The sequence below is a fragment of the Micromonospora sp. NPDC005305 genome (assembly GCF_040607315.1).
Classification (GTDB): Bacteria; Actinomycetota; Actinomycetes; order Mycobacteriales; family Micromonosporaceae; genus Micromonospora.
In genome coordinates this window covers 57,672-115,158 of the sequence record NZ_JBEXGL010000005.1, presented here as the reverse complement: position 1 = coordinate 115,158, position 57,487 = coordinate 57,672, and the positions used below count along the sequence as shown (strand labels likewise).

The 57,487-nt window shown below is 74.0% G+C and carries 48 protein-coding genes and 1 pseudogene (2 of these 49 only partly in view); 29 read left to right on the top strand and 20 right to left on the bottom strand.

Annotation, left to right across the window (positions count from 1 at the left end; genetic code table 11):
* The 4 genes from ABZS80_RS10740 to ABZS80_RS10725 all read left to right on the top strand — a co-directional run.
* A protein-coding gene (locus ABZS80_RS10740; protein ID WP_151461430.1) for an ATP-binding cassette domain-containing protein crosses the window boundary here: on the top strand, positions 1–83 show its final stretch. Its footprint begins 862 nt before the window's first position; only the last 83 of its 945 coding nucleotides appear in the window; the start codon falls outside the window, past its left edge; the stop codon is at positions 81–83.
* Positions 80–1,588 (top strand): hypothetical protein, encoded by a 1,509-nt coding sequence (locus ABZS80_RS10735; RefSeq protein WP_355055512.1) that lies wholly within the window; start codon positions 80–82, stop codon positions 1,586–1,588. The genes ABZS80_RS10740 and ABZS80_RS10735 overlap by 4 nt, the downstream gene beginning before the upstream one ends.
* Entirely contained in the window at positions 1,585–2,385 is an 801-nt protein-coding gene (locus ABZS80_RS10730) for an ABC transporter permease (RefSeq protein ID WP_355055511.1), read from the top strand. Before ABZS80_RS10735 ends, ABZS80_RS10730 begins: the two co-directional genes overlap by 4 nt.
* 156 nt (positions 2,386–2,541) lie before the next feature.
* Entirely contained in the window at positions 2,542–8,001 is a 5,460-nt protein-coding gene (locus tag ABZS80_RS10725; protein WP_355055510.1) for a carboxyl transferase domain-containing protein, read from the top strand.
* A gap of 93 nt (positions 8,002–8,094) precedes the next feature.
* On the opposite strand, the gene ABZS80_RS10720 is transcribed toward ABZS80_RS10725, so the two are convergent.
* The 3 genes from ABZS80_RS10720 to mmsA are packed head-to-tail and all read right to left on the bottom strand — an operon-like array spanning position 8,095 to position 12,098.
* Positions 8,095–9,201, bottom strand: a complete 1,107-nt coding sequence (locus ABZS80_RS10720; RefSeq protein ID WP_355055509.1) for a sugar-binding protein — start codon at positions 9,199–9,201, stop codon at positions 8,095–8,097.
* 54 nt (positions 9,202–9,255) lie between these two features.
* Positions 9,256–10,554 (bottom strand): multiple monosaccharide ABC transporter permease, encoded by a 1,299-nt coding sequence (gene mmsB / locus ABZS80_RS10715; protein WP_355055508.1) that lies wholly within the window; start codon positions 10,552–10,554, stop codon positions 9,256–9,258.
* On the bottom strand, positions 10,551–12,098 hold the full coding sequence (mmsA, locus tag ABZS80_RS10710; RefSeq protein WP_355055507.1) for a multiple monosaccharide ABC transporter ATP-binding protein: 1,548 nt from the start codon (positions 12,096–12,098) through the stop codon (positions 10,551–10,553). The genes mmsB and mmsA overlap by 4 nt, the downstream gene beginning before the upstream one ends.
* A 355-nt stretch (positions 12,099–12,453) precedes the next feature.
* Here mmsA and ABZS80_RS10705 point away from each other — a divergent pair, with 355 nt between their 5' ends.
* The 3 genes from ABZS80_RS10705 (at position 12,454) to ABZS80_RS10695 (ending at position 17,583) form a co-directional block, all read left to right on the top strand.
* Positions 12,454–13,482: a LacI family DNA-binding transcriptional regulator gene (locus ABZS80_RS10705; protein ID WP_355055506.1), complete on the top strand. Its 1,029-nt coding sequence runs from the start codon at positions 12,454–12,456 to the stop codon at positions 13,480–13,482.
* A 102-nt stretch (positions 13,483–13,584) separates the two neighbouring features.
* Positions 13,585–16,728 (top strand): GH92 family glycosyl hydrolase, encoded by a 3,144-nt coding sequence (locus ABZS80_RS10700; RefSeq protein WP_355055505.1) that lies wholly within the window; start codon positions 13,585–13,587, stop codon positions 16,726–16,728.
* A 111-nt stretch (positions 16,729–16,839) separates the two neighbouring features.
* The gene (locus ABZS80_RS10695) at positions 16,840–17,583 is read left to right on the top strand and encodes an N-acetyltransferase (RefSeq protein WP_355055504.1); all 744 of its coding nucleotides are present in this window, start codon (positions 16,840–16,842) and stop codon (positions 17,581–17,583) included.
* Positions 17,584–17,593: 10 nt separating this feature from the next.
* On the opposite strand, the gene ABZS80_RS10690 is transcribed toward ABZS80_RS10695, so the two are convergent.
* On the bottom strand, positions 17,594–17,899 hold the full coding sequence (locus tag ABZS80_RS10690; protein WP_151461421.1) for a DUF1330 domain-containing protein: 306 nt from the start codon (positions 17,897–17,899) through the stop codon (positions 17,594–17,596).
* 62 nt (positions 17,900–17,961) lie between these two features.
* Complete coding sequence (locus ABZS80_RS10685; RefSeq protein WP_355055503.1) at positions 17,962–19,026, bottom strand: DUF6081 family protein; 1,065 nt, start codon at positions 19,024–19,026, stop codon at positions 17,962–17,964.
* Between the two features lie 310 nt (positions 19,027–19,336).
* Between ABZS80_RS10685 and ABZS80_RS10680 the strand changes: the two genes are divergently transcribed.
* A complete protein-coding gene (locus ABZS80_RS10680) occupies positions 19,337–20,293 on the top strand; it encodes a hypothetical protein (protein ID WP_355055502.1) in 957 nt (318 codons plus the stop codon).
* 45 nt (positions 20,294–20,338) lie between these two features.
* Complete coding sequence (locus ABZS80_RS10675) at positions 20,339–20,671, top strand: putative quinol monooxygenase (RefSeq protein ID WP_355055501.1); 333 nt, start codon at positions 20,339–20,341, stop codon at positions 20,669–20,671.
* Between the two features lie 15 nt (positions 20,672–20,686).
* Here ABZS80_RS10675 and ABZS80_RS10670 read toward each other — a convergent pair whose 3' ends face one another.
* Positions 20,687–22,321, bottom strand: coding sequence for an MFS transporter (locus ABZS80_RS10670; RefSeq protein ID WP_355055500.1), 1,635 nt, complete (start codon positions 22,319–22,321; stop codon positions 20,687–20,689).
* 321 nt (positions 22,322–22,642) lie between these two features.
* On the opposite strand from ABZS80_RS10670, the gene ABZS80_RS10665 reads away from it, so the two are divergent.
* From ABZS80_RS10665 to ABZS80_RS10655, 3 genes are all read left to right on the top strand, one after another.
* Positions 22,643–23,623: an SRPBCC family protein gene (locus ABZS80_RS10665; protein WP_355055499.1), complete on the top strand. Its 981-nt coding sequence runs from the start codon at positions 22,643–22,645 to the stop codon at positions 23,621–23,623.
* Between the two features lie 9 nt (positions 23,624–23,632).
* Complete coding sequence (locus ABZS80_RS10660) at positions 23,633–24,808, top strand: zinc-dependent alcohol dehydrogenase (RefSeq protein ID WP_355055498.1); 1,176 nt, start codon at positions 23,633–23,635, stop codon at positions 24,806–24,808.
* A 99-nt stretch (positions 24,809–24,907) separates the two neighbouring features.
* Positions 24,908–25,267, top strand: coding sequence for a hypothetical protein (locus tag ABZS80_RS10655; RefSeq protein WP_355055497.1), 360 nt, complete (start codon positions 24,908–24,910; stop codon positions 25,265–25,267).
* Positions 25,268–25,315: 48 nt separating this feature from the next.
* Here the strand turns inward: ABZS80_RS10655 and ABZS80_RS10650 are convergent, their stop codons facing one another.
* Entirely contained in the window at positions 25,316–26,146 is an 831-nt protein-coding gene (locus tag ABZS80_RS10650) for a S1 family peptidase (RefSeq protein WP_355055496.1), read from the bottom strand.
* A 341-nt stretch (positions 26,147–26,487) separates the two neighbouring features.
* On the opposite strand from ABZS80_RS10650, the gene ABZS80_RS10645 reads away from it, so the two are divergent.
* A complete protein-coding gene (locus ABZS80_RS10645) occupies positions 26,488–27,906 on the top strand; it encodes an endo-1,4-beta-xylanase (RefSeq protein ID WP_355055495.1) in 1,419 nt (472 codons plus the stop codon).
* A 62-nt stretch (positions 27,907–27,968) separates the two neighbouring features.
* On the opposite strand, the gene ABZS80_RS10640 is transcribed toward ABZS80_RS10645, so the two are convergent.
* Together ABZS80_RS10640 and ABZS80_RS10635 are read right to left on the bottom strand one after the other, a co-directional pair.
* A complete protein-coding gene (locus ABZS80_RS10640; protein WP_355055494.1) occupies positions 27,969–29,543 on the bottom strand; it encodes a Na+/H+ antiporter in 1,575 nt (524 codons plus the stop codon).
* Positions 29,544–29,618: 75 nt separating this feature from the next.
* On the bottom strand, positions 29,619–30,239 hold the full coding sequence (locus ABZS80_RS10635) for an L-threonylcarbamoyladenylate synthase (protein WP_355055493.1): 621 nt from the start codon (positions 30,237–30,239) through the stop codon (positions 29,619–29,621).
* A gap of 119 nt (positions 30,240–30,358) precedes the next feature.
* Here ABZS80_RS10635 and ABZS80_RS10630 point away from each other — a divergent pair, with 119 nt between their 5' ends.
* Entirely contained in the window at positions 30,359–30,679 is a 321-nt protein-coding gene (locus ABZS80_RS10630; protein ID WP_355055492.1) for a hypothetical protein, read from the top strand.
* Between the two features lie 183 nt (positions 30,680–30,862).
* Positions 30,863–31,972, top strand: coding sequence for a glutamate--cysteine ligase (locus tag ABZS80_RS10625; protein WP_355055491.1), 1,110 nt, complete (start codon positions 30,863–30,865; stop codon positions 31,970–31,972).
* A gap of 11 nt (positions 31,973–31,983) precedes the next feature.
* Here ABZS80_RS10625 and ABZS80_RS10620 read toward each other — a convergent pair whose 3' ends face one another.
* Genes ABZS80_RS10620 through ABZS80_RS10610 form a run of 3 tightly spaced genes read right to left on the bottom strand, consistent with a single transcriptional unit; the run spans position 31,984 to position 33,139 of the window.
* Positions 31,984–32,250, bottom strand: a complete 267-nt coding sequence (locus tag ABZS80_RS10620) for a YegP family protein (protein ID WP_355055490.1) — start codon at positions 32,248–32,250, stop codon at positions 31,984–31,986.
* Between the two features lie 49 nt (positions 32,251–32,299).
* Positions 32,300–32,476, bottom strand: coding sequence for a VOC family protein (locus ABZS80_RS10615; protein ID WP_355055733.1), 177 nt, complete (start codon positions 32,474–32,476; stop codon positions 32,300–32,302).
* A gap of 36 nt (positions 32,477–32,512) precedes the next feature.
* Positions 32,513–33,139, bottom strand: a complete 627-nt coding sequence (locus ABZS80_RS10610) for an SGNH/GDSL hydrolase family protein (protein WP_355055489.1) — start codon at positions 33,137–33,139, stop codon at positions 32,513–32,515.
* A gap of 265 nt (positions 33,140–33,404) precedes the next feature.
* Between ABZS80_RS10610 and ABZS80_RS10605 the strand changes: the two genes are divergently transcribed.
* The 5 genes from ABZS80_RS10605 to ABZS80_RS10585 are packed head-to-tail and all read left to right on the top strand — an operon-like array spanning position 33,405 to position 37,207.
* On the top strand, positions 33,405–34,559 hold the full coding sequence (locus tag ABZS80_RS10605; RefSeq protein WP_355055488.1) for an ATP-binding protein: 1,155 nt from the start codon (positions 33,405–33,407) through the stop codon (positions 34,557–34,559).
* Entirely contained in the window at positions 34,556–35,005 is a 450-nt protein-coding gene (locus ABZS80_RS10600) for a roadblock/LC7 domain-containing protein (protein ID WP_355055487.1), read from the top strand. Before ABZS80_RS10605 ends, ABZS80_RS10600 begins: the two co-directional genes overlap by 4 nt.
* A 19-nt stretch (positions 35,006–35,024) precedes the next feature.
* Complete coding sequence (locus ABZS80_RS10595; RefSeq protein WP_355055486.1) at positions 35,025–35,366, top strand: DUF742 domain-containing protein; 342 nt, start codon at positions 35,025–35,027, stop codon at positions 35,364–35,366.
* Positions 35,344–35,949, top strand: a complete 606-nt coding sequence (locus ABZS80_RS10590; protein WP_192579912.1) for an ATP/GTP-binding protein — start codon at positions 35,344–35,346, stop codon at positions 35,947–35,949. Before ABZS80_RS10595 ends, ABZS80_RS10590 begins: the two co-directional genes overlap by 23 nt.
* A 19-nt stretch (positions 35,950–35,968) precedes the next feature.
* Positions 35,969–37,207 carry a styrene monooxygenase/indole monooxygenase family protein gene (locus ABZS80_RS10585; protein ID WP_355055485.1) on the top strand — a complete coding sequence of 413 codons (1,239 nt, stop codon included), beginning with the start codon at positions 35,969–35,971 and terminating at the stop codon, positions 37,205–37,207.
* Between the two features lie 405 nt (positions 37,208–37,612).
* Here ABZS80_RS10585 and ABZS80_RS10580 read toward each other — a convergent pair whose 3' ends face one another.
* The 3 genes from ABZS80_RS10580 to ABZS80_RS10570 form a co-directional block, all read right to left on the bottom strand.
* Positions 37,613–38,665: a nitronate monooxygenase gene (locus ABZS80_RS10580; RefSeq protein ID WP_355055484.1), complete on the bottom strand. Its 1,053-nt coding sequence runs from the start codon at positions 38,663–38,665 to the stop codon at positions 37,613–37,615.
* Between the two features lie 117 nt (positions 38,666–38,782).
* Complete coding sequence (locus ABZS80_RS10575) at positions 38,783–39,205, bottom strand: glutaredoxin domain-containing protein (protein ID WP_355055483.1); 423 nt, start codon at positions 39,203–39,205, stop codon at positions 38,783–38,785.
* 24 nt (positions 39,206–39,229) lie between these two features.
* On the bottom strand, positions 39,230–42,022 hold the full coding sequence (locus tag ABZS80_RS10570) for an FAD-binding and (Fe-S)-binding domain-containing protein (RefSeq protein ID WP_355055482.1): 2,793 nt from the start codon (positions 42,020–42,022) through the stop codon (positions 39,230–39,232).
* A 162-nt stretch (positions 42,023–42,184) separates the two neighbouring features.
* On the opposite strand from ABZS80_RS10570, the pseudogene ABZS80_RS10565 reads away from it, so the two are divergent.
* The 6 genes and pseudogenes from ABZS80_RS10565 to ABZS80_RS10540 form a co-directional block, all read left to right on the top strand.
* Positions 42,185–42,286, top strand: a pseudogene (locus ABZS80_RS10565) (serine protease); the annotation flags it as partial.
* Positions 42,287–42,530: 244 nt separating this feature from the next.
* The gene (gene lanKC, locus ABZS80_RS10560) at positions 42,531–45,104 is read left to right on the top strand and encodes a class III lanthionine synthetase LanKC (RefSeq protein ID WP_355055481.1); all 2,574 of its coding nucleotides are present in this window, start codon (positions 42,531–42,533) and stop codon (positions 45,102–45,104) included.
* Between the two features lie 72 nt (positions 45,105–45,176).
* Positions 45,177–45,296: a SapB/AmfS family lanthipeptide gene (locus ABZS80_RS10555; protein ID WP_088974649.1), complete on the top strand. Its 120-nt coding sequence runs from the start codon at positions 45,177–45,179 to the stop codon at positions 45,294–45,296.
* Between the two features lie 73 nt (positions 45,297–45,369).
* Positions 45,370–45,489 carry a SapB/AmfS family lanthipeptide gene (locus ABZS80_RS10550; RefSeq protein WP_091302793.1) on the top strand — a complete coding sequence of 40 codons (120 nt, stop codon included), beginning with the start codon at positions 45,370–45,372 and terminating at the stop codon, positions 45,487–45,489.
* Positions 45,490–45,552: 63 nt separating this feature from the next.
* Positions 45,553–47,220, top strand: a complete 1,668-nt coding sequence (locus ABZS80_RS10545; protein WP_355055480.1) for an ABC transporter ATP-binding protein — start codon at positions 45,553–45,555, stop codon at positions 47,218–47,220.
* Positions 47,217–49,001, top strand: a complete 1,785-nt coding sequence (locus ABZS80_RS10540) for an ABC transporter ATP-binding protein (RefSeq protein WP_355055479.1) — start codon at positions 47,217–47,219, stop codon at positions 48,999–49,001. Before ABZS80_RS10545 ends, ABZS80_RS10540 begins: the two co-directional genes overlap by 4 nt.
* Here the strand turns inward: ABZS80_RS10540 and ABZS80_RS10535 are convergent.
* The 4 genes from ABZS80_RS10535 to ABZS80_RS10520 form a co-directional block, all read right to left on the bottom strand.
* Positions 48,931–49,554: a response regulator transcription factor gene (locus tag ABZS80_RS10535; RefSeq protein ID WP_355055478.1), complete on the bottom strand. Its 624-nt coding sequence runs from the start codon at positions 49,552–49,554 to the stop codon at positions 48,931–48,933. The two genes, ABZS80_RS10540 and ABZS80_RS10535, sit on opposite strands and share 71 nt — an antisense overlap.
* 98 nt (positions 49,555–49,652) lie before the next feature.
* Positions 49,653–50,282, bottom strand: coding sequence for a response regulator transcription factor (locus ABZS80_RS10530; RefSeq protein WP_355055477.1), 630 nt, complete (start codon positions 50,280–50,282; stop codon positions 49,653–49,655).
* Positions 50,283–50,398: 116 nt separating this feature from the next.
* Complete coding sequence (locus ABZS80_RS10525) at positions 50,399–51,172, bottom strand: nucleotidyltransferase domain-containing protein (protein ID WP_355055476.1); 774 nt, start codon at positions 51,170–51,172, stop codon at positions 50,399–50,401.
* Positions 51,173–51,216: 44 nt separating this feature from the next.
* Positions 51,217–52,152 (bottom strand): diacylglycerol kinase family protein, encoded by a 936-nt coding sequence (locus ABZS80_RS10520; protein WP_355055475.1) that lies wholly within the window; start codon positions 52,150–52,152, stop codon positions 51,217–51,219.
* Between the two features lie 157 nt (positions 52,153–52,309).
* On the opposite strand from ABZS80_RS10520, the gene ABZS80_RS10515 reads away from it, so the two are divergent.
* Positions 52,310–53,632, top strand: coding sequence for a hypothetical protein (locus ABZS80_RS10515; protein WP_355055474.1), 1,323 nt, complete (start codon positions 52,310–52,312; stop codon positions 53,630–53,632).
* A gap of 145 nt (positions 53,633–53,777) precedes the next feature.
* Positions 53,778–54,455 carry a hypothetical protein gene (locus ABZS80_RS10510; protein WP_355055473.1) on the top strand — a complete coding sequence of 226 codons (678 nt, stop codon included), beginning with the start codon at positions 53,778–53,780 and terminating at the stop codon, positions 54,453–54,455.
* Positions 54,456–54,500: 45 nt separating this feature from the next.
* Here the strand turns inward: ABZS80_RS10510 and ABZS80_RS10505 are convergent, their stop codons facing one another.
* Positions 54,501–55,688 carry a glycoside hydrolase family 6 protein gene (locus ABZS80_RS10505; protein ID WP_355055732.1) on the bottom strand — a complete coding sequence of 396 codons (1,188 nt, stop codon included), beginning with the start codon at positions 55,686–55,688 and terminating at the stop codon, positions 54,501–54,503.
* 293 nt (positions 55,689–55,981) lie between these two features.
* Between ABZS80_RS10505 and ABZS80_RS10500 the strand changes: the two genes are divergently transcribed.
* Positions 55,982–57,487, top strand: partial view of a transglycosylase domain-containing protein gene (locus ABZS80_RS10500; RefSeq protein ID WP_355055472.1) — the 5' portion only. Its footprint extends 810 nt past the window's final position; the window shows 1,506 of its 2,316 coding nt (coding positions 1–1,506); its start codon is at positions 55,982–55,984; its stop codon lies beyond the right edge, outside the window.

Genomic DNA, 57,487 nt, shown 5'->3' with positions numbered 1-57,487 from the left:
AGGCGTACATGGACCTGACGCGCGGCGCCATCGAGTTCGCGCCGGAGGCCGGAGCGCCGGCGACCGAAGGGAGCGTGCGGTGACCGCTCGCGAGTCCTTCCCCCGCCTGCTGCTGGCCGAGTGGACCAAACTGCGCTCGGTGCGGCGCTGGGTGGTCACGCTGCTCGCCGCGGCCGCGCTGACCGTCGGCCTGAGCTACCTGGCCGCGTCGGGCAGCCGGACGAACATCAACGAGCACGCCGAGTTCGTGAGCGGGCCGCACGGCGACCCGGTCGCCGACGACTTCTACTTCGTGCACCAGCCGGTCACGGGCGACACGACGCTCACCGTGCGGGTCGCGTCGCTGGAACCCGAACCGTTCGGGCGCGACGTGGACCCGGAGCTGGACCGCATGACCAGGCTCGACGATCCGAGCCCGTTCGCCCGGCCGGCGGCCGGCATCATGCTCAAGGACGGCACCCGGCCCGGCTCGTCGTACGCCTCGCTGATGCTGACCGCCGGTCAGGGCGTACACCTGCAGTGGGACTTCGACGCGGACCGCAGGGGCAGCGCGAGCAGCGGGGCCCGATGGTTGCGGCTCGTACGCTCGGGCGCCACGATCACCGGGTACGAGTCGGCCGACGGCACCGCGTGGCGCAAGGTCGGTACGGCGACGCCGAAGCACCTCCCGTCCACGGTCGAGGTCGGCTTCTACGTCTCGTCACCGGCGGCCGTGTACACGTCCCGGGGCGGCGGCAGCTCGTCCGTCGGCGAGCGGCCGACCAGCGCCCGGGCCGCGTTCGACAACGTGCGGCTCAGCTCGGAGGGCGCCTGGCACGGCGAGGCGATCGGCCGCGCGGACCGGCTCGACGGAAAGGGCGGCGTCCGCGCCGGCGGCCGGGTCACCGAGGCCGGCGGCGGCTACACCGTCGTGGGCACCGGCACCGTCGGCCCGCGGCCGCCGGACGACGACATGGTCGAGATCGCGCTGGTCGGCGTCATCGCCGGGCTCATGGCCCTCATCGCGATCGGGGTCCTGTCCGCGACGTCGGAGTACCGGCGCGGCATGATCCGGACGACGTTCGCCGCGACCCCGCGCCGGGGCCGGGTGCTGGCCGCGAAGGCGATCGTCCTCGGCGCCACCTCGTTCCTCGTCGGGCTGGTGGGCGCGGTCGGGGCGTTCGCGCTGGCCGTACCGGCCCTGCGCGAGCGGGGCTTCACGACGCCGGCCTTCCCCCGGCCGTCCCTCGCCGATCCCCCGGTGCTGCGGGCGCTGCTGCTGACCGCCGCGTTCCTCGCCGGCGTCGCCGTGGTCGGCCTCGCGATCGGCGTGCTGCTGCGGCACACCGCGGCCGCGATCACGATCACCGTCCTCCTGGTGCTCGCACCGCTGATCGTCGGCATGATCCTGCCGGGCACCTCGCCGAGGTGGCTCATGTACACCACGCTGGCGGGCGGCATGGCGACCCAGCGAGCCAAGCCGCCGACCGTCACGCTCGCCGAGCCGTGGGCCCTCATCGGGCCGTGGGCCGGGATCGGTGTGGTCGCGGCATGGGTCGCCCTCACCCTCGGGCTCGCCTGGTGGCAGCTGCGCAGGCGGGACGCGTGACGGCGCCGCCGGCCCTCCGGGCGCTGCGGGCGGAGTGGACGAAGCTGCGGACCCTGCCGAGCACCGGCTGGCTGGCGCTGCTCACCGTCGCCGGCACGGTGGGCGTCGGGTTCGCCGTCACCGGGTCGCTGGACCACGCGCACTGCGGTCCGCCCTGCACCCTCGACCTCACGAAGCTGACGCTGGCGGGCGTACGCCTCGGCCAGGTCGGGATCGTGGTCCTCGCGGTCCTGGCGGTGACGGCGGAGTACAGCACGCGGACGATCCAGCCGACACTCATGGCCGTGCCGCGCCGGTTCCCGGTCGTGCTGGGCAAGCTCGGCGCCCTGGCCGTCCTCGGCACGACCACCGGCGCGCTGCTGGTCGCCGGCTCCCTGGCGGCCGGCCGGACGATGCTGCCCGGCAACGGGTTCACCGCGGCGCACGGCTTTCCGGCGCTGTCGCTCGCCGACGACCTCACCCGCCGGGCGGCCGTCGGGACGGTTCTCTACACCGGGCTCGTCACCCTGCTGGGAGCGGGACTCGGGCTCCTCCTGCGCGACACCGCCGGTGCGCTGACGGCGGCGCTGGCCCTGCTCTACGGCTCGCCCGTTGTCGCCCTGTTCGTCACCGACCCGACCTGGCAGCACCGCATCCACCGGTTCGCCCCGATGGACGCCGGCCTGACCATCCAGGCGACGCGCGACCTGGCCGCCGAGCACATCGGCCCGTGGGCCGGGCTCGGTGTCCTGTCCCTGTACGCCGCTGCGGCGGTCGTCGCGGGGTTGCTGGTGTTCCAGCGCCGCGACGCCCGCTGACCGCCAAAAAGTTTTGTTTGGTTCCTACAACTGGCGCCGCTCAGGCTTCGGCGGTTACGACATGGCGCCGCTGGCCGTCAGACGGAAAGGTGATCACTGCCGGGGGCCGTCGCCTCGCGGCGCGTACATCGTGGGTCCAACGGAGGGGTCGGTCGGGTGTTCAGCCGTATCGCCATCGTCAACCGTGGAGAGGCCGCGATGCGGCTCATCCACGCCGTCCGGGAGCTGGCCGCGGAGACCGGGACCCGGATCGAGACCGTCGCCCTGCACACCGACGTCGACCGCGACGCCACGTTTGTGCGGGAGGCCGACGTCGCCTACGACCTCGGTCCCGCGTCCGCGCGCCCGTACCTGAACCTGGCGGTGCTGGAGCGCGCGCTGGTGGAGACCCGGGCGGACGCCGCCTGGGTCGGCTGGGGCTTCGTGGCCGAGGACCCGGCCTTCGCCGAGCTGTGCGAGAAGGTCGGGGTCACCTTCGTCGGGCCGAGCCCGGAGGCCATGCGCCAGCTCGGCGACAAGATCGGTGCGAAGCTGATCGCCGAGGAGGTCGGCGTGCCGGTCGCGCCGTGGAGCCGCGGCGCGGTCGAGACGCTGGACGCCGCCCGGGCGGCGGCGGCCGAGATCGGCTACCCGCTGATGCTGAAGGCCACCGCCGGCGGCGGCGGGCGCGGCATCCGCGTGATCACGAACGAGGCTGAGCTGGCCGACGCGTACGAGCGCACCAGCCAGGAGGCGGCGCGGGCGTTCGGCAGCGGCATCGTGTTCCTGGAGCGCCTGGTCACCGGCGCCCGGCACGTCGAGGTCCAGGTGATCGCCGACGGCCAGGGCACCGCGTGGGCGCTGGGGGTCCGGGACTGCTCGGTGCAGCGGCGCAACCAGAAGGTCATCGAGGAGTCGTCGTCGCCGGTGCTCAGCCCGGCGCAGGCCGCCGAGCTCAAGGCGTCGGCCGAACGGCTGGCCGTCGCGGTCGGCTACCGCGGCGCGGCGACCGTCGAGTTCCTCTACCACCCCGGCGACCGGCTGTTCGCGTTCCTGGAGGTCAACACCCGCCTGCAGGTGGAGCACCCGATCACCGAGTCCACCACCGGGTTCGACCTGGTCAAGGCGCAGCTGCACGTGGCCACGGGCGGACGCCTCGACGGCGAGCCGCCCGCGGAGCGGGGGCACGCCATCGAGGCCCGGCTGAACGCCGAGGACCCCGACCGCGACTTCGCGCCCTCCCCCGGTCGCATCGCCCGCCTGGACCTGCCCGCCGGGCCGGGCATCCGGGTGGACACCGGCGTCAGCGAGGGCGACACCATCCCGGCCGACTTCGACTCGATGATCGCGAAGATCATCGCCTACGGCCGGGACCGCGACGAGGCGCTCGGCCGGCTGCGCCGGGCCCTGGCGAACACCACGGTGATCATCGAGGGCGGCGCGACCAACAAGAGCTTCGTGCTCGACCTGCTCGACCAGCCCGAGGTCATCGACGCGAGCGCCGACACCGGCTGGATCGACCGGGTCCGCGGCGAGGGCCGGCTCGTCGCGCACCGGCACTCCGCCGTCGCGCTGGCGGCCGCCGCCATCGAGGCGTACGAGGAGGAGGAGCGCGTCGAGCGGCAGCGGCTGCTGTCGACGGCGGCCGGCGGCCGCCCGCAGGTGCAGCACTCCAGCGGCCGGCCGCTGGACCTGAAGCTGCGCGGCGTCGGCTACCGGATGCGCGTGGCGCGCGTCGGGGCGCACCGGTTCCGGGTGGGCATCGAGACGGCCGGCGGCGTCCGCACCGCCGACGTCCAGCTGGACCGCTTCGACCGGCACACCGGGCAGATCGTCGTCAACGGCGCCCGGTACCGCCTGCTCACCGACACGCACGGCCCGATCCACCTGGTCGAGGTGGACGGCGTGACGCACCGGGTCAGCCGGGACGAGGGCGGGGTGCTCCGCTCCCCCATGCCCGCGCTGGTCGTGGCCACCCCGCTGGCGGTCGGCGCCGAGGTCGAGGCGGGCGCGCCGGTGCTGGTGCTGGAGGCCATGAAGATGGAGACGGTGCTGCGGGCGCCGTTCAAGGCGCGGCTGAAGGAGTGCGCCGTCTCCGTGGGCAGCCAGGTCGAGGCCGGCGCGCCGCTGCTGCGGCTGGAGCCGGTCGCCGACGAGGGCGCCGAGGCCGCCGACGCCCCGGCCGCGACCGCCGTCGAGCTGGACCTGCCCGCCGAGCCCGATGCTCTCCCGGCGCGCACGCGGGCCGCCCGTGGCCAGGAGGACCTGCGCGGCCTGCTGCTGGGCTTCGACGTCGACCCGCACGACGACCGCCGGGTGCTCGACGACTACCTCGCCGCCCGCCGGACGGCCACCGAGGAGGGCCACCGCCCGCTGGCCGAGGAGCTCGACCTCGTCAACGTGTTCGCCGACCTCGCCGAGCTGAGCCGCAACCGGCCGACCGGCGAGGACGGCGACGGCCACGTCCCCAGCGCCCGCGAGTACTTCCACACCTACCTGCAGAGCCTCGACATCGAGCGGGCCGGGCTGCCGAACGCGTTCCAGGCCAAGCTGGCCAAGGCGCTCGGTCACTACGGGGTCGGCGACCTGGAGCGCTCCCCCGCGCTCGAGGCCGCCGTGTTCCGGATCTTCCTGGCCCAGCAGCGGGCGGCCGCCGACGCCACGGTCGTCGCGACACTGCTGCGGTCGTGGCTGCGCGAGCCGCCGCCGGACGACTCGCTGCGCGAGCCCGCCGGCCTGGCGCTGGAGCGGCTGGTGGCCGCGACGCAGGTCCGCTTCCCGGTGGTCGCCGACCTCGCCCGGGGCGTGGTGTTCGCCTGGTTCGCCCAGCCGCTGCTGCGCCGCAACCGCGCCCGCGTCTACGCCGAGGTCCGCCGGCACCTGCGCCACCTGGACGCGCACCCGGACGCCGCGGACCGCGGTGACCGCGTGGCCGAGATGGTGCGCAGCACCGAGCCGCTGGTGCGGCTGCTCGGCCAGCGGCTGGTGCGCGACCACCTCGACAACGCGGTGATGCTGGAGGTGCTGACCCGGCGGTACTACGGGAACAAGGGCCTGACCGCCGTGGGCACCCGCGAGGTCGCGGGCTGCACGTTCGTGGTCGCCGAGCGCGTGGACTCGAGCGTGGTCTCCGCCGCGGTGCGCTTCGACGCGCTCGGCGGCGCCCTGCGCGGGCTCGCCGAGCTGGCGGGCGGCGCGGACCCCATCGACGCCGACATCTACCTGGCGTGGGAGGACCAGCCCGAGGACTTCGACGCGATGGCCGCCGCCCTGCGCGAGGTCCTCGCGGCGCACCCGCTGCCGCCGCAGGTCCGCCGGGTCACCACCACGGTGGCGGGCCGGGCCGGCGCCGTGATGCACCACCACTTCACCTTCCGCCCGTCCGGCGGCGGGATGGCCGAGGAGCGGCTCATCCGTGGCCTGCACCCGTACATCGCCCAGCGGATGCAGCTGGAGCGGCTGCACAAGTTCGACCTGACCCGCCTGCCGTCGTCGGACGAGGAGGTCTACCTCTTCGAGTGCGTGGCGCGGGAGAACCCGTCGGACCAACGCCTGGTGGCGTTCGCGCAGGTGCGCGACCTGACCCCGCTGCGCGAGCACGACGGCCGGCTGGTCGCCCTGCCGACGACCGAGGACACCGTCGCCGCCTGCCTCGACTCGATCCGCCGGGCGCAGTCGCGGCGACCGGCGAAGACCCGCTTCCAGACCAACCGCATCGTGATCTACGTCTGGCCGCCGAGCGAGCTGACCCGCGAGGAGATGGAGATGATCGCCGGGCGGGTCCGCCCGACGACCGCGGGCGCCGGGCTGGAGGAGATCCTGTTCATCGCGCGGCAGCGCGACCAGAGGACCGGCGAGCTGACCAAGATCGCCGTGCGGATCTCGTTCAACGCCACCGGCGGCGCCGAGCTGAGCGTCGGCGAGCCGCCGGTCGAGCCGGTCGAGCCGCTGGACGACTACCGGCTGAAGGTGCTGCGCGCGAGCAGCCGCAACACCGTCTACCCGTACGAACTGACCGGCCTGCTCGGCGACTTCGTCGAGCACGACCTCGACGAGAAGCACGCGCTCGTGCCGGTCGACCGGCCCCGGGGGCGCAACACCGCGGCGATCGTCGCGGGCGTGGTCACCACGCCGACCCCGCGGCACCCGCAGGGCGTCACCCGGGTCGTGCTCCTCGGCGACCCCACGAAGGCGCTCGGGGCGCTGTCCGAGCCGGAGTGCCGCCGCGTGATCGCCGCGCTGGACCTGGCCGAGCGGATGGGCGTGCCGCTGGAGTGGTACGCGCTGTCCGCCGGCGCCCGGATCTCCATGACCTCCGGCACGGAGAACATGGACTGGGTGGCGGCCGCGCTCAAGCGGATCGTCGAGTTCACCCAGGACGGCGGTGAGATCAACATCGTGGTGGCGGGCATCAACGTCGGCGCGCAGCCGTACTGGAACGCCGAGGCCACGATGCTCATGCACACCCGGGGCGTCCTGGTGATGACGCCGGACTCGGCCATGGTGCTCACCGGCAAGCAGTCGCTCGACTTCTCCGGCGGCGTGTCGGCCGAGGACAACTTCGGCATCGGCGGCTACGACCGGGTGATGGGCCCGAACGGGCAGGCGCAGTACTGGGCCCCGGACCTTCCCGCCGCCCGGGACGTGCTGATGGCGCACTACGAGCACACGTACGTGGCGCCGGGCGAGTCGGCGCCGCGACGGGCGGCGACCACCGACCCGGTCGACCGGGACATCTCGGACTTCCCGCACACGGTGGCCGGCAGCGACTTCACCACCGTCGGCGAGATCTTCTCCGCCGCGGCCAACCCCGACCGGAAGAAGCCGTTCGACATCCGGACCGTGATGCGGGCGCTGGCCGACCAGGACCACCCGGTGCTGGAGCGCTGGGCGGGCATGGCCGACGCGGAGACCGCGGTCGTGCAGGACGTGCACCTCGGCGGCATCCCGGTCTGCCTGCTCGGCATCGAGTCCCGGGCGGTGCCGCGCCGCGGCTTCCCGCCCACCGACGGCCCGGACACCTACACGGCGGGCACCCTGTTCCCGCGCTCGTCGAAGAAGGCCGCGCGGGCGATCAACGCGGCCAGCGGCAACCGGCCGCTGGTGGTGCTGGCCAACCTGTCGGGCTTCGACGGCTCACCCGAGTCGATGCGCAAGCTGCAACTGGAGTACGGCGCCGAGATCGGCCGCGCCATCGTGAACTTCCGCGGGCCCATCGTGTTCTGCGTGATCTCGCGCTACCACGGCGGCGCGTTCGTGGTGTTCTCGAAGGCGCTGAACCCGAGCATGACCGTGCTGGCGCTGGAGGGCTCGTTCGCCTCGGTGCTGGGCGGCGCCCCGGCCGCCGCGGTGGTCTTCTCGGGCGACGTCACCGCCCGCACGGCGGCCGACCCGCGGGTGCGGGACCTGGAGGCGCGGGTGGCGGCGGCCTCCGGCGCCGACCGCGCCGCGCTCACCGCCGAACTGGACGAGCTGCGCTCGTCGGTCCGCGCGGAGAAGCTCGGCGAGGTGGCCACGGAGTTCGACCGGGTGCACAGCATCCAGCGCGCCGTCGAGGTCGGCTCCGTCGACGCGGTCGTCCGCGCGGCGGAACTCCGCCCCCGGGTCATCGACGCCATCGAGGCGCACCTGCGGTGACCCGCCCGCGCGGTCGGCGGCGAACGCCGACCGCGCCCGGCACGACGAAGGGCCCCGGAGCGAACTCCGGGGCCCTTCGGTGGTGCGGGGAGATTACTTGGTGAGCGGGGAGAGCTTCGGGTCGTTGGCGTACGCCTCGGCCGCGTTGGCCTTGGTGACGGCCACCGGCGGCAGCAGGTAGGTGTCCACGACCTTGGAGCCGTTGTTGTACGACTTGGTGTCGTTCACCTCGGGGGTGTTACCGGCCTGCAGGGACTTCACCATCGTGATGGTCTGCTTGACCAGGTTCCGGGTGTCCTTGTTGATCGTCATGTACTGCTCGCCAGCCATGATCGACTTGACCGACTCGACCTCGGAGTCCTGGCCGGTGACGACCGGGATGGTCTTGCCGGCACCCTTGATCGAGGTGATGATCGCGCGGGCCAGGGTGTCGTTCGGGGAGAGGACGCCGTCCAGCTCCTTGTTGCCGTAGGTCGAGGTCAGCAGCTGGTCCATGCGGGCCTGGGCACCCTCGGCCTTCCAGCCCTGGATGGCGGTCTGCTTCACGTCGGTCTGCTTCGAGGCGACCACGACGTTGCCCTTGTCGATCTCCGGCTTGAGCACGTCCATGGCGCCGTTGAAGAAGACACCGGCGTTGTTGTCGTCCGGCGAGCCGGAGAACAGCTCGATGTTGTACGGGCCGTTCGGCTTCTTGGCCTTCATGCCGTCCAGCAGGGCCTGGCCCTGGAGCTGGCCGACCTTGAAGTTGTCGAACGCGACGTAGTAGTCGAGGTCCGGGGTGTTGGTGATCAGGCGGTCGTACGCGATGACCTTCGCGCCGGCGGCGTGCGCGGCGGCCACCTGGGTGGACAGCTGCGCGGCGTCGGTCGCGCCGATGACGATGACCTTGGCGCCCTTGGTCACCATGGCGGTGATCTGGGCCTGCTGGTCCGCGACGGTGGTCGACGCGCCGGCGTACTGCACGTCGCTCTTGAAACCGGCCTCCTTGAGGCCGTTGGTGAACAGGTCACCGGCGAGGACCCAGTTCTCCGAGGTCTTCGACGGCAGGGCGACGCCGATCAGGGAGTCGGCCGCGAAGCCCTTGGTGTCGCCCTTGGCGCCGCCGGTGTCGCCCTCGCGGCCGTTGCCGCAGGCGGTGGCGGTCAGGGCCAGCGCCGCGATGGCGCCGATGGCCATCGACTTGCCGATCAGTTTACGCATGGCTGGTGGAGCCCTTCTGGAGAGGTGATACGGGGTGTGAGGCGGGGTGGAACGTCAGCTCGGCACGGCCGTGCGGGCGGTTTCCCGTTCCGCGTCCGGTGGTGCCGTGGGCGGGGCGGGCGTGTCGCGGCGGAAGGAGCGGGTGAGGCTGCCGATGATCGAGAACCGGCCCTGCTTCTTGTTGTAGACGTCGACCGCGACGGCCAGCAGCAGCACCAGGCCCTTGATGATCTGGACCTTGTCGGTGCCCACGCCCTGGAGCTGGAGACCGTTGTTGAGCACCGCCATCACCAGACCGCCGACGATCGAGCCGCTGATGGTGCCGATGCCGCCGGCGACGGCCGCACCACCGATGAAGACGGCGGCGATCGCGTCCAGTTCCCAGCCGTTGCCGTCCTGCGGGCCGGAGGCCGCCGAACGGGCCACGAAGATCATGCCGGCCAGGGAGGCCAGGATCGCCATGTTCATCATGACGAAGAAGTTGACCCGCTTGAGCTTCACACCGGAGAGTTCCGCGGCCCGGGAGTTGCCGCCGACGGCGTAGATGTGTCGGCCGCCCGCGGTGTTCCGGGTGTAGAAGGAGTAGGCGAGCACCAGCGCCAGCAGGATGATGCCGGAGACCGGGAAGCTCGTGCCGACCCGGCCGCTGGCGAACCGCAGCGACGCGAAGACGATCACGCCGACCATGACGGCTATCCGGAGCACCGAGATCCACATCGGGGCCGGCTCGGCGTCCATCTCGCGGCGGGTCTTGCGGGCCTGGAACTCCCGCCACACCACGGCCACACACGCGGCGAGGCCGAGCAGGAGCGTCAGGTTGTTGTAGCCGGTGTCCGGGCCGACCTCGGGCAGGAAGCCCGAGCCGATCACCCGGAAGCCCTCCGGCACCGAGATCGTGTTCGCGTTACCGATGAACTGGTTGCCGCCCCGGAAGAGCAGCATGCCGGCCAGGGTGACGATGAACGCCGGCACCCCGACGTAGGCGACCCAGAAGCCCTGCCAGGCGCCGATGATCGCGCCGATCACCAGGCCGAACAGGATGGCGACGGGCCAGGGCAGCGACCACTCCGCCATCGACTTGGCCACCAGGATGCCGGTGAAGGCGGCGATCGAGCCGACCGAGAGGTCGATGTGCCCGGCGACGATCACCATGAGCATGCCGATGGCCAGGATGAGGATGTACGAGTTCTGGTTGAACAGTGCGATCAGGTTGTCCGATCGCAGGGTCAGGCCGTTGGTCCAGATCTGGAAGATCAGGACGATCAGCACCAGCGTGAAGATCATCCCGAACTGGCGGGCGTTGGACGTGGTCCCTCCGAAGAGGTTCTTCTGCAGGTCCTTGATTCGGCTCATCGTGTCTGCATCTTCTTCGTCGAGGTCATCTGCTTCATGAGGGTTTCCGGGTCCGCGTCCTGCCGGGCGATCTCGCCGGTGATGGTGCCTTCGAACACGGTGTAGATGCGGTCGCACAGCCCGATCAGCTCGGGGAGCTCCGAGGAGATGACGACGACGCCCTTCCCCTGGTCGGCGAGCCGCTGGATGATGCCGTAGATCTCGTACTTGGCGCCCACGTCGATGCCGCGGGTCGGCTCGTCGAGGATCAGGAGGTCCGGGTCCGTGAACATCCACTTCGCCAGGACGACCTTCTGCTGGTTGCCGCCCGACAGCTTGGAGACGCCCTCGTCGACCGTCGGCGCCTTGGTGCGCAGTTCCCGGCGGTAGGACTCGGCCGCCTGGTACTCCTCGACCTCGTCCAGGACGCCGTGGTGCGAGATCTTCGACAGCTTGGCGGCGACCGTGGAGGTCTTGATGTCGTCGAGCAGGTTCAGGCCGATCGCCTTGCGGTCCTCGCTGACGTAGGCGAGCCCGTGGGCGATCGCGTCCGCCACCGACTTCAGCACGATCTCCTTGCCGTCCTTGATGATCGTGCCCGACTCGTACACCCCGTAGGAGCGGCCGAAGACGCTCATGGCCAGCTCGGTGCGGCCGGCGCCCATCAGGCCGGCGAAGCCGACGATCTCACCGCGCCGCACGGTGAAGCTCTCGTTCTTGCAGACCTGCCGCTCGGCGGAGATCGGGTGCCGGACGTTCCAGTTGCGCACCTCGAAGAAGACCTCGCCGATCTTCGGGGTGTGGTCCGGGAAGCGGCTGCTCAACTCGCGACCGACCATGCCCCGCACGATCCGGTCCTCGTCGACGCCGTCCGCCTTGACGTCCAGCGTCTCGACGGTCCGGCCGTCGCGCAGGATGGTGATCTGGTCGGCGATCGCCTCGATCTCGTTGAGCTTGTGCGAGATCATGATCGAGGTGATGCCCCGCGAGCGGAAACCGCGCAGCAGGTCCAGCAGGTGCTGGGAGTCGGCCTCGTTGAGCGCGGCCGTCGGCTCGTCCAGGATGAGCAGCTTGACGTCCTTGGCGAACGCCTTGGCGATCTCCACGAGCTGCTGCTTGCCGACGCCGATGTCCTTGACCAGGGTGTCCGGGTCCTCCCGCAGGCCGACCCGGGCCATCAGGTCCAGCGCCATCCGGTTGGCGGCCTTCCAGTCGATCGCCCCCCGCTTGCGGGGCTCGTTGCCGAGGAAGATGTTCTCGGCGATCGACATGCCCGGGATGAGCGCGAGCTCCTGGTGGATGATCACGATCCCGGCGTTCTCGCTCGCCCGGATGTCGGAGAAGCGGGTCTCGGCGCCCTGGTAGATGATCTGGCCGTCGTAGCTGCCGTACGGGTAGACCCCGCTGAGCACCTTCATGAGCGTCGACTTGCCGGCGCCGTTCTCGCCGACGATGGCGTGGATCTCACCGGCGCGGACCACCAGGTTGACGTCGGCCAGGGCCTTGACGCCGGGGAACTCCTTGGTGATGGAGCGCATCTCCAGGAGGACGGGCAGATCGCTCATCGCTCCCACCTTGCCAACGTCATGGCCGCCTCCGCGGGTTATGACCTTCGCTCACTTTTCGTTGTCGTGGGCAAGGAAATCTCGTCGGAGGCGCTTCCGCAAGTGCCCAAGTCGCTCTTTTGCGTAACAAGTCGGTAATATCGACCGCCACGCTCGGTGACTTTCGCGACGCCCCCTCGGCTTGCCGCCAAGCGCGACGGGGGTGCTACCGACCAGCCCATGACATCGTTGACGCGCATCGTATACCGCGGTTTCCGAACGGCCCTCGTGACCCGGCCCGGCCCTGGTGGGGCCGGGACGCCGACGCCGACCCGAGCCGGCGATCACCTGCCACCCCGGTGTCATAATTCCCGCCATGACCGCTGACCGGAAGGCTGGTCGACCGAGCCTGGCGCAGGTCGCGGCGCTGTCCGGCGTGTCGGTGAAGACCGCCTCCCGGGCCCTCGGGGGCGAGCCCCGGGTGGCCCCGGAGACCCGGTCGCGGGTGCGCGACGCCGCCGACCAGCTCGGCTACCGATTGAACGGGGTGGCCCGCGAGCTGCGCCGGGGCGCGAGCACCTCCACGCTGGTCGGCCTGCTCATCGGCGACCTGGCGAACCCGTTCTACTCCCGGCTGGCCGGGGGCCTGGAGCGCGACCTGCGCATGCGCGGCCTACAGTTGATCACCGCGAGCACCGACGAGGATCCGGAGTGGGAGCGGCGGCTCGCCGACGCGCTGCTGGAGCGGCGGGTCCGCGGGCTGGTGATCGCCTCGACCGCGACCGAGCACGCCCACTTCGCGGCCGAACACCGCCACGGCATCCCGTTCGTGTTCGTGGACCGGCCGCCGGTCGAGCTGAGCGCGGACACCGTGCTGCTGGACAACCACCACGGCGCCCGGCAGGCCGGCGCCCACCTGACCGCGGCCGGCCACCGGCGCATCGGGGTGGTGGGCGACCTGGCCCGCCTGAGCACCCACCGGGACCGGCTGGACGGCTTCGCCGAGGCCATGCGCGCCGTGGGCGTGGCGAACTGGGCGGACTACCTGGTGGAGAACGCGCACGACGTGGCCGCCGCCGAGCGGGCCGTGCGGGGTCTGCTGGCCCGCACCCCGCCCCCGACCGCCCTGTTCACCCTGAACAACCGGATCACCCTGGGGGCCCTGCTCGCGCTGCGGGGGCACCCGGCGCCGCCCGCGCTGGTCGGCTTCGACGAGGTGGACGTCGGCGACGTCCTGAGCGTGAGCGTCGTGGCGCACGACCCGGAGGACATGGGCCGGCGGGCGGCCGGGCTGCTGCTCGACCGGATCGACGGTCACCGCGGGCCCGCCCGGCAGGTGGTGATCCCGACCCGCCTGCTGGCCCGGGGCTCGGGCGAGCGGCCCCCCGCCCCGTCCCACTCCTAGTCCCCATTGACACACACCTCCCTGGGCTCTACACAGGACGGTGACACCTGTCGATGACAACGATGTCACGGAGGGTCGTCCGCGCCTAAGGAGGATCGCCTCATGCTCCGATCAGGCCCGTCCCGTCTGCTCACCCTGGTGGCCACCGCCGTCACCGGAGCGTCCGCACTCGTCGCGGTCGCCTCGCCCGCCGCAGCGGCGCCGCTCAACCTCACCCCGTACGTGAACCCGTTCATCGGCACCGACGACAGCAACGCGCCGAACCCCGTCGGCGGCGGCGCCGGCGGCAGCACCGTCCCCGGCCCGGTGCAGCCCTTCGGCATGGTGCAGCTGAGCCCGGACACCCCCACCGCCTCACCCTCCGGCTACCGGTTCAGCGACACCCAGATCGAGGAGTTCAGCCTCACGCACTTCAACGGCGCCGGCTGCGCCAACAACGAGGACCTCGGGATCCTGCCCGTCACCGGCGCGCTCGGCGCCTCGCCGGGCACCTCGTGGACGTCCTACCGCGCCACCCAGGACAAGGCCCAGGAACAGGCCCGCCCCGGCTTCTACCGGGCCGTGCTCAGCAACTACGGCAACACCCGGGTCGAGGCGTCGGCCACCCGGCGCAGTGCCGCCCTGCGGCTGACCTATCCCGCGACCAGCACCGCGCGGGTGCTCATCAACACCAGTCGCAGCGCCACCGGCAACCGCGCCGGCTCGATCCAGATCAGCGGCTCCACCGTGACCGGCAGCGTCACCGGCGGCGGCTTCTGCGGCAACAGCCGGACCTACCAGATCTTCTACCGGATGGAGTTCGACCGCGCCCCCAGCGGCGTCGGCACCTGGCTCGGCGGCACCGTCACCGCCGGCTCCACGAGCGCCAGCGGCACCAACTCCGGCGGCTACCTGACCTTCGACACCTCCGGCAACCCCGTGGTGCAGGTCAAGGTCGGCATCTCCTTCGTCAGCGCGGCCGGCGCGCAGGCCAACCTCGCCGCCGAGCAGTCCGGCTTCGCCTTCGACACCGTCCGCGCCGACGCCGACGCCCAGTGGAACGCGATCCTCAACCGCGTGCAGGTCACCGGCGGCGCCGCCGCCGACCTGCAGAAGTTCTACACCGCGCTGTACCGCGTGTTCATCAACCCCAACCTGGCCAGCGACGTCGACGGGCAGTACCGGGGCTTCGACAACGCCGTCCACACCGCTGGCCACCCGGTCTACCAGAACTACTCCGGTTGGGACATCTACCGCTCCTGGGCCGCGCTGATCGCCTTCCTCGCGCCCGCCGAGGCGGCCGACATCGCGAAGTCCATGGTGCTCGACGGCCAGCAGGGCGGCCTGCTGCCGAAGTGGTCGCACAACCACAACGAGGCCTTCGTCATGACCGGCGACCCCGGCCCGATCGTCGTCGACAGCATGTACCAGTTCGGCGTCCGCGGGTTCGACACCGCGGCGGCGCTGGCCCTCATGAAGAAGAGCTCCGCCGGCGGCACCACCCAGGGCAGCCCGATCCGCGGCCGACAGAGCGGCTACGTCCAGCGCCACTACATCGACGGCGACCCGTCGGACTCGCTGGAATACTCCGCCAGCGACTTCGCGGTGGCCCAGTTCGCCCGGGCCCTGGGCGACACCGCCACCTACGACACCCACATGGCGCGGGCGCAGTGGTGGCGCAACACGGTCAACACCGAGTCGGGCTACGTCCACCCGCGCAACGCCGACGGCAGCTGGCCGTGGCCGCTCGACCCGGCCAGCCAGTCGAACTTCGTCGAGGGCAACGCCTCGCAGTACACCTGGATGGTCCCCTACAACCTGGGCGCCCTCATCGACCTCATGGGCGGGCGGCAGACCGCCGTCCAGCGGCTCGACCACCACTTCACCCAGACCAACGGCGGCCAGTCGCAGCCGTACTTCTACATCGGCAACGAACCGGAGCACGGCGTCCCCTGGGCCTACCACTTCGCCGCGGCGCCGGCCGGCACCAGCGCCGCGGTCCGGCGGATCATGAACGAGTCGTTCACCACCGGCCCCGGCGGCCTGCCCGGCAACGACGACCTCGGCGCCACCTCCGCCTGGTACGTCTGGTCCGCCCTCGGCATGTATCCGCCCACCCCCGGCGCCGACACCCTCGCCCTGCACGGCCCGATCTTCCCGTCGGTCCTCGTCGACCGGCCGGCCGGCGACGTCCAGATCACCGCCGCCAACGCCGGCCAGGGCAACCAGTACGTGCAGGGCCTCGTCGTCAACGGGGCGGCCACCCAGCGCACCTGGCTGCGCTACGGCGACCTCGCGGGCGGCGCCACCCTGTCGTACACGATGGGCGGCGCGCCGTCGTCGTGGGGCACCAACCCCGCCGACGTGCCGCCGTCGTTCACCGACGGGTCGACCCCGCCGGCCGCCGCACCGGAGCTGGGGGCCAACCTGGCCGCCGGCAAGCCGGCCAGCGGCTCGGCCGCGTGCAACGCCGCCGAGGGCCCGGAGAAGGCGTTCGACGGCCGCCTGGGCAGCGCCAGCAAGTGGTGCTCGCTCGCCTCCGGCACGAAGTTCCTCCAGGTCGACCTCGGCGCGAACCAGACCGTCCGCTCGTTCGTCGTCAAGCACGCCGGGCTCGGCGGGGAGAACACCGGCTGGAACACCGGTGACTTCACCATCCAGACCAGCACCGACGGCAGCGCCTGGACGACCCGCGCCACCGTCACCGGGAACCGCGCGAGCCGCACCTACCACCCCGTACCGGCCGTGCCGGCCCGGTACGTCCGGCTCAGCATCACCACGCCGACCAACAACGGCAACACCGCCGCCCGGATCGGCGAGTTCGAGGTGTACGGCGCCGCGGGCGCGACGAACCTGGCGCTGAACCGGCCCGCCACCGCCGACTCCCAGTGCGCGAGCACGGAGGGGCCCGAGAAGGCCGTCAACGGCAGCACTTCCGGCGGCAACTCCGACAAGTGGTGCTCGACCGGCGCCACGAAGTCCCTCCGCATCGACCTGGGCGGCGGCCACCGCATTCAGTCGGTCACCGTCCACCACGCCGCCGCCGGCGGCGAGGATCCCGCCTGGAACACGCGGGACTTCGACCTGCAGGTCTCCCCCGACGGGTCGACCTGGACGACGGTCGCCCAGGTGCGGGGCAACACGGCGGGCGTGAGCACCCACCCGATGTCCGTCGACGGCCGGTACGTGCAGGTCACGGTGCTCACCCCCACCCAGACCGGCGACGCGGCCGCCCGCCTCTACGAGGTCGAGGTCTTCGGCACCTGACCGCGGGGCCGACACCCGCTCGGACGGCGGCCGGCGCGCCCGGGGCACCGGCCGCCGCCGGAGCGGAAAAGCGCGTGCGGATCAGGCGGTGACCGCTCTAAGGTGCCCGGCGTGACCCTGGACATCGTGAGCCTGGCCGAGCGCCCCGACCTGGCGCCGCTGCTCGACAAGGATTTCGACGGCGCCTGGCCGCAGTTCGTGCTCTGGGATCCGATGGGCTCGGTGTACTACAGCGTGGCCCACGACCTCTACCCGGAGTTCGTCTTCGCCGCCGTCGACCCCGCCGAGCCGGGCCGTGCCGTCGCCAAGGCGTACGCCGTGCCGCTGCGCTGGACCGAGGACGAGCTGCCCGACGGCGGCTGGGACCGGGTGATCCAGCGCTCTGCCGTCAACCGGCTCAGCGGCGACACACCGAACCTCGTCTCCGCGCTGGAGATCTGCGTGCGGCCGGACCGGCGCGGCGGCGGCGTGTCCGGGCTGATGCTCGCGGCGATGCGCGCGGCGGTCGCCCGGCAGGGCTTCGACACCCTGGTGGCGCCGGTGCGCCCGAGCGGCAAGGCCACCGTCCCGGACGTGCCGATGAGCGAGTACGCGGCGCGGGTCCGCCCCGACGGGCTGCCGGTCGACCCGTGGCTGCGGGTGCACGTCCGGGCCGGCGGGGTGATCGAGCGGGTCGCGCCCCGGTCGATGGCGATCACCGGCACCCTCGCCGACTGGCGGCGGTGGACCGGGCTGCCGTTCGACACCAGCGGGCCGGTGCACGTGCCGGGAGCGCTGGCGCCGGTGCTGGTCGACGTGGCGCACGACCACGCCGCCTACGTCGAGCCGAACGTGTGGGTGCGGCACCGGCTGTGACCGGCGGCGGTCAGGCCGGCCAGGCGTGGCCGATCCCGTCGAGCAGGAGGACGACCCCCTCGGTGGCCGCCTCCCGGTCCCGGGAGATCTCCCGGTATTCCGGGGAGGTGGACCACCGCTCGAAGTCCGCCCGGTTGTCGAAGGACATGAGCACGACCTTCTCGTGCGGCCAGCTCCCCTCGACCACGCGCGGGGACGGGTCGGCGGCGAGCAGCCGGCCGCCGTGCCGGGCCAGGACGGGCAGGAAGGCGGCGACGTACCGGTCGTAGCGCTGCCGGTCGTGGACGGTGATCTGCGCGAGGGCGTAGACGGTCACCGACCCAGGCTACTCACCGGTACACACCGCCGGTGTCCCCCGGCCCGGCAGCGCCGGGCCGCCTACCGGCCGACCGTGCGGACGGTGAAGCTGCGGAACGAGCCGATCGCGCCCTGCCCGAAGGCCCGTTCCGCCGGCGGGATGGAAACGCTGTAGAGCGCGTACCGCGGGTCGCAGACGCCGGGGCCGGTGGCGTCCGGCGGGGTGCAGCCGTACTGGAACGGGAACTCGTCGAGCAGGCTGAACAGGCCGTGCGCCAGGGAGAACGACCGGATCTTCCCGGCCAGCGGCTCGCCGGGGCCCAGCGACGGGTACGTGCCGGTGTAGCCGACGCCCTGCCGGTCCAGCGGCACGCCCACCTGCCCGACCCGCGCGACCACCACGCCGTCCAGCAGGTACGTCACGCTGGCGTGCCCGCCCGCCTCGCGGTAGCGGATCGCGGCCCGGTGCGGCACGCCCGGCGTGATCGGCACCTCCCGGATGATCTGCGTGTACGCCCGGTCCAGGCCGACCTCGGTGGCGCCCGGGCAGTCCGGGTTGGTGGTGTTGCCGGTGACCGTGCTCGGCAGCCGCTCGATCAGCGGGAACGCGCGGGTGCCGGAGACGAACCAGTCGAAGAGCTGCCCGGTGCAGAAGTCGATCATGTTCAGCACCACGGCCGCCTGCTGCCCCTCCAGCACGGCGCGGGCGTAGGGGCGGGCGGTCGGTCCGGCGACGGCGGCGGAGCCCGGCGGCCCGTACCGGCCGTGCACCACGTGCCCGCCGGCCGCGCCGGGGGTGCGCGCCGTGATGTCCACGGAGAACTCGACCGACCCCTGCCGGGGCACCGGGAATGTGCGGTTGCTGACGGCCATGTACTTGAGATGGTCGTAGACGTTGTAGTCCACGCCGGTCTTGAACGGCACGTCGCTGACGGTGACCACCCCGTTGTCGACGGCGCGGGTCGCCCCGTCCAGCGGGCCGTAGATGTTCGACCACTTCCGCTCGTACTCGGCCAGGTCGGCCGAGTCGTAGTGCACGACGCTCGGCCGTGACCCCGGTGCCGCGGCGGCCGCTCCCGGAACCCCGACCACCACGACGGCCGTCGCGGCGCCCAGCACGCGGCGGAACCTGTCCTGTCTGCGCACGCCGTCCTCCCTTCCGCGGTGCCCCGGGACCGCGCCGGTCGCGGCCGCGCCACCTCGAACCATCGTCCGAGGTGGATGCCGTCCCGACATCCACCGCGCGGCGCGGCCCGCGAGCCGGACGGCCCGACCGCCCCGGCGGGGCGGTGCCGGCAGGGCTCCGCCGGGCTCCGCCACCATGGACCGTCGGGTCGGGACCCCCTACGGCACGGAAGCTGTCAACTGCCCGAACCGCCCTGGTCATTACGCCCCTGACCTGCGGATACTGGACCAGAGGCCAGTCGCCGAGCTGCGCCGGTTGGGGGGAGTCACCATGATCGACCAGGAGACCCAACCCGGGACCACCCCGGAGACACCACCGCCGGCGCCGGCCGGGTCCACGGTGCCCACCGCGGTCTGGCAGGTGCGGGTACGGACCAAGCTGGACGACCTGTACCAGCAGCTCAGCGGCCTGGAGGCCGGTGGCACGGTGAACCCCGACCGGGTCGCCGCGCTGCGCGCCCAACTGTCCGGCGTGGAGTCGGTGCTCGGCCGCAGCGGCATGGTCGAGTGGCTGCGCGGCGGCAACCTGGAGTACGCCTGGCAGACCATCCACTCGGTGGAACGCGCCATGGTGGGGCTGCGGACGCCCGAGGAACTGCTCGGCCTGCTGCCGGCGTACCAGAGCGCGGCGGCGCAGTTCCTGAAGGCCGACGACACGGTGCTGACCGACTTCGACGCGTCGACGGACGCCGCGGCACCGGCCCGGTTCCAGGCCAAGGTGCAGGCGCTGCTGCTGCGCTACCACTCGGCGTCCGACGAGTTCCACGAGTCGGTGCGCCGGTTGCGCAACCGGATGCTCGGGCTGTCGATGTTCGCGCTGATCGCCGAGGTGCTCATGGTCCTCGTGCAGTGGCGCAGCCGGGACGTGCAACTGCTCAAGGCACCGACCGACGCGGCCGGCGTACCGGCCTGGCGGCTGCTCTTCTTCGTGCTCATCGCCGGGGCGCTCGGCGCGTTCATCAGCGCCCTGCCCTCGATGATCACCTCGCGCTCCGGCGGCCTGCCCTACAAGCTGCCCTTCCAGCAGGGCCTCCTGAAGCTGGCCATCGGACCGCTGGTCGCGGTCGTGGGGATCATGCTGGTGATCGGCGGCCTCGTGGAGACGACGGTGAACAGCACCGCCGCCCTGCTGGGCGTCGCCATCGTCTTCGGCGCCGGCCAGCAGGCGGTCACCGCGTTCGCCGACCGCCGGGCGTCGGAGCTACTCACCCCGGTCACCAAGGACTGACGGCGACGGCGGCGCGGCGGCGCGGGCCTGGGTAGCCTGAAGCGCATGATCTTCATTACCGCCAAGTTCCGGGTCCGACCCGAGGACGCCGACCGCTGGCCGCGGATCGCCGCCGAGTTCACCCAGGCCACCCGGGCCGAGCCGGGCTGCCTCTGGTTCGACTGGTCCCGCAGCCTCGACGACCCGACGGAGTACGTGCTGGTCGAGGCGTTCCGGGACGACGACGCCGGCGCGGCGCACGTCCAGTCCGCCCACTTCCGCGAGGCGCAGCGCACCCTGCCGCCCCACCTGGCCGAGACGCCCCGGATCGTCAACGCGACCGTGCCGCAGCAGGACTGGTCGCGGCTCGGCGAGATGGCCGTCCCCGAGGGCAACTGACGCCGGGACGACCCGTCAGCACACCTGCTCGCCGGCCGCCTCGGCCCGGCCGACGGCCGCCGGCAGCAGGTGGCGCACGACCGGCACGCCGTCGGACAGCTCCCGCGCCCGGTCCTCCGCCCGCCGGTCCGCGTCGGTCAGCCGGCCGCCGTGCTGGCGCAGGTGCTCGTCCCAGGAGGGCACCAGGTAGACCTCGGTGAACTCCTCGGGTGTCTCGCCGGCGCGGAACAGCCCCCACCGCATCGCCCCGGTGCGCTGCCGCGACCCACGGACGCGGTTCATCGCGTCGAGGAACGCCCCCTCCTGCTCGGGCCGGACCGTGTAGGTGACCGTCACCAGCACCGGTCCGACCCGGGGATCCGGCTGGAGCACGAGGGCCAGGGGCGGCCGGTAGGCGGTCGGGTCCCGGGTCAGTCCGCGCAGGTCGGGCAGCGGCCAGACCTGCGACGTCACCGCACCGACCAGCATCAGGGCGGCCGCCACTCCGAAGGCGGCGACCAGTCCGGTGAGGTCGGCCACCACGCCCCAGAGCAGCGCGCCGACGGCCTGGCCGCCGCCCTGGACCACCTGGTAGACGGCCAGGCCACGGGCGCGTACCCAGCCGGGGAGGAACAGCTGGATCTCGGCGTTGACGTTGGAGAGCACGGTCACCCACGCCAACCCGGCCGGCAGCAGGGCGACCAGCACCACCGGAACGCTCCGGACCGTGCCCACCACGATCAGCGTCGTCCCGTACACCGCCCCGGCCAGCAGCAGGAACTGGTTGGGCCTCATCGCAGTGCGGGTCCACGACAGCAGCAGCCCACCCAGGATGGCGCCCGCCCCCAGGGCCGCCAGCAGCAGGCCGTACCCGCCGGAGCCCAGGCCGAGCCGACGGCTTGCCACCAGCGGCAGCAGCGCCCACAGGGCGCTGGCGGGGATGATGAACACCAGCGCCCGGCGCAGCAGCCGGCGCACCGTCGGCGAGTGCCGCACGTAGCGGCCGCCGGCGCGCAGCGCGGCGGTGAACCGCTCGGGCACCTCGACGGCCCGGGCGCCGCCGGCACGCCACCGGACCAGGGCCAGCGCAAAGATCAGGTAGGCCACCGCGTTGAGTCCGAAGACCGGGGCCACGCCCACCCGGGCGATCAGCACACCGGCGGCGGCGGGCCCGACGGCGCGGGCTGCGTTGACGCTGATCGCGCCCAGCGCGGAGGCCGCCCGCAGCTGCTCGCGAGGCACCAGCTCCGGGATGATCGAGGCCCAGGCCGGCAGGGTCAGCGCCTGCCCGACGCCGAAGGCGAAGGTGAGGGTGAGCAGCAACGCCGGCGGCATCCGCCCCGCCGCCGTGAGCAGGGTCAGGGCCAGGGCCACCGCCACCAGGAACAGCTGCACGGAGATCAGCAGGTGCCTGCGGTCGAAGGTGTCCGCGAGCGCGCCCGACGGCAGCGCGAGCAGCAGCATCGGCAGCAGGCTGGCGGTCTGCACCAGGGCGACCAGCGTGGAGGCGTTGGACTGGTGCACCAGCAGCCACTGCGCGCCGACCGTCTGCATCCAGGTGCCGATGTTCGCCGCGAGCAGCGCCAACCAAAGGTTGCGATAGACCGCCGTGCGCAGCGGCGACCAGGCCGAGAACCCCTGCTCGGCGGTGGCGTCGGTGGCGGCGGTCACCGACCGCCCGCGCGTCGCAGGCGCTCGCCGGAGCGGAACCCGTCGCCGGCCCGGTTCCGCGGCCCGGCCGGCAGCGGGCCGGGGTGGCGCTGTCTCACCCTGGAAGTCCTGGCGCCCATACCTCTCCCCCGTGTCGCCGCCCCCGCGCGGGTCCGCGCTTCCGTGCCGCCGGGTTCCCGCCGCCGCCGGTTCCACACTCCGGCTGGCCGCCCGGGTGTGCGGCCGGGATTAGCGGGAAAGGCACGCTGGCCTGTCGGTACCCGGCTCCCACTCGACCGGGGAACGCTCACCGACACCTTCTCGGACACGGGGTGACGACGTATGACACGAGAGACGACCATGGGGGTCCGCTCGGTGACCGACAGTCTCGGGATCCAGCGGGCCACCAAAGACCAGAGCTCGGAGGGACTGGCCCGCTTCCTGGGCTGGTTCAGCCTGGGCCTCGGCGTGACCGCGCTCGCGGCGGGGTCACGGGTGGCCCGGGCGGCCGGCGTGGACGACTCGCGCACGGCCCGGACGGTGTTGCGGGCCGCCGGGGTACGGGAGATCGGCCACGCCGGGGTGCTGCTGGTGCCCCGGCGGGCGGGGCTGGGGACCTGGACCCGGGTGGCGGGCGACGTGCTGGACCTGGTTGCCACCGGCCGCGCGTACCGCAACCGGAGCGGCGAGCGGCGCCGGCGGGCCGGTCTCACCCTCGCCGCCCTCGGTGGGATCACCGCCGTCGACCTCTACGCCTCGGTGCGCGCCACGCGCAACCGGCGGGGCAACCCGGAGGGCTTCGCGCACGGCTCCGTGACGGTCAACCGCACGCGCGAGGAGGTCTACCGCTTCTGGCACGACTTCGAGAACCTGCCGCGGTTCATGTACCACCTGCAGTCGGTGATCACCACCGGCCCGCGGCGCTCCCGCTGGTCGGCGAAGGCGCCGGCCGGCCGGACCGTCGCGTGGGAGGCGGAGATCGTGGACGAGCGCCCCAACGAGCTGATCCGCTGGCGCTCCGTGGACGGCTCCCGGGTGCCCAACTCCGGCACCGTCCGGTTCACCCCGGCGGCCGGCGGCAGCGGCACCGAGGTGCGGGTGGAACTGGAGTACGCGGTGCCGGGCCGCCGGCTGGGCTCGCTGGTCGCGAAGGCGTTCGGCGAGAACCCGCAGCAGCAGATCTGCGATGACCTGCGGCGGTTCAAGCAGGTCATCGAGACCGGCGAGATCACACGGTCGGACGGGACACCCGACGGCACGAGTATCCAGAACCAGGCGAAGCGGCGTCCGGCCCGCCCGCTGGCGACCCATCGGACCGCGTGAGGAGGCACCATGAAGGCCAACTGCTGGATGGCACCGAACCGGGTCGCCGTCGAGGAGGTACCGGACCCGACGATCCTCAACCCGCGCGACGCGGTCGTCAAGGTCACCTCGGCGGCGATCTGCGGATCCGACCTGCACCTGCTCGACGGGTTCATCCCGGCCATGAAGCGCGGCGACGTGCTGGGCCACGAGTTCATGGGCGAGATCGTCGAGCTGGGCTCCGGGGCGCGGGACGGGCTGCGCGTCGGCGACCGGGTGGTCGTCGGCTTCCCCATCGCCTGCGGGGACTGCGCCTCGTGCCAACGCGGCCTCTACTCGGTCTGTGAGAACTCCAACCCGAACGCGGCGATCGCGGAGACCGCCATGGGCCACGCCCCCGCCGGCATCTTCGGCTACTCGCACCTGATGGGCGGGTACGCGGGCGGGCAGGCCGAGTACGTCCGGGTCCCGTACGCCGACGTCGGCGCGCTGAAGGTCGACGACGACCTGCCGGACGAGCAGGTGCTGTTCCTGTCCGACGTGCTGCCCACCGGCTACATGGCCGCCGAGATGGGCGACATCAAGCCCGGCGACGTCGTGGCGATCTGGGGCGCGGGCCCGGTCGGCCAGTTCGCCACGGTGAGCGCCTTCCTGCTCGGCGCCGAGCAGGTGGTGGTCATCGACCGGTTCCCGTACCGGCTGCGGATCGCGCGGGACCGGGCCGGCGCGGACACCATCAACTACGAGGAGACCGACGTCCTGGACACGCTGCGCGAGATGACCGCCGGCCGCGGGCCGGACGTCTGCATCGACGCCGTCGGCATGGAGGGGCACCACGCCTCGGCGGCGCTGCACGCGTACGACCGGGCGAAGCAGGCCGTGAAGGCGGAGACGGACCGGCCGCACGCGCTGCGCGAGGCGATCCTGGCCTGCCGCAACGGCGGCACCGTCTCGGCGATCGGGGCGTACGGCGGGTTCATCGACAAGTTCCCGATGGGCTCGTTCATGAACCGGTCGCTGACCATGCGCTCCGGGCAGGCCCACGTGCAGCGCTACATGCGCCCGCTGCTGGAGCGCATCCGCAAGGGCGAGATCGACCCGAGCTTCATCATCACCCACACCATGCGGCTCGACGACACGCCCCACGGCTACGACATCTTCAAGAACAAGCAGGACGACTGCCTGAAGGTCGTGCTCAAGCCCTGAAGATTTCCAACGGTCAGCAGACTCGATATTGAAACTTGTTTGCATCAGCGGTTACCCTCCGGGGAAGTGATCCACTATCCACCTTGGAGGGGTCGGACCATGCGCAAGCTGATGTCGGCGGTCGGTGCGGGGGCGTTGCTGACGGCGGGACTCTTCGTCGGCGCCGCACCGGCACAGGCGGCAACCTGCACCCTGGTGCAGTCCGAGATCTACAACGGGGCCAACATCATCGCCTGGGCCCGGGGCCTGGAGGGCTGCTCCGGCGACGTCTACTGGGAGATCCAGTCCGGCGACGGCGGCAGTTGGCAGGTCACCGAGAGCGGCACGACGCACTACGACAACCAGGTCGTCAGCTACTACGGCGACGTCGAACTGCCGTGCTACCTGCGGCTGTACGCGAAGTTCGGCACGCAGGAGAAGCTCACCGCGCCGGCGCGCAACAACAACTGCGCCGGCTGAACCGACGGGCCGGGCGGGGGACGCCCTCGGCGCCCCCGCCCGGCGCGCTCACGGAATTGTGAGGCCGTACGCGGCGAGGATCTCCGTGATCGGCTGGTAGTAGCTGGTGCCCCCGGAGGTGCAGTTGCCGCTGCCGCCGGAGAGGATCCCGATCACCGTGCCGGTCGACGCCACATAGAGCGGGCCGCCGCTGTCCCCGGGCTCCGCGCAGATGTTGGTGCGGATCAGCCCGGACACGGACCCCTCGGCGTAGTTGACGGTCTGGTTGAGGCCGGTCACCGAGCCGCACCGCACGCCGGTGGTGGCGCCGCTGCGGCAGACCGCCTGACCGACGTACGCGTTGCCGGCGCCGTTGATGGTGACCTGGCCGGGATAGGTGTACACGGCGCTGGGGTGGGCGACCGTGCCGGTGTAGCGGACCACCCCGTAGTCGTTGCCGGGGAAACTGGTGCCGGTCCGGCTGCCGAGCACGGTGGTGCGGGCGCTGTCGGCGTACCAGGTGCCGGCCAGGTTGGTGCAGTGCCCGGCGGTGACGAGGTAGTAGGTGCTGCCGCTGCGCACGTTCGCGCCGAGCGAGCAGCGCCCTCCCCCGCCGTAGATCGCCTGGCCGCCCGTGCGCAGCCGGCCGGGTTCGTGGCGGAGCAGCGCGCCGGCACGGGTCGCGGTGCGCCGCAGCGCGGCGAGCGCGACGCCCGTGACGGTGTCGTCGACGGTGAGCGTCATCCGGCCGCTGGCCCGGTCGAGGCCCCACGCGGTGCCGGCGGTACGCACCGCGGCCAGTCCGGCGGGCGGGGTTTCCGGGGCGGCGCCGGCCCGGGCGGCGGTCGGGGTGCCGCCGAGCACGGCGGCCAGGGCGAGGACGGCGAGCGATCGGCGCATGCGGGGATGGCTCCTCCATCGTCGAACATCGATATCTGTCCCAGCATCCCCTCCGATCACCCTCCGTTCAACCACCTCCGGAAGTTTCAGAAGCCCGGCGTCCGCCGACTCAGCACGCCACGGAGCCCGCACGGGAGAACACATCCCCATCGACGCGGTTAAGTTTTCGGAACTGTTCCGGTAGTCTCCATCCAGAGATTCGCTTCGATCAACTCACGGTGGCGGGGAGTGCCCTCCCCACCCCGCGCGGCCTCCGGGCGGCCGCGCACCGAGCCGACCACCGTGGCGGGCAGTGGTCGGGGCGGGCTGTCCACACCGATACGGCTAGGAGAGGCTTTCAGATGGACAAGGTGCTCGCCCGCGGCAGCGGGAGCCTGAGCGCGGCGGCCCGGTCGCGCCCGCGGACCGCGGTGGTGTCGATGCTGGCCGGTGTCGCGGTGATCGCCGCGACGGTGGCGGTGGCGACCAGCGCCAGCGCCGGGACGACCCTCGGGGCTTCGGCCGCCGAGAAGGGCCGCTACTTCGGCACCGCGGTCGCCGCGAACAAGCTGTCGGACGCCACGTATGTCGGCATCCTGAACCGCGAGTTCAACATGGTCACCCCCGAGAACGAGATGAAGTGGGACGCCACCGAGCCGTCCCAGGGCCAGTTCAACTACACCAGCGCCGACCGGATCGTCAGCCACGCGCAGGCCAACGGCATGCGCGTGCGCGGCCACGCGCTGGCCTGGCACTCGCAGCAGCCGGGCTGGGCGCAGAACCTGTCGGGCACCGCCCTGCGGCAGGCGATGGTCAACCACATCACCCAGGTCGCCACCCACTACAAGGGCAAGATCTACGCCTGGGACGTGGTGAACGAGGCGTTCGCCGACAGCGGTGGCGGCCGCCGGGACTCCAACCTCCAGCGCACCGGCAACGACTGGATCGAGGTGGCCTTCCGCACCGCCCGGGCCGCCGACCCGGCCGCCAAGCTCTGCTACAACGACTACAACACCGACAACTGGACCTGGGAGAAGACGCAGGCCGTCTACAACATGGTCAGGGACTTCAAGGCACGTGGCGTGCCGATCGACTGCGTCGGCCTGCAGTCGCACTTCAACAACGGCTCGCCCTACCCGGGCAACTACCGCACCACGCTGCAGAACTTCGCCGCCCTCGGCGTCGACGTGCAGATCACCGAGCTGGACATCGAGGGCTCCGGCAGCACCCAGGCCACCACCTACGGCAACGTCGTCAGGGACTGCCTGGCCGTGTCCCGCTGCACCGGCATCACGGTGTGGGGCATCCGGGACACCGACTCGTGGCGGGCCAGCGGCACCCCGCTGCTCTTCGACGGCAACGGCAACAAGAAGCCGGCGTACACGGCGGTGCTCGACGCGCTGAACGCGGGCGGCACCACCCCGCCGCCCACCACCCCGACGACCCCGCCGCCCACCAGCAACCCGCCGACCACCCCGCCGCCGTCGGGCAACGGCTGCACCGCGTCGCTCACCACCAACCAGTGGCAGGGCGGCTTCGTCACCACCGTCCGGGTCACCGCCGGCGCCACCGCACTCAACGGGTGGGCCGTCGGGTTGACGTTGCCGGCCGGCGCGAGCCTGGTCAACACCTGGAACGCCCAGCCGAGCGGCAGCAGCGGCGCGCTGACCTTCCGCAACGTGGCCTACAACGGCCAGGTCGGCGCGGGCGGCAGCACCGAGTTCGGTTTCCAGGGCACGGGCACCGCCCCCTCCGGCGCCCCCACCTGCACCGCGGGCTGACCGTCCGGGCCCGGCGCGGGTGCCACCGCGCCGGGCCGCCCCCGCCGTCCGGCGACCGGCCCTCAGTCCTCCGGTTCCGGGCCGAGCAGCCGGATCTCCTCGATGTCGATGGCCGACTGGAGCTCCCGCAGCACCACGTCGTCGATCTGGTTGCTGTTGCGCAGCCGGGTGATCTCCTGCCGCTTGCGGTCCAGCACGCCGAGGCGCAACCGCCGGGTCATCTCCCGCTCCTCGTCGGCCTCGTCGCTGCGCGGCGAGCGGACGTCCGCGAGATGGTCCTGGTAGTCGGCGCGGAGCCGGTCCACGGTGTCCGAGTCGGCGCCGAGTTCGGCGGCGACCTGGGGCAGCGCGTCCAGGGCGGCCTCGGTGGCCCGGATCCGGGCCCAGCGCACCTCGTGCTCCTTCTCCCGGTCCCCCATGAGGCCGGCCCAGGTGACCACGGCCGGCAGGGTGGTGCCCTGCACCAGCATGATCAGCACGATCACCACCACGGTGACGAAAATGATCAGGTCGCGTTCGTGCACGGGGGACCCATCGTGCGTGGTGACCGGCACGGCGAGTGCGGCGGCGAGGGAGACCGCGCCGCGGAACCCGGCCCAGCCGGCGGCGGTGCGCACCCGGGCGTCGAAGCGGCGGGCGCGGCGCGACTCCCGGCGGTCGATGCCCTGCAACCCGGCGACCGACAGCTGCACCCAGATCATCCGGGTGGCCACCACGACCAGGACGACCACCACCGCGATGCCGAACGACTCCAGCGGCGAATGGCTGGTGATGCTGCGCAGCGACCGGGGCACCTGCATGCCGAGCAGCACGAAGAGACTGCCGTTGATCATGAAGGTGGAGAGGTCCCAGAACGCGTACGCGGTGACCCGGGAGCGGGCCCGGATCACCCGCGGTCCCGCGTACGAGAGCAGCAGGCCGGCCACCACGACCCCGAGCACCCCGCTGGCGTGCACCGCGTCGGCGAGCAGGAAGGCGACGAAGGGGGTGAGGATGCTCAGCCCGCCCTCGCGCAGCGGATCGTCCACGTGCTTGCGGATCAGGACGACCACACCGCCGACCAGCAGACCCGCGAGGATCCCCCCGATCGCCTTGCCGACGAACTGGCCGCCCAGCTCGAGCGCGTCGGGCACCCTCCCGCCGGCGATCACCCCCACGGCCACCGAGAAGAGGACCAGCGCCGTGCCGTCGTTGACCAGGCTCTCCGCGCGCAGCGTGGTGAGGATGCCGCGCGGCATGCGCTTGGCCAGGCCGGCCACGGCGGCGGCGTCGGTGGGCGCGAGGACCGCGCCGAGCACCCACGCGGCGGCCGGCTCGACACCGAGCGCCTGGGTCGTGTACGCCACGGCGACCATCGTGAGGATCACCAGCGCCACGGCGAGCAGGGAGATCACGACGAGGTTGGCCCGGATCTCGCGGAGGCTGATGACCAGGCTCTCCCGGTAGAGGATCGCCGGGAGGAAGAGAACCAGCACCACCTCGGGTTCGAGGATCACGTTGTCGAACATCGGCAGCAGGCCGAGCCCGGCGCCCATCGCGATGAGCAGCACGGGCGGCGCGACGCTGTACCGGCCGCCGAGGGTGGTGCCGACGAGCACGGTGACGCCGAGCACCGTGATCAGCACGAGTGCGCCCACGTCGTACCCCCGTCACATCCGCCGGATCCCACGGTGCCGCACCGCGGGCCCGCGACGAAGTGGAACGGCCGATCGCTACTCGAAGCGGGACGGGTCGCCGGCGCCGCGGCGCAGGATCTCCGGCTCGGGCCCGGACAGGTCCACCACGGTGGTCGGCTCCAGGCCGCAGTCCCCCGCGTCCACCACGGCGTCGAGCAGGTGGTCGAGCCGCTCCTTGATCTCCCACCCCTGGGTCAGCGGCTCCTCCTCGCCGGGGAGCAGCAGGGTGCTGGAGAGCAGCGGCTCGCCGAGCTCGGCCAGCAGCGCCTGGGTCACCGTGTGCTTCGGTACGCGGACCCCGACGGCCCGCCGCCGCGGGTCCTGGAGGCGCCGCGGCACCTCGGGGGTGGCCGGCAGGATGAACGTGTAGCTGCCCGGGATGGCCGCCTTGACCTGGCGGAAGACCGCGTTGCTGAGCTTGACGAACTGGCCGAGCTGCGCGAAGTCGCGGCACACCAGGGTGAACGGGTGCCGCTCGTCGAGCCGGCGGATCTCGCGGATCCGCTCGACCCCGGCACGGTTGCCGAGCCGGCAGCCGAGGGCGTAGCAGGAGTCCGTCGGGTAGGCGATCAGGCCGTCGCCGCGCAGCAGGTCCACGACCTGCCGGAGCACCCGGGGCTGCGGATTGTCCGGGTGCAGGTCGTAGTACCTCGCCACGCCCGTCACCCTATGCCGCCGGGCCAGGCGCGGGCGAACGGAGAAGATCCGGCGTGACCAGGTTTGCCGTGCGGGCGTTCTGGAAACAGAGGGGCGGCTCAACGAGGGGGGACCTGACCATGTCCGAAACCAGTACAGACCGCGCCGAGCGTCCGGCCGAGGTGACCGATCCGCTGTTGTGGGGCCTGTCCGCGGCGGTGGCCGACGCCCACCAGCCCGACGACGAGCGGGTCTGCGTCAGCCCGAGCTGCGTCGGCGCCGCCTGGCCGTGCGCCCCGTGGGAGAGCGCGCAGGAGGGGCTGCGCGCCGCCCGGACGCCACGTTCCGCGCCGGCGTCCGTCGGCACGCCCGCCGAGCCGGGCCGGGACCGCTCGACCGGATGGTCCGGCGGGGAGGTGCCGGCCGTCCGTGCCGAGCCGCTCGCCGTCACCGCCGCCTGACGCCACCGCCGCGGCGGACCGGGGCGTGATCAGGGCAAACGGCCGCCGGGTGCCGGGAACGGACCGTACCGTGAGGTGCGGCGAACAGGCGCACCCCGCGGTGCGCCCGCCGCCGACCTGCCCCGCGGGGTACGCCGGCACGGGTCCGCCGCGCCGCGTGCCCGCCGCACCGGAGGTGAGCCTGTGGCCCCCGTCCCGGCGGTTCGCACACTCGGCGTGGAGGAGGAGTACCTGCTCCTGGACCCGGTGACCGGGCAGAGCCTGCCGGTGGCCGACCGGGTGCTCGCCGCGCTCTCCGGCCCGAGCCGGGAGCAGAGCCGGCAGGAGTTCCGGCACAGCATGGTCGAGATGGTGACGCCGATCTGCACCGACCTGGCCGAGCTGCGCGAGCACCTGGTGGTGCTCCGCCGGGCCGCGGCCAAGGCGGCCGAGGCGGCGGGGGCGCGGCTGGTGGCGGTCGCCGCGACGCCGGTGTGCGAGCCGCACCGCTCGGTGCCGGACAAGGACCGCTACCGCGCCATGTCCCACCGGTTCGGGCCGGTGGCGCACGACCCGGCGGTCTGCGGGTGTCACGTCCACGTCGGGGTGCCGGACCGGGAACTCGCCGTGCAGATCTGCAACCACCTGCGACCCTGGCTGCCGGTGGTGCAGGCGCTCACCGCCAACTCGCCGCTGCACGACGGGCGGGACACCGGGCACGCGAGCTGGCGCGCCATGCAGTTCGACCGCTGGCCGAGCGTGGGGCCGACGCCGCACTTCGAGTCCGCCGCCGACTACGACCGGACGGTGGGGGATCTCGTCGACGCCGGCATCATGCTCGACCCCCAGATGGTCTACTGGTACGCCCGCCCGTCCGTCGCCTATCCCACCGTGGAGGTCCGGGTGGGCGACGTCTGCCCGACGGTGGACGACACGGTGCTGGTCGCCGGCATCCTGCGGGCGCTGGTCGCCACGGCGGCCGAGGACGTGGAGGCCGGCCGGCCCGCGCCCCGGATCCGGGACTGCCTGGTGACGGCCGCGCACTGGCGGGCGGCGCACGACGGCGTCGACGGGGACCTGGTCGACCTACGCGCGGGCGGCTCCCGACCGGCCTGGGAGCTGATCGACGACCTGGTCGCCACCGTCACTCCCGCGCTGACCGCGTACGGGGATCTGGACCTGGTGACCCACCAGCTCGACCGGCTGCGCCGCGACGGCAACGGGGCGACCCGGCAGCGGCGGATCCTGGCCGATACCGACGGGGACGTCCGGGCCGTCCTGGACGAGCTGGCCTCCCGGACCCTCGACGTCTGAGCGCCCGGCCGTCAGACGGGCGGGATGCCGGACCGCCCGATCCGGGCCAGGTCGGGTTCCCCGCCGACCGTCCGGTTGGGCGGCGTCCTGGCCGGCTGGGCCGGCTCGGTCCGCTCCTCGATCTCGGCGCTGCCGATCTCGCGCATCATGTCCGCGACGACCGCGAGGGCGGCGGCCTTGTCGGGGTACTGCCGGCCGGTGGCGATGACCTGCCCGTCGTCGCCGAGCAGGGTGAACCCGTAGGTGCCGGTGTCGGCCGCGGCGATGAGGAACTTCATCCCCGGCGCTTACCCGGAGGGCGGGCGGCGACACCCCGGGGGCTGGCCGTCAGTCCCAGCGGGTGGCCGTCGCGGCGAACAGCTCCGGGTCGCTGGCCACCGGGATCACGCAGAGCAGGTGACCGCCCGGCGCCCGCAGCACCTGGCAGTCGAGCCAGCGGGAGACCGGGGTGGCGCCGAGGCCGACCAGCCGGTCCACCTCGGCGGCCAGGTCGTCGGTCTCGATGTCGAGGTGGTGTCACGATCGGCGTCGATGGCAGGCTCACGCCGACGGGTTGACCGCCCGAAGCCAGGCCTGGGCGATCAGCGCGTGACCGAACGGGGTCGGGTGCACCCCGTCGCGGGTCCACACGCGGCCGTCCACGCCGGCGGCCTGGAACAGCTCGTCCACCGCCACCAGGGTCGCGTCGAACTCGGCGGCGAGCGAGCGGACCACCTCGACCTTCGGGTCCAGGTCCTCCCGCCAGGCGTGCTGCGCGTCGTCCAGCGGGACCACGAAGGGCTCGACGAGGACCAGCCGGGCGCCCAGCGGCCGGGTGGCCTCGAGCAGGTGCCGGTAGTCGCGGGCGAAGTCGTCGGCGCTGGTCGGGTCGTCGCGGGTGTAGCGCCGCCAGGTGTCGTTGATGCCGATCAGCACCGACACCACCTGCGGGGCGAGGGCCAGGCAGTCGCCCTCCCAGCGGGCCCGCAGGTCGCGTACCCGGTCGCCGCTGATCCCCCGGTTGAGAAAGGTGGCCCGGTGGCCGGGGTGCCGGGCCGTGAACCAGGCGGAGGCCATCATGGCGTACCCGGTGCCCAGGTCGTCGCCGCAGGACCGGTCCCGGCCGGCGTCGGTGATGCTGTCGCCGATGAAGAGCACCCGGCCGCCGCGCGGCACCTCCACGGTCATCCGCCCGTCCCCTCCCCCGTCACGCCGTTTCCATGATCATGCCGTACGCCGGTCGCCGCCCCATGGCCGGCCGACCCGCCGGGAAAAATTCGCCGTCCGGCTGTTGCGTTTTGCGAGCCGGGACCGATCACACAACCGTGGCAGCGCGGCGACGAGGATGTGAAAACCTCCCCAGATTGCCCTCCAACGTTGCAATTGGCGCACACCCGGTGGTTGACTGCTGCACCATGCCAGAGCCGAAAATCATGGACAGGTCGGTTCTTTCGTGAGAAGCACGGACATCACCCCTCGGCGGAGCACCTGGCGACAACGGGCGGCCCGCTGGCTGGACCCCACCGTCGCCCGGTGGGACGCGGCGCCACCGGAGACACCCGAACCGCCGCCCCGGGAGGAGCCCGGGCCCGGCCCGTGGCCCGCCATCTGCGACCAGTTCGCCCTGCGGATCCTCGCCGCCGCGTACCAGATGGGCACCCACCTGGAGGCCGTCGAGGCCGACGAGCAGGACCCCGAACGCCTGGAGCGGCTCTACCGGATCGACCACGCCAACACCCGGATCCGGCGGCACGCCGAGAACCTCCAGGTGCTGCTGGGCCGCCGGGTCGAGGACGCCGACCCGCAGACCGTCCCCCTGGTCGACGTGGTCCGCGCCGCCGCCTCCGCGGTCGAGCACTACCCGCGCATCCGGGTGGGCCACGTGGTCGAGCTGGCGGTGGTCGAGTTCGCCGCCGACGACGTGATCCGGGTGCTCACCGAACTGCTCGACAACGCCACCCGGTTCTCCCCACCCACCGCGGCCGTGACCGTGTCGGCGTTCGTCACCGAGGACGGTGGCGTCCTGCTGCGGGTCGAGGACGCCGGAGTGGGCCTGCACCCCGACCACCTCGTCCAGCTCAACTCACTGCTCAGCGGCCGGCCGGCCACCCCGGTCACGCTCGACCCCGCCGCCCACCTCGGGCTCGCCGTGGTGGCCCACCTGGCCGCCGCCCACCAGCTGCGGGTCACCCTCGCCACCCGGCCCGCCGGCGGGACCACCGCCTCCGTGGCCGTCCCCGGCAGGCTGCTCTGCGAGATCCCCGCCCCGGCGCCCGCCACCGCCGCGCCCGCGCCGCCGCCGGCCTGGCCACCCGGCCCGCGCGGGACCGACCCCTGGAGTACGCCGATGGCCGCGACCCACGACGGCACCAACGGGCCGACCGTCCGGCTCACCACCCTCGACGGGCCGGTCGGCGACCCGCCGGCCACCGCCGGACTGCCCCGGCGGGTGCCCGAGAGCGTCCGCGACCAGGTCCCGGCGCCCCGACCCGCGGCCGACCCCGGCGCGGGCTCCCCGCCCGAGGCGTGGCCGGACGAGACGGCCGCCTTCGCGGCCGGCGTCAGCGACGCCCGCACCCCCACCGACCACGAAGGACGGCAGCGATGAACCACGCGTACCCGGGAAACGGCACGGGCAACGGGCTGCCCGACTGCGCCTGGCTGATCCGGCAGTTCGTCGAGGACGTGCCCGGCGTCAACCACGCCATGCTGGTGTCCCTGGACGGCCTGCAGCTGGCCGCCTCGCACGGCGTCGGTCGCGACCTGGGCGACCAGCTCGCCGCGCTGACCGCCGGCCTGCTCAGCATGGCCGACCGCAGCGCCGCCCTGCTGGAGCTGGGCTCCGCCGAGTACCTGACCGTCCGGCTGCCCCGCGGGCACCTGCTCTTCATGCGGGTCGGCGAGTCCGCGGGCCTCGCGGTGGCCGCCGCGCCCGGCTGCGACCTGCGGGTCGTGTCGTACCGGATGACGCAGTTCATCGGCGCCGTGTGGCACGCCCTCACGCCGGCCGTCCGGCACGAGCTGCACCGGATGACCGCCGCGCAGGCCCGCTGACGGCCGGAGGACGACGACCATGCAGATGAGGTACTGGAAGGTCCGGCCGTACGTGCTGACCGCCGGCCGCACCCGCACCCGGCAGCCGCTGCTGGTGCACACCCTGGTGTCGGTGCCCCACTACGACGCCGTGTTCGCCGCCGGGCTGCTGCCCGAGGCCCGCTCGCTGTACGAGCAGGCCCGCCGGGCCGCCCGCTCGGTGGCCGAACTGTCCGCGGTGTGCGGCATCTCCCTGGGGGTCACCCGGGTCGTCGTCGACGACCTGGCCGCCACCGACCGGCTGCTCGTCCACAGCGACCACGAGAACGTCGACTTCCGCCTCCTGGAGAGACTGCGCGATGGCCTCCGCAAACTTGCCTGACAGCCCACTGCTGACCTCGGCGAAGATCGTCATCGCCGGCGGCTTCGGGGTCGGCAAGACCACCTGCGTCGCGTCCATCTCGGAGATCCCGCCGATCAACACCGAGGCGTGGATGACGGCGGCCAGCGAGACCGTCGACCGGCTGGACCCGGGCATCGACAAGACGACCACCACCGTGGCCATGGACTTCGGCCGGCTGACCATCGGCCCCGACCTGGTGCTCTACCTGTTCGGCACGCCCGGCCAGCCCCGGTTCTGGCCCATGTGGGACGACCTGTGCCGGGGCGCGGTCGGCGCGATGGTGCTCGCCGACACCCGGGACCTGGCCGCCTCGTTCCCGGCGGTCAACTACTTCGAGCAGGACAGCGACATGCCCTTCGTGGTCTGCGTGAACCTCTTCGACGGGGTGCTGCACCACCCGCTCGACGACGTCCGCGCCGCGCTCGCGCTGCCGGCCCACGTACCCCTGACCGCCTGCGACGCCCGCGACCCGTCGTCGGTGGCGCGGGCACTGCTCACAGTCGTGGAACACGCCATGTCCCGCACCCCCCGGCCCACCGCGGGCGCGCTCGCGGCGCGGTAGCTCAACCCCTGGAGGAACCATGCGCAGAATCCTGATCGTCGGGGCCGGACAGTCCGGGCTCCAGCTCGCCCTGAGCCTGCAGGCCGAGGGGTACGACGTCACGGTGATGTCCGCCCGCACGCCCGACGAGATCCGCCGGGGCTGGGTGATGAGCACCCAGGCCATGTTCGGCCCCGCGCTCGCCACCGAACGCCGCTACGGGCTGAACCTGTGGCAGGACCGGGCGCCCCGGATCGAGGGCCTGCACGTCTCGCTCTCCGCGCCGCCCGGCGAGCGGGCCCTGCGCATCGTCGGCCCGCTCGACGAGCCGGCGCAGAGCACCGACCAGCGGATCAAGATGGCCGACTGGCTGGGGCTGTTCGAGCAGCGCGGCGGGACGGTGCTCTACCAGACGGTGACCACCAGCGACCTGGACGGCCTGGCCCGGCTCGGCCGCTACGACCTCACCGTGGTGGCCGCCGGCAAGGGCGACCTGGTCGGCGTGTTCGACCGCGACCCGACCCGCTCGGTCTACGACGCGCCGCAGCGCGGGCTCGCCGTGGCGTACGTGCACGGGATGACCCCCGACCCGCTGCTGCCGGTGCCGCACGTCAGCTTCAACGCCGTGCCCGGGCTGGGCGAGCTGTTCGTCATCCCCGCCCTGACCCACTCCGGACCCTGCGAGATCCTGTTCTGGGAGGCGGTGCCCGGTGGGCCGCTGGACCTGTGGACCGAACGCCGCGACCCGGCCGAACACCTGAAGCTCACCCTCGACCTGACCCACCGCTACACGCCGTGGATCTACGAGCGGTGCGCCGAGGTGGAGCTGACCGACGGGCGGGCCACCCTGTCCGGGCGGTACACGCCCACCGTGCGCCACCCGGTGGCGGAGCTGCCCTCGGGCGGGCTGGTGCTGGGCATGGCCGACGTGGTGGTGGCCAACGACCCGATCACCGGCCAGGGCAGCAACACCGCCGCCAAGTGCGCGTACGCGTACCTGGGGTCGATCCTGGAGCACGGCGACCGGCCGTTCGACCGGGACTGGATGACGCTGACCTTCGAGCGTTTCTGGGCCGGGACCGGCGAGGCCGTCACCGGCTGGACGAACGCGATGCTGCAACCGTTGCCGCCGCACGTGCAGCAGGTGCTCGGGGCGGCCGCCGGCAACCCGGTGGTGGCCCGCCGGTTCGCCAACGGGTTCGGCGACCCGAACGACTTCCGGGACTGGTTCCTGACCCCGGACGCGGCCGAGCGCTACCTGGCCTCGGTCGCCGGCTGACCGCCCGAGGGTCGGGAGCCGCTCCTCGGGCGGCTCCCGGCCCGCGCCGGCCGGTCAGCGGTCACGTGGGCGCTGCCGCCGGCCGTAGCGGCGAAGGAGGTGCCGCTGACCATCCGGGCGCCGTCCGAGGCGAGGAACACCACGAGCGGCGTCACGTCCTCCGGCTGCACCCACGGCACCCCGAGCTGGACGTCCGCCCACCCCCTGTTCTGCCGGTCCTCTCTCCACTCGCACCGTAGACGGGTCCCACCCCGCTTCGCCGGGGATCGGCAGCGTGGCCGCCTGCGGGCCGGGGACGCGGCGAGATCGACACCAGGTCGGCGAGGTGGCGGTCTCCGCAGGGCCAGGACACCGCCACCTCCCGCGAGCTGGTGTTGATCTCGGGGCCTCGCCGCGGCGGCGGTGTCAGAGGGAGTGGGTCAGGGTCGTGAGGATGTCGGCGGCGGGGGCGTCCCGGGCGGCGCGCCAGCCGGTGCCCGCCCACAGGTGCAGGCGGTCGGCGTCCCCGGCTCGGGCGGCGGCGACGCGCAGCGGCCGGGTCAGGTGGTGCAGCGCGGGGTAGCCGAGCGGGGCGGCCGCCTCGTGCCGGTCGATGAAGTCGTTGCGCAGGCCGCGCGCCGGCCGGCCGGTGAAGGCGCGGGTGACCACCGTCCGGTCCCGCGCCGGGTCGGCCAGCGCGTCCCGGTGGGTCCGGCCCGCGCCGGCCTCGTCGGCCCGCAGCAGCAGCGTGCCGACCAGCACGCCGACGGCGCCGGCGGCGAGGGCGGCCCGGACGTCGCCGGGCCCGCCGATCCCGCCCGCGCCCAGCACGGGCAACCCGGAGCGGCCGGCGACCAGCGCGACCAGTTCGGGCAGCGGGCGGAGCGGCGGCGGGGTGTCCGGGGTGAAGGTGCCCAGGTGCCCGCCCGCGGCGCCGCTCTGGGCGACCAGCCCGTCCACCCCGAGGTCGGCTGCGGCCGCCGCCTCCGCCGGGTCGGTCACCGTGACGAGCACCCGGCTGCCGGCCCGCCGCAGGTCCCGGATCACCGGCGCCGGAGGCGTGCCGAACGTGAAGCTGACCACCGGCACCGGGTCGGCGAGCAGCAGGTCGAGTTTCGCCGTCCAGTGGTCGTCGTCCTCGGTGCGGGCCGCGCCGGCCAGGTCGAGGCCGTACGGCGTGCCCTCGGCCGCGATCCGGGTGGCGTAGCGGCGGAACTCCGCCTCCTCGACGGGCACCGGCGTGGGGACGAAGACGTTCACCCCGAACGGCCGGCCGACGGCGCGCACCTCCGCGATCTCCGCCGCCACCGCCTCCGGCGTCTTGTAGCCGGCGGCCAGGAACGCGAACGCCCCGGCCGCGCCCACCGCCGTCGCCAGCCCGGGGGTGGTCGGCCCACCGGCCATCGGCGCGGCCACCACCGGCACGTCCACCCCGAGCAGTTCCCGCAACCCGTCCACGTCCCCAGTCTGCCCGGACATCGCGCGCCACACCCCCCACCCCCTAGGACGAGATCGACACCAGCTGGGCGAGGTGGGGGTGTCCCGGCCGCCCGGAAGCCGCCGCCTCCCGCGAGCTTGCGTCGATCTCGGGTTCCGTCAGGAGCGCAGGCGGTCGCGCAGCCAGGCCGGCTCCGGGTTCACCACGGCCTCGCCGGGCAGCACGACGGTCGGGACCGTCTCGTCGCCGCCGGTGACCGCCCGGACCGCCGCCGCCCCGTCGGGGTCGCGCCAGATGTTCACCCAGTGGGCCCGCCCGGCCCGGCGGCCGAGCCGCAACCGCAGGCGCAGGCAGTAGCGGCACCCGGGCCGCCAGTAGACGATCGGCCGGCCGTCGCGCGCGCTGCGCTCCCGCGCCTCGGCGGCGGACAGCGACCGTGGGAACGCCAGCGGCGAGAAGAGCACCGCCAGCGCCGTGAAGACCAGGAACTCGACGACGGCCAGCACCCGGGTCTCCGCGCCGACCGCGACGAACACCCCGACCACCAGCATCAGGCCGGCCATCCACCAACTACGCAGCACGTCGCGGGATGCTACCCGCCCCGGTCAGGCCGTCGCGTCGGCCAACAGTTCGAGCAGGTGGCGGTACGGCTGCCCGGTGGCCCGGGCCAGGCCGATCTCGCAGGTGCGGTTCACCGAGGCGTACCCGTCGAAGGAGCGGGCGGCGACGGCGGCGGCCTCGGCGCGGGTGGCCGACGCGGTCAGCTCCGGGTGCAGCAGCCCGCGGTCCCCGGCGAAGCCGCAGCACTGCCAGCCCTCCGGGACCACCACCTCGTCGGCGATCGCCGAGGCCACCGCGAGCAGCGCGTCGTCAAGCCCGAGCCGGGTGGACGAGCAGGTCGGGTGCAGCGCCAGGGAGCCGAGCCGGCGGCGCACGGTGAGCCGGGGCAGCAGGTCGGTGGCCGCGTACCCGACGGCGTCGACCACCCGCAGGTCACCGGCGTCGGCAAGCAGCTTCGTGAAGCCCTCCGTGCAGGAGGCCGCGTCACTGACCACCGGCAGCGCGCCGTCGCGGCTGGCCGCCCGCAGCGCCGGCGGCACCCGGTCACGCACGGCACGGTAGCCGGCCGTGAGGCCCTTGGACGACCACGGCGTGCCGCAGCACATGCTCCCGATCCCCTCGGGGACGAGGAGGCGCACGCCGGCCCGGTCGGCCAGGGTGAGCAGGGCGCCGGCCACGCCGGAGCCGCCCTCGGCCGGCGCGAACAGGGTGCCGAGGCAGGACGGGACGAAGACGGCGTCCGGCTCGCCGACCGGCCGGGGGCGCCGCGGCCGGCCGCCCCGGGGCAGGTCCCGTTGCCACTGCGGGACCCGTTCGGCGCCGAGGACCGCGCGGGCGGCCCGGGTGGCCGCCTCGGGCAGCGCGGGCGGCAGCGCGCCGGCCAGGTCCAGCCCGCGGGCCATGCCCCGGGTGGTGGCGCCCCAGCGGCGCGCGGCACCCCGCCAGCCGGCCTGCGCGGCCCCGCCGTTGCGGTCGGCCCGCAGCCGCTTCACCAGGTCGCCGGTGTTGATGAGGACCGGGCAGGCCGTGGCGCACATGCCGTCCACGGCGCAGGTGTCCACCGCGTCGTAGTCGTAGGCGCGCTCCAGCTCCTCGGCCAGGGCCGGGTCGCCCGCGGCGCGGGCGGCGGCGATCTCCCGGCGCAGCACGATCCGCTGCCGGGGCGTGGTGGTGAGGTCGCGGCTCGGGCAGACCGGCTCGCAGTAGCCGCACTCGACGCAGCGGTCCACCTCCTCCTCCACGGTCGGCACGGTCTTCAGGTGCCGCATGTGGATCTCGGGGTCGTCGCTGAGCAGCACGCCCGGGTTGAGCACGCCGTCCGGGTCGCAGAGCGTCTTGACCTCGCGCATCACCGCGTACAGCTCGTCGCCGAACTGGCGGCGCACGTAGGGGGCCATCACCCGGCCGGTGCCGTGCTCGGCCTTGAGCGTGCCGCCGTGGCCGAGCACCAGGTCGACCATCTCCTCGGTGAAGTCGGCGTAGCGCTCCGGGGCCGCGCCGCCGGCGAACCGCTCGTTGAGCATGAAGTGCAGGTTGCCGTCCTTGGCGTGGCCGAAGATGACGCTCTCCTCGTACCGGTGCCGGTCGAAGAGATCGGCGAGCGCGGCGCACGTGCCGGCGAGGGCCCCGACCGGGACGGCGATGTCCTCCAGCAGCGCGGTCGTGCCGGACGGGCGGGCGCCGGCCACCGCCGCGTACAAGCCCTTGCGGATGTGCCAGAGCGCGGCGCGGGCGGCGGCCTCGCCGCTGAGCCGGGCCGGGGTGGTCAGCGGCAGGTCGGCCAGCACCGGCCGGGCGGCGGCGACGCGCTCGGCCAGCGCCTCCGGGTCGGACTCCTGCCACTCGACCAGCAGCGCCGCGTGGTCGCGGACGGCCAGGCCGCGCAGCGCGGCGTCCGCCCGCGGGTCCCGCTGGGCGACCCGCAGGGCGGCCGCGTCGAGCAGCTCGATCGCCGCCGGTCCGGCGGCCACCAGCGCCGGCATGGCGGCCATCGCCGCGGCCAGGGTGTCGAAGACCAGCAGGCCGGTCGCGGCGTGCCGGTGCACGGGTACGGTGCGGAAGGTCGCCGCCGCCACGAAGGCGAGGGTGCCCTCGCTGCCCACCACCAGCCGGGTGAGCAGGTCGGCGGGGTCGTCGTGGTCGAGGAAGGCGTTCACCCCGTACCCCATGGTGTTCTTCATGGCGTACTGGGCGCGGACCCGGCGCACCGAGTCGGGGTTGCCGCGGACCCGGTCGCGCAGTCGCAGCAGGCCGGCGTGCAGGTCCGGCTCGGCGGCGCGCAGCCGGGCGTCGGCGTCCGGGGCGCCGGTGTCGAGCACGGTGCCGCTGGGCAGCACCAGCAGCAGCGACTCCAGCGTCCGGTAGGTGTTGAACTCGGTGCCGCAGGTCATCCCGCTGGAGTTGTTGGCGACCACGCCACCGACCGTGCAGGCGGACTCGCTGGCCGGGTCCGGGCCGAGCTTGCGGCCGTAGGGGGCGAGCCGGGCGTTGACCTGCCGCAGCACCACGCCGGGCTGCACCCGCACCCGCCGGCCGTCGTCGAGGACGTCGAGGTCGCGGAAGTGCCGCCGGGTGTCGACGAGCAGCCGGTCGGTGACGGCCTGGCCGCTGAGACTGGTGCCGCCGGAGCGGAACGTCAGCGGCGTGCCGGTGCGGCGGCTGTGCCGGAGCAGGGCGGCGACCTGGTCGGCGTCGGCCGGGGTGACCACCGCGCTCGGGTGCAGCAGGTAGTGCGACGCGTCATGGGCCAGCCGGAGCCGGTCCGCCGCGCGGGTGGTCACCCCGCCGGGCACCACCGCCTCCAGTCCGGCCCGCGCCTCGCCGCTCAACTCCGCCATGCTCGCCGCACCTCCCCCGCGCCACCCTAGTCAGCACCGACGACGCACCGCCGACCCCTTGTTCCACCATCGACCCAGGTGGATACTCTCCGCTACCGCGTTCGTCGAGGTCACACCCCGAGCCGACCCCCTCGACACGGCATGGACGCCGACGCAACCGGCGGCATCACCTCCGGCGGCAGCGGTGACTGCCGCTCCGGCGGGACCACCTTCTACCAGCCGGTCACCGAGGCGGCGAGCGCCTACGGCGTGACCGTCTACTGAGCCCACCCGCCGGCCACCGGCCGGCCCCGGAAGACCCGCACCGGCCGCGCGCCGGTGCGGGTCTTCGCGCGTCCGACCGGGGGTACGTCGCACCGCTGACGCGGCATTCGCGATTTCAAACTCCGCCGTTGTCACGAATTCGGGGTGTGAAAATCACGCGCCGGTCATGACTCATCACACTTTGCTTCCACCTCCGCCGTCCGCAGGATTGACCTCACCCGATCAGCCGGTGGAGGCAGACGACATGGACGAACGGTACGACTCGTACTGCGCGGTCGACCCGCTGTTCTACGACTCGCTCGCCAGTTCCGATGTCGAAGCCCCCGGCTATCTGGCGGACCGCCCGCCGGCGCCCGGCTGGGAGTGCGAGGTCAAGGACGACTGGCTGGTGCACGGTCCGGTCGACGGTTCCCTCCCGCCGCAGGGGTGGAAGATCCACGTGTCGGCCCGGCTGGACAACGCCGAGCGGGTGCTGGCCCGGGTGATGGACTACTGCGAGCCCCGCGGCATCCCGTTCAAGCACCTGCGCGGCCCGCGGATGCTGCTCATGCGCAACAGCAAGTACGCCCGCCGCGCCGCCAGCGGCAAGTTCATCACGGTCTACCCCCGGGACAACGCGGAACTGGAGCTGACCGCCAAGGAGCTGGCCGCGCTGCTCGACGGCGAGACCGGGCCGTACATCCTGAGCGACCTGCGCTACGGCGACGGCCCGGTGTACCTGCGCTACGGCGGTTTCGCCGCCCGGTACTGCCTCTCCCCGGAGGGCCAGGTGGTGCCGGCCGTCGAGGACGCCACCGGCACCCTGGTGCCCGACCGGCGCGACCCGGTCTTCCACGTGCCCGACTGGGTCACCCTGCCCGACTTCCTCGCCCCGCACCTGGCCGCCCGGAACGCGGCCACCACCACCGACCTGCCCTACCGGATCGAGAAGGTCATCCACTTCTCCAACGGCGGCGGTCTCTACGAGGCCCGGGACACCCGCACCGGGGACCGGGTGGTGCTCAAGGAGGCCCGCCCGCACGCCGGGCTGGACGCCACCGGCGCGGACGCGGTGACCCGCCTCCGCCGGGAGGCCGAGACGCTGCGCCGGCTCGCCGGGGTGCCGCACCTGGTGCGGGTGCACGACGAGTTCAGCTTCGGCGGGCACGAGTTCCTGGCGCTGACGTTCGTCGCGGGCCGCCCGCTGAACCAGCTGGTGGTGGAGCGCTATCCGCTGGTCCACCTCGACGCCGACCGGGAGGCGTACACGCGGTGGGCCCTCGACCTCCACCGGCAGGTCGCCGAGGCGGTGGACGCCATCCACGCCCATGGCGTGGTCTACGGCGACCTGCACATGTTCAACATCATGGTCGGCGACGACGGGTCCGTCACGCTCGTCGACTTCGAGGTCGCGACCCCCGCCGCGGCGGCCACCCGGCCGGCCCTGCGCAACCAGGCCTTCGCCGCGCCCCGTGACCGGACCGGCTTCGACGTCGACCGGTACGCCCTGGCCTGCCTGCGGCTGGCCCTCTTCCTGCCGCTGACCGCGATGCTCCGGCTGGCGCCGGAGAAGGTGGCCCACCTGGCCGACGTGGTGGCGGAACAGTTCCCCGTCCCCCGGGGCCTGCTCGACGAGGCGGTCGCCGTGATCCTCGGTGAGACCGGGACCCGCCACACGCCCGGCCACCCGGACGCGTCGCTGATCGACCCGGACGACTGGCCGGCACTGCGGGACCGGCTCGCCGCCGCGATCACCGCGAGCGCCACCCCGCACCGCGACGACCGCCTCTTCCCCGGCGACATCCGGCAGTTCGCCGGGGCCGACGGCGGGCTGAACCTGGCCCACGGCGCGGCCGGGGTGCTCTGGGCGCTGCACGCCGGTGGCGCCGGCACCGATCCCGACCACGAGCGGTGGCTGATCGACCGGGTACGGGAACCGGCGTCGGGCAGCCGGCTCGGCTTCTACGACGGGCTGCACGGCGTCGCGTACGTGCTGGACCTGCTCGGGCACCGCGCCGAGGCGCTGCGGCTGCTGGAGCGCTGCCTCGACGAGCCGTGGACCGAACTCGGCGACGACCTGATGAGCGGCCTGTCCGGTGTCGCGCTCAACCTGGCCCACTTCGCCGGGCTCACCGGCGACCGGCGGTACGCCGACGCGGCCCGGCGGGCCGTCGACCTGGTCGTCGGCCGGCTCGGCGACGTCGAATCGGTCGCCGAGGTCAGCGGTGGCCGCCACCCGTACGCGGGGCTGTTCCGGGGCGGCGCCGGCGTGGCGCTGATGCTGCTGCGGATGTACGAGCTGGACCACGACCGGAGCCTGCTCGACCACGCCGCGACCGCGCTGCGCCAGGACCTGCGCCGGTGCGTCCGGCGCGACGCCGGCCACCTGGAGGTCAACGAGGGCTGGCGGACCATGCCCTACCTCGCCGAGGGCAGCGTGGGCATCGGCCTGGTGCTCGACCAGTACCTGCGCCACCGCAGCGACGAGACGTTGCGCACCGCCGCCACGCGGATCCGCCGCTGCGCCGACTTCCCGTTCTACGCCCAGTCCGGGCTGTTCGCCGGCCGCGCCGGGATCGTGACCTACCTGGCCGAGCGAGGCGAGCGGGAACCCGCTCGCCGGCAGGCCCGGCTGCTGAGCTGGCACGCCCTGCCGTACCGGGGGGCGACCGCCTTTCCCGGCGACCAGTTGTTGCGGCTCTCCATGGACCTGGCCACCGGCACCGCCGGCGTGCTGAGCGCCCTCGCGGCTACCCGGCCGGCGAGTCCCGGCCTGCCGTTCCTCACGCCCCTGCCCGGCGCCACACCCGCCGGGCCGACCCCACCGGCCGGTGACTGACCGGCCCACCCAGCTCCCCGGGGGTCACCCCGGGGCGGTCCGACCCGACGCGTACGGAAGGAGGTGAACGACATGGCCCTGCTCGACCTCCAGGGGATGGAGCTGCCGGCCGCCGAGCGTACCGGCGGTGGCAGCCAGGCCAGCCTGCTGCTCTGCGGCGACAGCTCGCTGAGCGTCACCACCTGCAAGTGACCCGGTGGCCATCGACAGCGATGGCCGCGCCACGAGATCCGACCAGCATCATCACGAGAGAAAGAGGACTGTCATGGCACTGCTCGACCTCCAGGGGATGGAACTGCCGGCCGCCGAGCGTACCGGCGGTGGCAGCCAGGCCAGCCTGCTGCTCTGCGGCGACAGCTCGCTGAGCGTCACCACCTGTCACTGACGATCAGTTCGCCTGGCCCCGGGCCGGCTCACGCCGGTCCGGGGCCGCGCCCGTGGAGGTGCCATGACCCCGGCCGACCGGCTCCTGTGGCGCGCCGTCGGGTCCGCCGGCTGGTGGACCCCGGTGCTGGCCCTGGTCACCGTGGCCGGGGCGGCGGCCGAGCTGGCGCTGCCCGCGGCGCTGGGGCGGGCGGTCGACGCCGCCGTCGGCGCCACCGCCGGGGAGCCCGCCGGCCGCTGGCTCGCCGCGGTGGGTGGCCTCGTCGCCCTGCTGGTCGGCGCGGGCGTCGTGCGGGACTACGGCATCGGCGCGGCGAGCGCGCGTTCAGTCGCCGGCCTGCGCCACACCCTGATCCGGCACCTCCTCGCCCTCGATCCCCGGACCGCGGCCCGTCACCCGGTGGGTGACCTGGTCGGTCGCCTGGTGGGCCAGGTGGCCGACGCCGGGCAGGCCGCCCCGACCGTCGTGCTGGCCGGCACCGTGCTGCTGCCACCGGTGGGCAGCCTGGTGGCCCTCACCATGATCGATCCGTGGCTCGGCGCGACGTTCGTCGTCGGGCTGGTGCTGCTGGGCGTGCTGCTGCGCGGGTTCGTCGCTGACGCGTCCGCCGCGGTCGCCGGTTACCAGCGGGCCCAGGGGCACCTCGCCGGGCTGCTGGTGGAGGCGCTGACCGGAGCGCGCACCATCGCCGCCGCCGGCACCACCGGGCGGGAGGTCGAGCGGGTCCTGGCGCCGGTGGCCGAGCTGCGGCGGCACGGCACCCGGACGTGGACCGTACTGGCCGGGGCGGCGACCCGGGGTGCGGTGCTCAGCCCCATGCTGCAACTGGCGGTCGTCGCCGTGGGCGGGCTGTCCCTGGCCGCCGGGCGGCTGACGCCGGGCGACCTGCTGGCCGCCCTCCAGTACGCCGCGCTCGGCGCCGGCCTGGGCACCGTGGTCAGCGCCCTCAACAAGGCCGTCCGGGTACGCGCCGGTTGTCGTCGCGCCGCCGAGGTGCTCACCGAACCGGCCCGCCGGTACGGCGACCGGACCGTACCGCCCGGCCCCGGCCACCTGGAACTTCGCGGGGTCGGCGTGCGGGCCGACGACGGCCGGCCGCTGCTCGACGGGGTGGACCTGCGGGTGCCGGGCGGCGCACTGCTCGCCGTCGTCGGCCCGTCCGGCGCCGGCAAGTCGCTGCTCGCGGCCGTCGCCGGCCGGCTGCGCGACCCCGACGCCGGGGAGGTGCGGCTGGACGGCGTGCCGCTGCCCGACCTGTCGGCGGCGGCGTTGCACGCGGCGGTCGGCTACGGGTTCGAACGGCCCGTGCTGGTCGGCGAGACGGTGGGCGCCGCGGTCGGGTGCGGAGCCGACCCGGTGCCGCTGGCCCGGGCCGCCGCCATCGACGACTTCGTCGAGCGGCTGCCCGACCGGTACGGCACGCCGTTGGCCGAGGTCGCCATGTCGGGCGGGGAACGCCAACGACTCGGCCTCGCCCGCGCGCTGCGGGCAGAGCGGCTGCTCATCCTCGACGACGCCACGTCCAGCCTGGACACGGTGACCGAGTACCGGGTGAGCCGGGCGCTGACCGACCGGACGGACCGGCGTACCCGGATCGTGGTGAGCCACCGGGTCGGCACCGCTGCCCGGGCCGACCTGGTGGCCTGGGTGGCGGGCGGACGGATCCGAGCGGTCGGTCCGCACGCCGTGCTGTGGGACGACCCCGACTACCGGGCGGTGTTCCGGTCGTGACCACGGTCGGTGCGGTGACCCGGGCCGCGCTGCGGGCGCGGCGGACCGCGCTCGCCCGGCTGGCCGCCTGGTCGGTGGCCGAGGCGCTGCCGGCGGCGCTGGCCGGGCTGCTGACCGCGCGGGCCGTGGACGCCGGTTTCCTGGCCGGCCGCCCGGTGGTCGGGCTGCTCTGGCTGGCGCTGCTCGCGGCCGCCGTGCTCGTCGGCGCCGTGGGCACCAACCGGGCGTACGCGTGCCTCGGTGACGTGGTCGAGCCGTTCCGGGACGACCTGCTGCGCCGGGTGGTGGCCGGCGCGCTGGCCGGTGCGAACGACGGCCGGGTGGACGACGCGGCGGTGGGCCGCCTGACCCATCAGGTGGAGATCGTCCGGGACACCTGGGCCGGCCTGCTGACGGTGGTCCGCGGCTTCCTCTTCGCCGCCTGCGCCGCGATCGTCGGGTTGTGCTCCCTCGCCGCCCCGGTCGCCCTGCTCGTCACCGTGCCGGTGCTGGCCGGGCTCGTCCTGTTCGCGGCGGCCGTACCCGCGATGATCGCCCGCCAGCGGGAGTACGTGCTCGCCGACGAACGCCTCACCCGGGTCGCGGTCACGGCGATCGCCGGCCACCGCGACGTCTCGGCCAGCGGCGCGCGGGACCAGGTCACCCGGTGGCTGGGCGGGCACGTCGACGCGCAGGCGCGGGTGGAGAGGCGGCTGGCCGGCATGGCCGTCACCCGTGGCCTGAGCCTGGCCGTCGGCGGCTGGCTGCCGGTGCCGATGGTCGTGCTCGCCACCCCCTGGCTGGTCCGGCAGGGCCTCGGGCCGGGCGCGGTGCTGGGCGCCCTGGTCTACGTCGTCCGCGGGGTGCAACCCGCCCTGCACACCCTCGTCCAGGGAGTGGCCGCCGGAGGCCTGCGGTTCACCGTCACCCTGGACCGGTTGCTGCGCACCGGCGTCCCGGTATCCGCGGAGGCTACGTCCGCCGGCCCGGCGTGGCCCGCGCGACCCGGCCCGCCGGCGCTGTCCCTGCGCGGCGTGACGTTCCGGTACGGACCGCACGCCGACCCGGTGCTCGACGGCTTCAACCTCGACGTGCCCGACGGCGACCACCTGGTGGTGGTGGGCGCCAGCGGGATCGGCAAGTCCACCCTGGCCGCGTTGATCGCCGGGGTGCTGCGTCCGCAGTCCGGCACGGTCGAGGTGGGCGGGACGCCGGTTGCCGGGGCGACGGCCGCCGAGCTGGCGCGGCGACGGGTGCTGATCCCGCAGGAGGCCTACGTCTTCACCGGCAGCGTCCGGGACAACCTCCGCTACCTGCGGCCCGACCTGGCGGACCCGGCGATCGTCCGGGCGGCGGATCGGCTGGGCCTGTCCGGGCTGGTGGACCGCCTCGGCGGCCTGGACGCGACGCTGCGCCCGGCCGGCCTGTCCGCCGGGGAGCGTCAGCAACTGGCCCTGCTGCGTGCCTGGCTCTCGCCCGCCCCCCTGGTCATCCTCGACGAGGCCACCTGCCACCTCGACCCGGCCGCCGAGGCGCGGCTGGAGACCGCGTTCGCCGAGCGGGCCGGCACGCTCGTGGTGGTGGCCCACCGGGTCAGTTCGGCGCTGCGCGCCCGCCGGGTGCTGCTGCTCGACGGCCACCACGCGCTGCTCGACGACCACCAGGGTCTGCTGGCCCGTTCGCCCGCCTACCGGGAGCTGGTGGGCTACTGGGAGGGCGGGGCGGAGCCGGTCAGATCCAGCCCGACTCCCGGGCGATCCGCACCGCTTCCAACCGGGTCCGCGCGCCGGTCTTCGCCATGATCCGGGACAGGTGGTTGCGCACCGTCCCCGCCGAGACGGTCAGCTTCTCGGCGATGTCCCGGACCGGATGTCCCTCGGCCGCCACGTCGAGCACCTCCCGCTCGCGGCGCGTCAGCGGGCTGTCGGCGACCTCCAGCGCCGCGACCACCAGGTCCGGATCGAGCACCACCTCACCGCGGGCGAGCAGCCGTACGCCCTCGGCGATCCGCTGCGGCGGCACGTCCCGGCTCAGGAAGCCGATCCGCCGCCCGTGCTCGGCGAGCACCGGGCGGACCCGGGCGGCGCGGCGCTGTTCGACCAGGACCAGCAGCCGACCCCCGCCGTCGGGCCCGGCCGCGGCGATCCGGGCGAGCTGGTGCAGCGGTACGAGGTCGGCGTCGACGACGGCCACGTCCGGCCGGTCACCCGCCAGCGCGTCACGCAGCGCGTGCGCCGTGGCCGCCTCGCCGACGATGTCGATGTCGCCCTCGGCCGCCAGCAGGTGGGCGAGGGCCCCTCGGATCAACCCACCCCTGAGCGCGAGCAGCGTACGGACCATGGCGACCCCGGACATGCCCCCCCGATTCCTGACAACATGTGCGCGCCTGGTGACGCACCGTCAGGAATTTAATCGAAGGTGACCGTTGTGCAACACCCGTGATCCGCGTGTCGTCAGATCCAGCACGCGTCCCGGGCCCGCTGGACTGCCTCCCAGCGGCTGCGCGCCCCGGTCTTGCGCAACAGGCTCGACACGTGGTTTCGCACGGTGCCCGGGGCCAGGTGCAGCCGCTTCGCGATCTCCCCGGTCCGCAAACCCTCCGCCGCCGCCGCGGCCACCTCCCGCTCCCGTTCGCTGAGCGGGTTCACCGCGGCGTCCAGGGCGGCGAGCGCGGTCAGCGGGTCGATCATCCGCTGCCCGCGGGCGACCGCCCGCAACAGCTCGACCAGTTCCTCCGGCGGCACGTCCGTGGCCACCACCCCCCGGACCCGGGCGCCGAGAGCGCGGCGCAGCGCCCGAGCGGTGCGCCGAGCGGTCAGCACGACGACCGCGCACCCGTCGGCACCGGGCGGTCCGGCGACGGCGCCGGGGTCATCCACCGCGTCGAGGTCCACCAGCAGCAGGTCCGGACGGCAGGCGGCGAGCAGCGCCGGCACGCTCCGGTCCGGCTCGGTCTCCCCCACCACCTCGAAGTCCGGCGTGTCGGCGAGGACCGCGACCACGACCGTCCGCAGCAGACCCGACTCGACGACCACCGCCACCCGCACCGGCGCGGCCACCGTTCCATCCCGTACGTCGCCCACCCGGGACACTGTGCCCGAAACGCCGGCGGATAGTCGAGTTCGGTCGGAGATGCCAACGGCGGTCCTGGCGCCCCGGCGTTCAGTGCGCCTTGCTTACAGTAGGGCCACGACGTGCGTCAATGCGTTCCGGCGATCCGGTCCAGCACCCGTTGCTGGAAGGCGCGGGCCTCGGGTCCGGCCGGCGGGGGGCCGCCCCGGCGGGCCGCGATCGACCGGCGGATCAGCCCGGCATCCGGGTCGCCGGCTTCGAGCCGCCGCCCGGCGTCCACCTTGCCCAGCCAGACGCCGTCGCGGCAGCGGACCAGCGCGCGGCAGGCGCCGAGCACCGCGTCCTCGGCGCCGGGGGCGGGGGCGTCCCCGGGCGGCGTGGGCAGTGCCAGCCACCAGCGCAGGGCCTCGACCAGCAGCCGCCGCAGCTCCGCCGGCGCCGGGTCGGCGAAGACCTCGGCGGCGGGCGGGCCGAGCAGGGCCAGCCCCGACTGGCGCAGAATGCTGCGGTCCAGCGCGTACCAGAACCGGCCGTCGGCGGCGGGCCGGTCGGCCGGGTCGTAGGTGGCCCGGAACGGCATGGTGGCGCCGGTGTTCAGCTCGACCTCGAAGCCCGGCTCGGGGGTGCCGGAGGAGGCCACGTCCCGCCGGTAGACCACCAGCTCCAGCCCCCGCGCCGGGCAGGGCAGCGCCTCGTGCCGCAGCCGGTCCACCAGCGCCCGCTTCGCCGGCCCGTCGACCGGCCGGGCGACCACGAGGGCCACGTCCACGTCGCTGCGCCCCGGCTGGTAGACGCCCAGCCCCACCGAGCCGGCCGCGTACGCGCCGACCAGGTCGGCGCCGAGCACGGCCCGCGCCTGCCCGACCAGCTCGTCGAGGTAGCGGCGCACGTCGTCGTCCATGCCCGCATCCTGCCCGCTGGGGGTCGCGGCGACGCGGGGCGGGGTCAGGCCGGCGGATCGGGGCAGCAGACCGTCAGCGCTCCCGGCACCACCCTGACCTTCAGCCGCTTCGCGGTGCCCCGCGCGCCCCCGTCCAGCTCGTACGTCTTCGGCTCGGCGAACCGGACGCGCACCTTCCGCCCGCGGGTGATCCGCACGAACGGGGACTCGTCGGACCGGCCCGCGGCCATCCGGCCCAGCGTGCGGGCCCAGTCCACCGCGCCGCTGGCCGTGGAGACGCCGATCTCCAGCGCGCCGTCGTCGGGCCGGGCGTCGTCGAAGGCGGGGATGCCGCCGGTGATCGTGCCGACGTTGCCGAACAGCACGCAGCTCGCCTCGCCGTCGAACCAGTCGGCGCCGTCGACCGTGATCCTCGTCCGGACGCACTCGCCGCGGACGTGCCGCAGCCCGGTCCAGACGTACGCGACCCGGCCGAACCTGCCCTTGAGCTTGCGGTCGGCGTCGCGGATCAGGTCGCCGTCGAACCCGGCGCCGGCCATCACCGCGAAGTGCTCCCCGTTGAGGCGGCCCAGGTCCAGCTCGCGCCGCCGGCCGTGCAGGGCGGTACGGAGCGCCTGGGGCAGGTCGGCGGGGATGCCGAGGTTGGTGGCGAAGAGGTTGGCGGTGCCGGCGGGCAGGATGCCCATGGGCACGTCCGATCCGGCGAGGGTGTCGGCGCACCGCTGCACCATGCCGTCGCCGCCCCAGACCAGGATCAGCTCGGCGCCCTTGTCGAGCGCCTTGCGGACCTTCTTCGGCGCCTTGCGGCTCTTGGGCACCTCGTACCAGAGGAGCCGCCCCACCCCGGCGGCGACCAGGCCGGCGCGCAGCTCGTCGAGGCCGCCGCCGAAGGTCTTCTTCCGATGGGCGACGACGGCGACGACGCCGGCCGGCGGCGCGCCGGTGCCGGTGGCGGGGCGGTCGGCGGTGCTCGTGCTCATGGCCACCGTTCGTACCCCGCCGCCGGTTCTCCCACGCCTGCCGGCCCCGGCGACGCGCCCGATTCCGATCAGCAGCATGCTGTGATCGACCGACCTCGTTCGGTACAGTACGGGCGTTGATCGGCGGCGCTGCCCGGCGGTCGGAGGGATGCCCGGGATGACTCGACGCGGCGGACGGCTGACGCTGGTGGTGCTGCGCGTCGGCCTGCTGCTCGGCGGGGTCGCGGCGGTCTGGGGCGCGCACGAGGCCGCCACGGGCGCCGCCGCGCACGCCGCCGAACGCCCGCCCGCCGCCCCGCTGACCGCCGTCGTCGACCTGCTCACCGACACGCTGAACCCGGTCCTCGACGTGGTGAGACCTCCCGCCACCGACACTCCGGCCGCGCCGCCGCCCGCACCGCACGAGCGACCCGTCCCGGACGACCGTGCCGGGGCACCGCCGGGCCGGGGGGTCACCGCCCCGCCGGAGGGCCGCGACGCCGCCCCCGCCACCCGTCCCGGACCGGTCCGCGACGGCGGCCGCCGACCGGCCGACCGGGGGTCCGCCCCGGACGCCCGCCACGACGGTCGGCGGTCCGCCCCGGACGCCCGCCACGACGTTCGGCGGTCCGCCCCGGACGCCCGGCGTGCTGCTCCGGGGGCCCACGACGACGTGCGGCGACCGGCGGACCCGGGGCGCGCCCCGACCGGGTCGGAGCGGCGAGCCGGCGGCGGCGGGCTCGACGCGGCCCTCGACCCGGTCCGCGCGCGGGTGCTCGACCCGCTGACCGGGGCGCTGCGACCGGCCACCGACCCGCTGCGGGACGCGGTGCTCGCGCCCGTCACCGGCACGCTGCGACCGGTCACCGGCCCGCTGCGCGACGGCGTGCTCGCCCCGGTGGCCGGCGCGCTCGCCCCGGTCACCAGGCCGCTCGCCCCGATCCTCTCCCCGGTGTGGCAGGTCCTGGAGCCGGTGCGCCGGCCGCTGGACCCGGTGCTGACGCCACTGGCCCCGGTGACCGACCTGCTGGACCCGCCCACCGCTCCGGTGACACCGCCGCCACCCGACACCGTGCCGCCCACCACCCCGCCCAACCCATCGCCGCCACCCGCCGGCCCCACCGATCGGCCGGCCCCGGCCGGGCCCGGGAACACGCCGGGGGTTCGGGCGCCTGCCACGAGCCCCGACACGGCCGCGGAGGCGGGCCCGGCCGGCAGGAACGGCCCGTCGGACGCCGCCGGTACCGCGCGTGCGGGTCAGGCCGGCTCCGGGGAGTCCTCCGCGCCGCGTCCGTCCCGCTCGGACGTGGACCCGGTCCCGGCCAGGCCGGCCCCGCCGAGCGGCGGTGCGGCCGGGTCGCCGGGCAGCGGCCACGGTGAGGCGGCAGTCGCGGGCGCGACCCCGTGGACCCCGCCGACCCTGGTCGCTCACCGCAGCGGCCCGGCCGACCGCCCGCCGCCCGCCTCGCGCTCGCCCCGCCCGGGCACCCGGCCCGCCTGACCGGCCCGCGGTGGCGGCCGCCACCGCCCACCGCACCGGCTACCTCCCCGCGACACGCTGCACGGCCGCTCACGGCCGGCGCCGGACGACGACCGCTCCCGGCGCCCTCCCACTGACGCGATCACCCTGGTGACCAGGAGACTTCATGAGCACAGCCACACCCGTCGTCCGGGCCCGGTGGTGCGACATCGGCCGCATCGCCGATCTCGTCGCCGAGGCCCTCTCCCCGACCGCGCTCGCCGCGTGGCTCGTCCCCGACACGCACCGCCGCACCGCCGTCCTGGCCGCCGTGGCCCGGATCTGGGCCGAACACGCGATGCTGTTCGGCGACGCGTTCCTGCTCCGGGACGGCACGGCGGCGACCGTCTGGTTCCACCGGTACCGGCCGATCCCGTCGCCGAACCGGTACGCCGACCGCCTGGCCGCGGCCGCCGGCCCGGACGAGGAGCGCTTCCTGCGGCTCGACGAGGCGCTCGCCGCCCGCCGGCCGGCCGAGGCGCACAACCATCTCGCGTTGCTGGCCGCGCCGGGCCCGGCGGCCGCCCGCCGGGCCGCCGCGGTGCTCGTCGGAGCGCAGCGGTGGATGGACACGCTGAGCCTGCCCACGTACGCGGAGGTGTTCACCGAGACCGACCGGGACCTGTTCCGGCGGCACGGGTACGCCGACCGGGATGCCTTCGCGGGACCCGGCGACACCACCACCCACCCGATGTGGCGGCTCTCGCCGTTCTGGGCCAACCGGCCCGGCGGCAACGGCCGCTGGCCGGTGCGCCGGATCACCCGGACCCGCAACGGCCGGGCCACCGGGTGGGCCCTGCGCTGAGCAGGATCCGGGCCGGGGCGATCGGCCGCCCCGGCCCGGGTCGGTTCAGCGCAGCGGCGGGTTGGCGTACCGCACCAGTTCGAGGGCCTGCTCGGGGAACCAGGCGCCGGCCGCCGGGTCGGCCATGCCGCCGCGCGCCGGGTCCCGTCCGGTGCCGGTGCCCCGGTCGCACTGCCCGTCGGACTGGCCGGGCGTCTTCACCCAGAGGAACGCGTCCGCGAGCGGGTCACCGGTGGCGGTGGTGGGCCGCAGGCCCAGCCCCCGGTCCGGCGGGTTGCACCAGGTCTGCGGGTCCGGCCAGGTCACCCCGGCCGGCGGGGTCCACGGCCCCTGCCCGTTGCGGCTCGTGTCGACCACGAAGTGGGCGAGTTGGCCGGCCGGCACGTCGCCGACGTTCTCCGCGTACCAGGCGTCGGTGCGGACCCAGGTGCTGAAGTCGGCCGGGTCGGCCGGGGAGTACTGGCTGGCGCACCACTCGAAGTGGCCGCGCGCCCACTCGGGTCCCGCCGTGCCGTAGTGGACGCACTTGGAGATCCAGTTGCCGTACTTGAGCTGCCGCTCGGTCGTCTCGTAGTTGGAGACATTGAGGAAGAAGCCGTCGGCCCGGTCGACACCGGCCTTGACCAGCCGGTCGGCGGCGTCGCCGACGCCGAGCCAGGCGCTGTGCGTGCCGTCGAGGTAGACGCTGGTGCGGGGCAGCGCGCCGAGCTTGTCGACGGCGTAGTTGAGCATGGCGAACCGGTCGGCGGCGGCCGTCGCCGGGTCCGCCTCGGCCGGCTGGCACCAGTCCTGGGTGCCGTTGATCGTGGTGTACCAGGGGATGATGCCGAGGCCGTCCGGCTCCAGCATGACGGCCACCTCGTGCCGGCCGATGCCCCGGGCGAGGCCGTCGATCCACTCCTCGTACTCGGCCACCGAGGTGGCGCCGCCGGCGGAGTACTGCGCGCAGTCGCGGAACGGGATGTTGTACGCCACGAGCACCGGCACGGTCTTCCGGGCGGCCGCCCGGCGCACCTCGGCGTTGACCGTCCGGGTGACCTGGGCGGCGGAGCCGCCGGTGACCCAGACCGCCTGGGGCGTACGGATCATGGCGGCCAGCGCGGCGGCCTGCCGGTAGTGCCCGGTGGCGGTGAGCCGGGCGATCTGGGCCACCGCCCCGTGGTCGGGTCGGGGGGTGTAGAAGCGCACGCCGTCGCGGAGTTCGGCGGCGGCCGGCGCGGGCGAGAAGGGCACCGCCGCGGCGAGGGTCGCGGCGACGGCGGCGACGGCGGTCAGGGCGCGCCGCCGGAAGGGAGTCAGGGCCACGTCTTGCTCCTGAAGGGACGGGGGAACGGGCGATGGGAGCGTTCCCGCAGCTCGTCAGAGCCTGCCCGGCGCAGCCGCGACTGTCAATGTCTCCGGGCGGTCGACGCGGTGGCCGCCGCGGCGAAGAACGCCGGACGCCGGTGCCGTGGCCGCAGCTCGGCTAGCCTGCGAGCCGGACAGGGACACGATTCGGTCGAGCAGTCGGAGGGTATCGGGTGCGGATGCGTGAAACCGGTGACCACGACGCCGACGGCTCCGCGACCCCCACTCCGGGGCGGAGGCGCCGGCGGCACCGCCTGCTGGTCGTGCTGGCGGTGTTCGCGCTGCTGGCGGGCTCCGGCCTGGTGGCCGGCGGCTACTACTTCGACAGCGTGCCGACCCCCACCGACCTCAAGCTGCCGGAGTCGACCACCGTCTACTACGCCGACGGGCGCACGCCGATGGCGAAGCTGGGCGCGGAGAACCGCACCATCGTCCCGTACGACCAGATGAACGACTCGGCCAAGCAGGCCATCGTGGCCGCCGAGGACCGGACCTTCTGGACCAACAAGGGCGTGGACTTCAAGGGCGTGCTCCGGGCCGCCTGGGCGAACGTCACCGGCGGGCAGCGGCAGGGCGCCTCCACCCTCACCCAGCAGTACGCGCGGGTCGCCGCCGACCTGCGCGGGGTGACCTACTCCCGGAAGCTGCGCGAGGCGGTGGTCGCCTGGAAGCTGGACGACACGTACAGCAAGGAGGAGATCCTCGGCTTCTACCTGAACACCGTTCCGTTCGGGCGGGGCGCGTACGGGATCGAGGCGGCCGCGCAGACCTTCTTCGGCAAGACGGTGCGCCGGGACGCCCCGCCGCAGCAGCAGCTCACCCAGGCCGAGGCCATGGTGCTCTGCGCCATGGTGAAGCAGCCGGAGGCGGACCCGGCCGACCCCGAGGGTTCGCCCGGCTACGACCCCCGGCGCAACGCCCTGGCCAAGCAGAACTCGATCGACCGCTGGAACTACGTCCGTGACGGCATGGTGAAGCTCGGTTACCTCACGTCGGAGCAGGCGGCGAACCTGGCGTACCCGGACTCGGTGCGGCCCATCGACCCGACCGCGGGCCGCTCGGGCCTGGACCGGCCGACCGGCCTGGTGGTCAACCACGTGCTCAGCGAGCTGCGGGAGACCGAGCCGTTCCGCGGCAGGCCGGACGAGGTGATCCGCGACGGCGGCTACAAGATCGTCACCACCATCGACAAGCGGGTGCAGGACGCCGCGGAGGCCGCCGCCGACATCCGCCGGGACAGCGCACCGGAGGCGGTCCGCGGCCAGCCGAAGAACTGGCAGGCCGCGCTCGTCGCGGTGGAGCCCGGCACCGGCCGGGTGCTCGGCTACTACGGCGGCAACAGCGGCTCCGGCGCCGACTACGCCGGCTGGTACCGCGACGAGAACGGCCAGGCCCGCGGGTTCGGCCAGCACCCGCCGGGCTCGTCGTTCAAGGTGTACGACCTGGCCGCCGCCGTCGAGAACGACATCTCGGTGAAGCAGCGGTTCGACTCCCCCGACACCAAGGAGTTCCCCGAGTCGGGGCGCACCAAGGGCAGCGCGGCGGGCCCGATCCGCAACGCCGAACACGCGCCCTGCCAGCCGAAGTGCGCGCTCTGGGAGGCGACGGTCGCCTCGCTGAACGTCACCTACTTCGAGCTGACCGAGAAGCTCGGCACCGCCACGGTCATCGACATGGCGAAGCGG

Excerpts from the sequence above, each read along its gene's own strand:
- ABZS80_RS10620 (WP_355055490.1), bottom strand. The coding sequence starts at position 32,250 with ATGAAGTTCCTCATCGCCGCGGCCGACACCGGCACCTACGGGTTCACC.
- ABZS80_RS10595 (WP_355055486.1), top strand. The coding sequence starts at position 35,025 with ATGCAGATGAGGTACTGGAAGGTCCGGCCGTACGTGCTGACCGCCGGC.
- ABZS80_RS10520 (WP_355055475.1), bottom strand. The coding sequence starts at position 52,152 with ATGAGCACGAGCACCGCCGACCGCCCCGCCACCGGCACCGGCGCGCCG.
- ABZS80_RS10515 (WP_355055474.1), top strand. The coding sequence starts at position 52,310 with ATGACTCGACGCGGCGGACGGCTGACGCTGGTGGTGCTGCGCGTCGGC.
- ABZS80_RS10550 (WP_091302793.1), top strand. The coding sequence starts at position 45,370 with ATGGCACTGCTCGACCTCCAGGGGATGGAACTGCCGGCCGCCGAGCGT.
- mmsB (WP_355055508.1), bottom strand. The coding sequence starts at position 10,554 with ATGAGCCGAATCAAGGACCTGCAGAAGAACCTCTTCGGAGGGACCACG.
- ABZS80_RS10510 (WP_355055473.1), top strand. The coding sequence starts at position 53,778 with ATGAGCACAGCCACACCCGTCGTCCGGGCCCGGTGGTGCGACATCGGC.
- ABZS80_RS10600 (WP_355055487.1), top strand. The coding sequence starts at position 34,556 with ATGAACCACGCGTACCCGGGAAACGGCACGGGCAACGGGCTGCCCGAC.
- ABZS80_RS10585 (WP_355055485.1), top strand. The coding sequence starts at position 35,969 with ATGCGCAGAATCCTGATCGTCGGGGCCGGACAGTCCGGGCTCCAGCTC.
- ABZS80_RS10700 (WP_355055505.1), top strand. The coding sequence starts at position 13,585 with ATGCTCCGATCAGGCCCGTCCCGTCTGCTCACCCTGGTGGCCACCGCC.
- mmsA (WP_355055507.1), bottom strand. The coding sequence starts at position 12,098 with ATGAGCGATCTGCCCGTCCTCCTGGAGATGCGCTCCATCACCAAGGAG.
- ABZS80_RS10535 (WP_355055478.1), bottom strand. The coding sequence starts at position 49,554 with ATGTCCGGGGTCGCCATGGTCCGTACGCTGCTCGCGCTCAGGGGTGGG.
- ABZS80_RS10555 (WP_088974649.1), top strand. The coding sequence starts at position 45,177 with ATGGCCCTGCTCGACCTCCAGGGGATGGAGCTGCCGGCCGCCGAGCGT.
- ABZS80_RS10660 (WP_355055498.1), top strand. The coding sequence starts at position 23,633 with ATGAAGGCCAACTGCTGGATGGCACCGAACCGGGTCGCCGTCGAGGAG.
- ABZS80_RS10705 (WP_355055506.1), top strand. The coding sequence starts at position 12,454 with ATGACCGCTGACCGGAAGGCTGGTCGACCGAGCCTGGCGCAGGTCGCG.
- ABZS80_RS10680 (WP_355055502.1), top strand. The coding sequence starts at position 19,337 with ATGATCGACCAGGAGACCCAACCCGGGACCACCCCGGAGACACCACCG.
- ABZS80_RS10525 (WP_355055476.1), bottom strand. The coding sequence starts at position 51,172 with ATGGACGACGACGTGCGCCGCTACCTCGACGAGCTGGTCGGGCAGGCG.
- ABZS80_RS10630 (WP_355055492.1), top strand. The coding sequence starts at position 30,359 with ATGTCCGAAACCAGTACAGACCGCGCCGAGCGTCCGGCCGAGGTGACC.
- ABZS80_RS10665 (WP_355055499.1), top strand. The coding sequence starts at position 22,643 with ATGACACGAGAGACGACCATGGGGGTCCGCTCGGTGACCGACAGTCTC.
- ABZS80_RS10580 (WP_355055484.1), bottom strand. The coding sequence starts at position 38,665 with ATGTCCGGGCAGACTGGGGACGTGGACGGGTTGCGGGAACTGCTCGGG.
- ABZS80_RS10720 (WP_355055509.1), bottom strand. The coding sequence starts at position 9,201 with ATGCGTAAACTGATCGGCAAGTCGATGGCCATCGGCGCCATCGCGGCG.
- ABZS80_RS10655 (WP_355055497.1), top strand. The coding sequence starts at position 24,908 with ATGCGCAAGCTGATGTCGGCGGTCGGTGCGGGGGCGTTGCTGACGGCG.
- ABZS80_RS10650 (WP_355055496.1), bottom strand. The coding sequence starts at position 26,146 with ATGCGCCGATCGCTCGCCGTCCTCGCCCTGGCCGCCGTGCTCGGCGGC.
- ABZS80_RS10545 (WP_355055480.1), top strand. The coding sequence starts at position 45,553 with ATGACCCCGGCCGACCGGCTCCTGTGGCGCGCCGTCGGGTCCGCCGGC.
- ABZS80_RS10590 (WP_192579912.1), top strand. The coding sequence starts at position 35,344 with ATGGCCTCCGCAAACTTGCCTGACAGCCCACTGCTGACCTCGGCGAAG.
- ABZS80_RS10570 (WP_355055482.1), bottom strand. The coding sequence starts at position 42,022 with ATGGCGGAGTTGAGCGGCGAGGCGCGGGCCGGACTGGAGGCGGTGGTG.
- ABZS80_RS10610 (WP_355055489.1), bottom strand. The coding sequence starts at position 33,139 with ATGACCGTGGAGGTGCCGCGCGGCGGCCGGGTGCTCTTCATCGGCGAC.
- lanKC (WP_355055481.1), top strand. The coding sequence starts at position 42,531 with ATGGACGAACGGTACGACTCGTACTGCGCGGTCGACCCGCTGTTCTAC.
- ABZS80_RS10675 (WP_355055501.1), top strand. The coding sequence starts at position 20,339 with ATGATCTTCATTACCGCCAAGTTCCGGGTCCGACCCGAGGACGCCGAC.
- ABZS80_RS10645 (WP_355055495.1), top strand. The coding sequence starts at position 26,488 with ATGGACAAGGTGCTCGCCCGCGGCAGCGGGAGCCTGAGCGCGGCGGCC.